Annotated in this window: 50 protein-coding genes, 1 tRNA gene and 10 pseudogenes (2 of these 61 running past the window's edge); 32 read left to right on the top strand and 29 right to left on the bottom strand. The window is 68.0% G+C overall.

Features of this window, described 5'->3' with window-relative positions; genetic code table 11:
* The 3 genes from IE262_RS31150 to IE262_RS31140 all read right to left on the bottom strand — a co-directional run.
* A protein-coding gene (locus IE262_RS31150; RefSeq protein WP_189878362.1) for an ABC transporter permease crosses the window boundary here: on the bottom strand, window positions 1–711 show its 5' portion. It extends 321 nt beyond the left edge of the window; only the first 711 of its 1,032 coding nucleotides appear in the window; the start codon lies at window positions 709–711; its stop codon lies off the left edge, out of view.
* Window positions 708–2,231: a sugar ABC transporter ATP-binding protein gene (locus IE262_RS31145; RefSeq protein ID WP_189878360.1), complete on the bottom strand. Its 1,524-nt coding sequence runs from the start codon at window positions 2,229–2,231 to the stop codon at window positions 708–710. Before IE262_RS31145 ends, IE262_RS31150 begins: the two co-directional genes overlap by 4 nt.
* A 368-nt stretch (window positions 2,232–2,599) precedes the next feature.
* Window positions 2,600–3,781, bottom strand: coding sequence for an ROK family transcriptional regulator (locus IE262_RS31140; protein ID WP_134042436.1), 1,182 nt, complete (start codon window positions 3,779–3,781; stop codon window positions 2,600–2,602).
* Between the two features lie 807 nt (window positions 3,782–4,588).
* Here IE262_RS31140 and IE262_RS31135 point away from each other — a divergent pair.
* A complete protein-coding gene (locus tag IE262_RS31135) occupies window positions 4,589–5,371 on the top strand; it encodes a transposase family protein (RefSeq protein WP_229877615.1) in 783 nt (260 codons plus the stop codon).
* A gap of 509 nt (window positions 5,372–5,880) precedes the next feature.
* Here the strand turns inward: IE262_RS31135 and IE262_RS31130 are convergent.
* Entirely contained in the window at window positions 5,881–6,888 is a 1,008-nt protein-coding gene (locus IE262_RS31130) for a helix-turn-helix transcriptional regulator (RefSeq protein ID WP_189878358.1), read from the bottom strand.
* 142 nt (window positions 6,889–7,030) lie between these two features.
* On the opposite strand from IE262_RS31130, the pseudogene IE262_RS31125 reads away from it, so the two are divergent.
* A pseudogene (locus IE262_RS31125) lies at window positions 7,031–7,258 on the top strand (IS110 family transposase); the annotation flags it as partial.
* Between the two features lie 18 nt (window positions 7,259–7,276).
* On the opposite strand, the gene IE262_RS31120 reads toward IE262_RS31125, so the two are convergent.
* The 3 genes from IE262_RS31120 to IE262_RS31110 form a co-directional block, all read right to left on the bottom strand.
* Entirely contained in the window at window positions 7,277–7,462 is a 186-nt protein-coding gene (locus IE262_RS31120) for a hypothetical protein (protein ID WP_308432817.1), read from the bottom strand.
* Window positions 7,463–7,626: 164 nt separating this feature from the next.
* Entirely contained in the window at window positions 7,627–8,928 is a 1,302-nt protein-coding gene (locus IE262_RS31115; protein ID WP_189878356.1) for a CE1 family esterase, read from the bottom strand.
* A 31-nt stretch (window positions 8,929–8,959) separates the two neighbouring features.
* On the bottom strand, window positions 8,960–10,501 hold the full coding sequence (locus IE262_RS31110) for a ricin-type beta-trefoil lectin domain protein (protein ID WP_189878354.1): 1,542 nt from the start codon (window positions 10,499–10,501) through the stop codon (window positions 8,960–8,962).
* 468 nt (window positions 10,502–10,969) lie between these two features.
* Here IE262_RS31110 and IE262_RS31105 point away from each other — a divergent pair.
* The 4 genes and pseudogenes from IE262_RS31105 to IE262_RS39830 all read left to right on the top strand — a co-directional run.
* A pseudogene (locus IE262_RS31105) lies at window positions 10,970–11,315 on the top strand (xylosidase); the annotation flags it as partial.
* 82 nt (window positions 11,316–11,397) lie between these two features.
* The gene (locus IE262_RS31100) at window positions 11,398–13,470 is read left to right on the top strand and encodes a glycoside hydrolase (protein WP_134042446.1); all 2,073 of its coding nucleotides are present in this window, start codon (window positions 11,398–11,400) and stop codon (window positions 13,468–13,470) included.
* Window positions 13,471–13,568: 98 nt separating this feature from the next.
* The gene (locus IE262_RS31095; RefSeq protein ID WP_134042448.1) at window positions 13,569–14,534 is read left to right on the top strand and encodes a glycoside hydrolase family 6 protein; all 966 of its coding nucleotides are present in this window, start codon (window positions 13,569–13,571) and stop codon (window positions 14,532–14,534) included.
* Between the two features lie 188 nt (window positions 14,535–14,722).
* A pseudogene (locus tag IE262_RS39830) lies at window positions 14,723–14,963 on the top strand (IS630 family transposase); the annotation flags it as partial.
* Window positions 14,964–15,027: 64 nt separating this feature from the next.
* Here IE262_RS39830 and IE262_RS31090 read toward each other — a convergent pair.
* Complete coding sequence (locus IE262_RS31090) at window positions 15,028–15,660, bottom strand: DUF6368 family protein (protein WP_189878352.1); 633 nt, start codon at window positions 15,658–15,660, stop codon at window positions 15,028–15,030.
* A gap of 759 nt (window positions 15,661–16,419) precedes the next feature.
* On the opposite strand from IE262_RS31090, the pseudogene IE262_RS31085 reads away from it, so the two are divergent.
* Window positions 16,420–17,118, top strand: a pseudogene (locus IE262_RS31085) (IS110 family transposase); the annotation flags it as partial.
* 97 nt (window positions 17,119–17,215) lie between these two features.
* Here the strand turns inward: IE262_RS31085 and IE262_RS31080 are convergent.
* On the bottom strand, window positions 17,216–17,746 hold the full coding sequence (locus IE262_RS31080; protein ID WP_189878350.1) for a hypothetical protein: 531 nt from the start codon (window positions 17,744–17,746) through the stop codon (window positions 17,216–17,218).
* 609 nt (window positions 17,747–18,355) lie between these two features.
* Between IE262_RS31080 and uppS the strand changes: the two genes are divergently transcribed.
* The 3 genes and pseudogenes from uppS to IE262_RS31065 all read left to right on the top strand — a co-directional run.
* Window positions 18,356–19,069, top strand: coding sequence for a polyprenyl diphosphate synthase (gene uppS, locus IE262_RS31075; protein ID WP_189878408.1), 714 nt, complete (start codon window positions 18,356–18,358; stop codon window positions 19,067–19,069).
* Window positions 19,070–19,167: 98 nt separating this feature from the next.
* Window positions 19,168–20,577 (top strand): oxygenase MpaB family protein, encoded by a 1,410-nt coding sequence (locus IE262_RS31070; RefSeq protein ID WP_229877623.1) that lies wholly within the window; start codon window positions 19,168–19,170, stop codon window positions 20,575–20,577.
* A gap of 68 nt (window positions 20,578–20,645) precedes the next feature.
* A pseudogene (locus tag IE262_RS31065) lies at window positions 20,646–20,936 on the top strand (DNA ligase-like domain-containing protein); the annotation flags it as partial.
* A 99-nt stretch (window positions 20,937–21,035) separates the two neighbouring features.
* Here the strand turns inward: IE262_RS31065 and IE262_RS31060 are convergent.
* Both IE262_RS31060 and IE262_RS31055 read right to left on the bottom strand, forming a co-directional pair.
* On the bottom strand, window positions 21,036–22,115 hold the full coding sequence (locus tag IE262_RS31060) for a response regulator (RefSeq protein ID WP_189878348.1): 1,080 nt from the start codon (window positions 22,113–22,115) through the stop codon (window positions 21,036–21,038).
* A complete protein-coding gene (locus IE262_RS31055; RefSeq protein ID WP_308432816.1) occupies window positions 22,108–22,332 on the bottom strand; it encodes a hypothetical protein in 225 nt (74 codons plus the stop codon). The genes IE262_RS31060 and IE262_RS31055 overlap by 8 nt, the downstream gene beginning before the upstream one ends.
* A gap of 1,391 nt (window positions 22,333–23,723) precedes the next feature.
* On the opposite strand from IE262_RS31055, the gene IE262_RS31050 reads away from it, so the two are divergent.
* Entirely contained in the window at window positions 23,724–23,972 is a 249-nt protein-coding gene (locus IE262_RS31050) for a hypothetical protein (RefSeq protein ID WP_229877613.1), read from the top strand.
* 26 nt (window positions 23,973–23,998) lie between these two features.
* Here the strand turns inward: IE262_RS31050 and IE262_RS40715 are convergent.
* Both IE262_RS40715 and IE262_RS31045 read right to left on the bottom strand, forming a co-directional pair.
* Window positions 23,999–24,178, bottom strand: a pseudogene (locus IE262_RS40715) (IS630 family transposase); the annotation flags it as partial.
* Between the two features lie 220 nt (window positions 24,179–24,398).
* The gene (locus IE262_RS31045) at window positions 24,399–25,277 is read right to left on the bottom strand and encodes an NAD(P)H-binding protein (RefSeq protein WP_229877612.1); all 879 of its coding nucleotides are present in this window, start codon (window positions 25,275–25,277) and stop codon (window positions 24,399–24,401) included.
* Between the two features lie 63 nt (window positions 25,278–25,340).
* Here IE262_RS31045 and IE262_RS31040 point away from each other — a divergent pair, with 63 nt between their 5' ends.
* Complete coding sequence (locus IE262_RS31040) at window positions 25,341–25,937, top strand: TetR/AcrR family transcriptional regulator (RefSeq protein WP_189878345.1); 597 nt, start codon at window positions 25,341–25,343, stop codon at window positions 25,935–25,937.
* A 103-nt stretch (window positions 25,938–26,040) separates the two neighbouring features.
* Here IE262_RS31040 and IE262_RS31035 read toward each other — a convergent pair whose 3' ends face one another.
* Both IE262_RS31035 and IE262_RS31030 read right to left on the bottom strand, forming a co-directional pair.
* Window positions 26,041–26,178 (bottom strand): hypothetical protein, encoded by a 138-nt coding sequence (locus tag IE262_RS31035; protein ID WP_189878343.1) that lies wholly within the window; start codon window positions 26,176–26,178, stop codon window positions 26,041–26,043.
* Window positions 26,179–26,335: 157 nt separating this feature from the next.
* Window positions 26,336–26,965 (bottom strand): helix-turn-helix domain-containing protein, encoded by a 630-nt coding sequence (locus IE262_RS31030; protein WP_189878341.1) that lies wholly within the window; start codon window positions 26,963–26,965, stop codon window positions 26,336–26,338.
* Window positions 26,966–27,104: 139 nt separating this feature from the next.
* Between IE262_RS31030 and IE262_RS31025 the strand changes: the two genes are divergently transcribed.
* Together IE262_RS31025 and IE262_RS31020 are read left to right on the top strand one after the other, a co-directional pair.
* Window positions 27,105–28,094, top strand: a complete 990-nt coding sequence (locus tag IE262_RS31025; protein WP_189878340.1) for an alpha/beta fold hydrolase — start codon at window positions 27,105–27,107, stop codon at window positions 28,092–28,094.
* Window positions 28,095–28,514: 420 nt separating this feature from the next.
* The gene (locus IE262_RS31020; protein ID WP_189878338.1) at window positions 28,515–29,336 is read left to right on the top strand and encodes a DUF1963 domain-containing protein; all 822 of its coding nucleotides are present in this window, start codon (window positions 28,515–28,517) and stop codon (window positions 29,334–29,336) included.
* A 473-nt stretch (window positions 29,337–29,809) separates the two neighbouring features.
* Here IE262_RS31020 and IE262_RS40630 read toward each other — a convergent pair whose 3' ends face one another.
* Window positions 29,810–30,130: a transposase gene (locus IE262_RS40630; RefSeq protein ID WP_373305187.1), complete on the bottom strand. Its 321-nt coding sequence runs from the start codon at window positions 30,128–30,130 to the stop codon at window positions 29,810–29,812.
* 189 nt (window positions 30,131–30,319) lie between these two features.
* Between IE262_RS40630 and IE262_RS31010 the strand changes: the two genes are divergently transcribed.
* From IE262_RS31010 to IE262_RS30985, 7 genes and pseudogenes are all read left to right on the top strand, one after another.
* Window positions 30,320–30,997: a hypothetical protein gene (locus IE262_RS31010; protein WP_229877611.1), complete on the top strand. Its 678-nt coding sequence runs from the start codon at window positions 30,320–30,322 to the stop codon at window positions 30,995–30,997.
* Between the two features lie 450 nt (window positions 30,998–31,447).
* The gene (locus IE262_RS31005) at window positions 31,448–31,942 is read left to right on the top strand and encodes a GNAT family N-acetyltransferase (RefSeq protein WP_189878336.1); all 495 of its coding nucleotides are present in this window, start codon (window positions 31,448–31,450) and stop codon (window positions 31,940–31,942) included.
* A 139-nt stretch (window positions 31,943–32,081) separates the two neighbouring features.
* A pseudogene (locus IE262_RS39825) lies at window positions 32,082–32,231 on the top strand (IS701 family transposase); the annotation flags it as partial.
* Between the two features lie 148 nt (window positions 32,232–32,379).
* Complete coding sequence (locus IE262_RS31000) at window positions 32,380–33,441, top strand: hypothetical protein (protein ID WP_189878334.1); 1,062 nt, start codon at window positions 32,380–32,382, stop codon at window positions 33,439–33,441.
* A gap of 471 nt (window positions 33,442–33,912) precedes the next feature.
* Window positions 33,913–34,245: pseudogene (locus IE262_RS30995) on the top strand (helix-hairpin-helix domain-containing protein); the annotation flags it as partial.
* A 229-nt stretch (window positions 34,246–34,474) separates the two neighbouring features.
* The gene (locus IE262_RS30990; protein ID WP_189878332.1) at window positions 34,475–34,666 is read left to right on the top strand and encodes a hypothetical protein; all 192 of its coding nucleotides are present in this window, start codon (window positions 34,475–34,477) and stop codon (window positions 34,664–34,666) included.
* A 167-nt stretch (window positions 34,667–34,833) separates the two neighbouring features.
* A complete protein-coding gene (locus IE262_RS30985; protein ID WP_134043761.1) occupies window positions 34,834–35,286 on the top strand; it encodes a hypothetical protein in 453 nt (150 codons plus the stop codon).
* 1,258 nt (window positions 35,287–36,544) lie between these two features.
* Here the strand turns inward: IE262_RS30985 and IE262_RS30980 are convergent.
* Both IE262_RS30980 and IE262_RS30975 read right to left on the bottom strand, forming a co-directional pair.
* A complete protein-coding gene (locus tag IE262_RS30980; RefSeq protein ID WP_189878329.1) occupies window positions 36,545–37,333 on the bottom strand; it encodes an alpha/beta fold hydrolase in 789 nt (262 codons plus the stop codon).
* Between the two features lie 192 nt (window positions 37,334–37,525).
* The gene (locus IE262_RS30975) at window positions 37,526–38,149 is read right to left on the bottom strand and encodes a LysE family translocator (protein ID WP_189878327.1); all 624 of its coding nucleotides are present in this window, start codon (window positions 38,147–38,149) and stop codon (window positions 37,526–37,528) included.
* 109 nt (window positions 38,150–38,258) lie between these two features.
* Here IE262_RS30975 and IE262_RS30970 point away from each other — a divergent pair, with 109 nt between their 5' ends.
* From IE262_RS30970 to IE262_RS30960, 3 genes are all read left to right on the top strand, one after another.
* Window positions 38,259–39,251, top strand: a complete 993-nt coding sequence (locus IE262_RS30970) for a LysR family transcriptional regulator (protein ID WP_189878325.1) — start codon at window positions 38,259–38,261, stop codon at window positions 39,249–39,251.
* A 226-nt stretch (window positions 39,252–39,477) separates the two neighbouring features.
* Complete coding sequence (locus IE262_RS30965; protein ID WP_189878323.1) at window positions 39,478–39,669, top strand: hypothetical protein; 192 nt, start codon at window positions 39,478–39,480, stop codon at window positions 39,667–39,669.
* A gap of 391 nt (window positions 39,670–40,060) precedes the next feature.
* The gene (locus IE262_RS30960; protein ID WP_134043746.1) at window positions 40,061–40,801 is read left to right on the top strand and encodes a peptidoglycan recognition protein family protein; all 741 of its coding nucleotides are present in this window, start codon (window positions 40,061–40,063) and stop codon (window positions 40,799–40,801) included.
* A gap of 698 nt (window positions 40,802–41,499) precedes the next feature.
* Here IE262_RS30960 and IE262_RS30955 read toward each other — a convergent pair.
* Together IE262_RS30955 and IE262_RS30950 are read right to left on the bottom strand one after the other, a co-directional pair.
* Window positions 41,500–41,955, bottom strand: coding sequence for a hypothetical protein (locus tag IE262_RS30955; protein ID WP_189878321.1), 456 nt, complete (start codon window positions 41,953–41,955; stop codon window positions 41,500–41,502).
* Between the two features lie 41 nt (window positions 41,956–41,996).
* Window positions 41,997–42,965 carry a hypothetical protein gene (locus IE262_RS30950; protein ID WP_189878319.1) on the bottom strand — a complete coding sequence of 323 codons (969 nt, stop codon included), beginning with the start codon at window positions 42,963–42,965 and terminating at the stop codon, window positions 41,997–41,999.
* A gap of 102 nt (window positions 42,966–43,067) precedes the next feature.
* Between IE262_RS30950 and IE262_RS30945 the strand changes: the two genes are divergently transcribed.
* The 3 genes from IE262_RS30945 to IE262_RS30935 all read left to right on the top strand — a co-directional run bounded on the left by IE262_RS30945 (window position 43,068) and on the right by IE262_RS30935 (window position 46,253).
* The gene (locus IE262_RS30945) at window positions 43,068–44,066 is read left to right on the top strand and encodes an ArsR/SmtB family transcription factor (RefSeq protein WP_189878317.1); all 999 of its coding nucleotides are present in this window, start codon (window positions 43,068–43,070) and stop codon (window positions 44,064–44,066) included.
* Window positions 44,067–44,411: 345 nt separating this feature from the next.
* The gene (locus IE262_RS30940; protein WP_189878316.1) at window positions 44,412–45,176 is read left to right on the top strand and encodes a class I SAM-dependent methyltransferase; all 765 of its coding nucleotides are present in this window, start codon (window positions 44,412–44,414) and stop codon (window positions 45,174–45,176) included.
* Window positions 45,177–45,683: 507 nt separating this feature from the next.
* Complete coding sequence (locus tag IE262_RS30935) at window positions 45,684–46,253, top strand: hypothetical protein (RefSeq protein ID WP_229877609.1); 570 nt, start codon at window positions 45,684–45,686, stop codon at window positions 46,251–46,253.
* A gap of 146 nt (window positions 46,254–46,399) precedes the next feature.
* Here IE262_RS30935 and IE262_RS40710 read toward each other — a convergent pair.
* Window positions 46,400–46,567, bottom strand: a pseudogene (locus tag IE262_RS40710) (M15 family metallopeptidase); the annotation flags it as partial.
* Window positions 46,568–46,949: 382 nt separating this feature from the next.
* Here IE262_RS40710 and IE262_RS30925 point away from each other — a divergent pair.
* Complete coding sequence (locus IE262_RS30925) at window positions 46,950–47,486, top strand: GNAT family N-acetyltransferase (RefSeq protein ID WP_189878312.1); 537 nt, start codon at window positions 46,950–46,952, stop codon at window positions 47,484–47,486.
* Between the two features lie 260 nt (window positions 47,487–47,746).
* Here IE262_RS30925 and IE262_RS30920 read toward each other — a convergent pair whose 3' ends face one another.
* The gene (locus IE262_RS30920) at window positions 47,747–48,214 is read right to left on the bottom strand and encodes a hypothetical protein (protein WP_229877608.1); all 468 of its coding nucleotides are present in this window, start codon (window positions 48,212–48,214) and stop codon (window positions 47,747–47,749) included.
* Window positions 48,215–48,317: 103 nt separating this feature from the next.
* Window positions 48,318–48,947 (bottom strand): hypothetical protein, encoded by a 630-nt coding sequence (locus IE262_RS30915; protein WP_134043728.1) that lies wholly within the window; start codon window positions 48,945–48,947, stop codon window positions 48,318–48,320.
* Window positions 48,948–49,126: 179 nt separating this feature from the next.
* Here IE262_RS30915 and IE262_RS39810 point away from each other — a divergent pair.
* Together IE262_RS39810 and IE262_RS39805 are read left to right on the top strand one after the other, a co-directional pair.
* A pseudogene (locus tag IE262_RS39810) lies at window positions 49,127–49,192 on the top strand (hypothetical protein); the annotation flags it as partial.
* 119 nt (window positions 49,193–49,311) lie between these two features.
* Window positions 49,312–50,346: an MmyB family transcriptional regulator gene (locus tag IE262_RS39805; RefSeq protein ID WP_229877607.1), complete on the top strand. Its 1,035-nt coding sequence runs from the start codon at window positions 49,312–49,314 to the stop codon at window positions 50,344–50,346.
* A gap of 118 nt (window positions 50,347–50,464) precedes the next feature.
* On the opposite strand, the gene IE262_RS30900 is transcribed toward IE262_RS39805, so the two are convergent.
* From IE262_RS30900 to IE262_RS30885, 4 genes are all read right to left on the bottom strand, one after another.
* The gene (locus tag IE262_RS30900) at window positions 50,465–51,601 is read right to left on the bottom strand and encodes a methyltransferase (RefSeq protein WP_189878310.1); all 1,137 of its coding nucleotides are present in this window, start codon (window positions 51,599–51,601) and stop codon (window positions 50,465–50,467) included.
* A 376-nt stretch (window positions 51,602–51,977) separates the two neighbouring features.
* The gene (locus IE262_RS30895) at window positions 51,978–53,102 is read right to left on the bottom strand and encodes an esterase-like activity of phytase family protein (RefSeq protein ID WP_189878308.1); all 1,125 of its coding nucleotides are present in this window, start codon (window positions 53,100–53,102) and stop codon (window positions 51,978–51,980) included.
* Window positions 53,103–53,219: 117 nt separating this feature from the next.
* Window positions 53,220–53,966, bottom strand: a complete 747-nt coding sequence (locus tag IE262_RS30890; RefSeq protein WP_229877606.1) for a hypothetical protein — start codon at window positions 53,964–53,966, stop codon at window positions 53,220–53,222.
* A 162-nt stretch (window positions 53,967–54,128) separates the two neighbouring features.
* The gene (locus IE262_RS30885) at window positions 54,129–54,308 is read right to left on the bottom strand and encodes a hypothetical protein (protein WP_189878306.1); all 180 of its coding nucleotides are present in this window, start codon (window positions 54,306–54,308) and stop codon (window positions 54,129–54,131) included.
* Window positions 54,309–54,356: 48 nt separating this feature from the next.
* Here IE262_RS30885 and IE262_RS30880 point away from each other — a divergent pair, with 48 nt between their 5' ends.
* Complete coding sequence (locus IE262_RS30880) at window positions 54,357–55,244, top strand: hypothetical protein (RefSeq protein WP_189878304.1); 888 nt, start codon at window positions 54,357–54,359, stop codon at window positions 55,242–55,244.
* Window positions 55,245–55,742: 498 nt separating this feature from the next.
* Here the strand turns inward: IE262_RS30880 and IE262_RS30875 are convergent.
* Window positions 55,743–55,812, bottom strand: a tRNA-Gly gene (locus IE262_RS30875).
* Between the two features lie 32 nt (window positions 55,813–55,844).
* Window positions 55,845–56,132: a hypothetical protein gene (locus IE262_RS39795; RefSeq protein ID WP_229877605.1), complete on the bottom strand. Its 288-nt coding sequence runs from the start codon at window positions 56,130–56,132 to the stop codon at window positions 55,845–55,847.
* A gap of 386 nt (window positions 56,133–56,518) precedes the next feature.
* On the opposite strand from IE262_RS39795, the gene IE262_RS30865 reads away from it, so the two are divergent.
* Window positions 56,519–56,840, top strand: partial view of a hypothetical protein gene (locus tag IE262_RS30865; RefSeq protein WP_229877604.1) — the 5' portion only. The gene runs 590 nt beyond the window's last position; only the first 322 of its 912 coding nucleotides appear in the window; it begins with the start codon at window positions 56,519–56,521; the stop codon falls past the right edge of the window.

Below are 56,840 nucleotides of genomic sequence, written 5' to 3'. Positions count from 1 at the left end.
GCGCTGGCGCCGGACGTCGATGCCGGCGAGGCGTGCCGCTTCCGCGTTGCCGCCGACCGCGACGGTGCGCCGACCGAAGGTGGTGCGGTTGAGCAGCAGCCAGCCGATGACGGTGACAGCGGCGAAGATCAGAACAAGGGGCGGGATGCCGAGAATGTAGGCGTCCCTGGCACCGAGATCGAGCACCGATCCGACGGTCACGACCTGGGTGCTGCCGTCCGTGATCTGCAACGCCAGGCCACGAGCGGAGGCGAGCATGGCCAGCGTCGCGATGAACGGCACCATCCTGCCGTAGGCGATCAGCAGACCGTTGACGAGACCACAGCCCACACCGACGATCACCGCGGTGAAGAGGATGCCCGCGAAGCCGAACTCCTGCGTGGCCACGGTCGTCGCCCACACCGAGGCGAGCGCCACCATCGCGCCGACCGACAGGTCGATCCCTCCGCTGGTGATGACGAACGTCATACCGACGGTGACGACGCCGATCACGGACGCCTGGGTGAGAACGAGCTGCAGATTGCTCCACGCCAGGAACTGGTCCGGTGCGGTGATCCCACCGACCGCGACGAGGACGGCGAGGACTCCGAGCAAGGACAGACTGCGCACGTCCCACCGCAGTCCGGGTCGGCGCGAACTCTCCTGGTCCCCCGCGGACTTGGCGGCGGACGTCGGCGCTTGCTTCTGCGCCGCAGTGGCCGGCTGCGTCATGGCGTCAGGCTCCCTTCCATCACAAGATCAAGTACACGGTGCTCGTCGAGCTCCCGGGCGTCCGCCGTGTGCACGACGCTGCCTTCACGGAGCACCAGCACCCGGTCGGCGAGACCCAGCACTTCGGGCACCTCACTGGACACGAGAAGTACGGCCAGGCCCTCGTCGGCCAGCCGGCGAATCACCGCGTAAAGCTCCGCCCGGGCGCCGATGTCGACACCCCTGGTCGGCTCGTCCAGCAACAGCACCTTGCAGCCTCGCAACAGCCACCGTGCGAGCACCGCCTTCTGCTGGTTGCCACCGGACAGGGTCCTGATCGCGGCATCGGGATTGTCCGGCCGGAGGGACAGTTCCCGAACCGCCTGGTGCGCCGCAGCTCGTTCGTTACGCCGGTCGAGCCAGCCCGCGCGGGCGAACCGGGACAGGGTGGAGATCGAGACGTTGCTGCTGACGGACTCCAGCATCAGCAGGCCCTGCGCCTTGCGTTCCTCGGGCGCGAGGCCGATGCCGGCGCGGACGGCGGCACGGACACTTCCGGGGCGCAGGGGTGCGCCGTCGATGAGGACACGGCCGCCGTCGGGCTTGCGAGCCCCGTAGATCGTCTCCAGGATCTCGCTGCGCCCGGACCCGACGAGCCCGGCCAGACCGACGATCTCACCGGGCCGCAGCTCCAGATCGACGGGGGCGAACTCCCCTCGCCGGGTCAGCCCTTCGACCGTCAGCACGGGGTCTCTCCCTGCGGCGAACCCGGCCTTGGGGCGCTCGGGGAAGACGTACTCCACATTCCGCCCGGTCATCAGGGCCACGACCTCATCGGTCGGCGTCGTCTCGGCAGGCAGCCCGCCCGCGACCGACCGGCCCTCCTTCAGGACCGTGACCCGGTCACCGATGCGCCGGATCTCCTCAAGACGGTGGGAGATGTAGATGACGGAGACACCGTCCGCCGTCAGATCGCCCACGATCCTGAAAAGGTTGTCGACCTCTTCGGGGTCGAGCGCCGCCGACGGCTCGTCCATCACGATCAACCGCACCTCGTGGGACAGCGCGCGGGCCATCGAGACGATCTGCTGCTGCGCCGCGGACAGGTCGCCGACGAGCGTCGTCGGATCGATCTCCGAGTGCCCCAGACGTTTCAGCAACTCCGCGGTCGCCGTGCGGGCGGCAGAGCCGCGCACGACGAACCCGGCGGAGGTGGGTTCGTGCCCGAGGAAGACGTTCTCCGCGACGGACAGCCCCTCGATCAGGTCGAGTTCCTGGTAGATGGTGGCGATACCGAGACGCATGGCGGCGATCGGTGACCCCAGGGTCACGTGCTTATCGCGCCAGGTGATCTCACCACTGTCCGGCTGGTGAGCTCCGGCGAGCACTTTGATCAAAGTGGACTTGCCGGCCCCGTTCTGGCCGAGCAGGCAGTGGACCTCACCGGCCTGGACCTCAAGATCCACGCCGTCAAGGGCGCGAACGCCCGGGAACGACTTGGTGATACCGGACATGGTGAGCAGGGGTGGTTGTGGTGCCATGAGGATTCCCCTCGGCGGATGCGGGCCGTGAGCGGGCAGGGCTGGGCAGGGTTGGTCAGGTACGTGGACGGCTCTGGAATGCCCCTGGCGTCGTGTGCGCTGGAACGTAGGGACTGAGGAGGGCAGGGCAGGGCAGGCCTGATGGCCGGCAACCATGCAGTGGTGGCGGCCGCCGCTTCATGCGGGGGTTAAGGCGATGATGTGGGTGCGCGGTGGCTCTACGGGTGTTGCGAGGGCGCCGTGGGGTTGCCGAGGCGCGATGGGTCCGCAGAATCGCCAATGGGATGGCAGTGACGCTCGGTTCCAGTGGCGCCACGGGGTTGTAGTGGCGCCAGTGGTGGTCCGTTGCCGGCGGGTGCGGGCAGCGGTCAGGCCGGTGAGAAGACGTGGTCGCTGATGAGCCGGGCGGCGCCGATGGCTCCGGCGGCCGGCCCCAACTCCCCCAACACGATCGGCAGGTTGCCCGTGGCCAGCGGCAACGACTGCCGGTACACCTGGGTCCGGACACTGGCCAGCAACGTGTGCCCGAGCCCGGTCACACCGCCGCCGATCACCACCAGCCCCGGATTGAAGAAACTGACAAGGCCGGCGATGACCTGCCCCAGACGCTTCCCACCCTCCCGGATCAGCTCCAGAGCCACCGTGTCCCCTGCCGCCGCGGCAGCCGACACGTCCTCGGCCGTCAGACGCCCGGCCGTCTTGAGCCGGGCAGCGAGCTGTACCGACCGGCCCTCACGCGCGGCCTGCTCCGCGTCATCGGCCAGCGCGGCACCGCTGAAGTGCGCTTCCAGACAGCCCCGGTTGCCGCACGCACACGCGCGACCTCCCGGTTCCACCTGAATATGACCGATGTCGCCGGCACTGCCGGTCGTCCCCCGGTAGACCTCACCGCCGACGACGATGCCGCAGCCGATGCCGGTGCCGATCTTGACGCACAGGAAGTCGCCCACGGAGCGTGCGACGCCCGCGTGCTGCTCCCCCATCGCCATCAGGTTCACGTCGTTGTCGACCATGACCGGGCAGCCGAGTTCCTGGCTGAGCGCCTCCCGTATGGGAAAGCCGTCCCAGCCGGGCATGATCGGCGGCGCGACCGGTACGCCCTCGGGGAAGCGGACCGGTCCCGGGACGCCGATACCGGCGCCGTCTAAACCCTCCGCGACACCGGAGGCCTTCAGCTTGGCAGCCACCGACAGCACCTGCTCGAAGACCGCCACCGGCCCCTCCCGGACATCCATCGGTTGATTCAGATGCCCCAGGACCTCCAACTCGGCGTTCGTCACGGCGACATCGATCGATGTGGCACCGATATCGACACCGAGGAAACGCAGTGTCGGCGCGAGCCGGATGTTGTGCGACCGCCGGCCGCCCCGGGACGGGGCCAGCCCGTCCGCGACAACCAGCCCCGTCTCCAGCAGCCGGTCCACTTCGACTGCCAGCTTCGAACGGGACAGGTCCACCAGATCACCCATCTGGGCACGAGAGTTGGACCCGTTGTCACGCAGTAGACGAAGCAGCCGCGCCTGATGCACGTTCTCGGGTCGAGCAGTCATCCGTCTCACGATCCCTCCTCTCCCCTCACCCACGGCTGGGGCCCGGACGCCTGTCTCCGCCGACTGCGCCGTCAGGCTGTCGGCAAGGAACGTAACAACGATTTTCCAGAGTGGGAAGTACTTACGCTCGAATCAGGCGCTTCTTTTTCCACACACAGGACAAAGTCTGGACGGGTGGTCTCCGAGAGCACTGCTCCAGAACGGCCGCCGGGCCGAGCGCGGCCGTCATCACCCCTGGAGAGCCCTGATGTGCCCGCTTGTCGCCCCGGTCAGCGCGTCGGTGTTTGCGTGCGCTCCCGCCACCGTGACGTTCCAGGCAGGGGAACGGGAGGGACCGCATCGGCTGTTTGATCACTCGTCGCTGTCGCGACCACCGTGACGTGGCTGCCCGCCTGAAGGCCGGGGCGACCCGGCACGTCCTGTCCGCCGGTTCGGTTGTCCACCGGCGCAACGAGGCGACGGGCGTTCAGCCCTCGTCCGACTCCCCCTGGGCCGCCGCCCCGGGAACCAGAAACCAGCAGGTCAAACGCCCTTTGCTACGGGCTCCAGGATCACTACGCACTCCACAGGCGAGGTCATAGGAAACACCTCTAACCTGGGGGCAGTCGATCGAACTGCCAGCTCGGTGAACTCCGCAGGCGCCTCCTAACGACCTCGTGCACGGTAGGCGGTGAGGCGTCGGGTTCCTGATCGTTGACGACGAGTGTGTGGTGGGAACACGACCCGGGCAGCGATCACCAGCGACCGAAGGATCAGTGGCCTGTCGGCCGGCGCGATCGCTGAACTCATCGCGGAGATAGGCGCTTTGTGGCATCGCTGGCCTGCTGGTTCGACATGGACCGGTCCACCATCACCCGGGCCATCGGCGAGGTGCGGCCCCTGCTTGCCGAGCGGGGATGCTCCGTCAGCCCGGGGCTTCGACTCCAGACCCTGGCCCAGGTGGTGGACCATCTCAGCACCAGCGGGAAGGCAGGCATCATCGACGGCACCGAGATCCCTGTCCGGCGGCCGGCCGCCGGACGCAAGGACCGGGACATGTTCATCTCCGGCAAGAACAAGCAGAACGCCGTCAAGGCCATGGTGCTCACGGACGAGGACGGCCACGTGCTGTTCTGTAGCCCCAACAAGCCCGGTAGCTGCGCGGACATCACGCACGCCCGACAGTTAGGGCTGGTCAAGATCCTGGCCGACGGTCCGGCGGTGGAGATCCTCGCCGATGCCGACTACCAGGGCTTGGGAGCACAGACCGGCGGCCGGGTAGTGACGCCACCGCACCGCACGTTCAAGAAGAATGCCCCGGACTGGTCCGAGCAGATGTACGAGCGCCAGCGCAACGCGCACTCCTCGCGACCGCAATGCGCACTCCTCGCGACGCATCCGGGTCGAGCACGGCATCGCCCACGTGAAGAACTGGCGGGCGCTGTCCCGCCACCTTGGCCGCCGCGAGCACATGAGCGACATCGTCCAGGCCGTCGCCAGCCTGCTCTCCCATCAGCGGACCGCGGACCTGATCCCGGCACAGCAGATGTGAACACCGAGCCCCACCGAAACTCTCGACGCCGCACCGCCTACCGTGCACGAGGTCGTTAGGCCAGCCTCGACGAAGGTGCGGCGGAAGGAACGACCCGGTGTCACAGATGTGCGCCGAAGGTGCATATCGAGGTCACTCGCAGTCGGCCTCAGCATCGTTATAGTTCCGCCACCCTGCCCTGTCGTAACTACCGGGAACGGTACGGCCGCGGCTGTCTATGAGACGGATCTGGACGGTAATGCCGGCATTCTCACGCAGGTTGGTATGAGGGCCACTCGACGCGTCGCATTCCCGGCAATCTCCCCCGCTGCCATAGGGTGGTTTCTTGTCAAACTCGTCTGTAAACATCCAGTAGTGCGGTTGCTGGCTGCCTGCGCGGGGCTCGATGCGAGGGTCCATGAAACGAGACAGGCCAATACGGCTGTTGCTGTTCCCAACAATCGCTGCCCAGTCAATTTCTCCTCCTGCGATCGGATTCATTACGGTACGACTCGGCGTCACGGCAGGAGCGGCCGAGAGTCCGTATCGGAGTCACCTACAGGATGCCGGGCGATCAGCGGGGCGGTCGTTAGCGCTGGGTCCTTGATTGACTTGGCAATGCGTCAACTCGATCTGAAGCGTCTGCTTGGTTCCGGCAGTCGCTAGGCGGCATGCCGTAGGCGGCGCGGAAGGCTCGGGTGAAGTCGGCGGCCCGAGGGAAGCCCCAGCGGGCGGCGATGGCGTTGATGGGGGTGGTGCGCAAAGCCGGGTCGACAAGGTCGCGGCGGGCGTGCTCCAGCCGCTGATGACGTATCCAGGCTGCGATCGTCTCCTCTTCGTGCTGGAAGAGGCGGTGCAGGTAGCTGGCGGAGATGTTGTGGGCGGTGGCAATGCTGCGCGGCGTCAGTTGCGGGTCGTGCAGGTGGCTCCGGACGAAGGCACGGATGCGAAGGACGAGGGTCCGGCGGTGAGATTCCGGCGTGAGTAAGTTCTCGGCTTCCAGAGCGTGGGCGAATAGCCCGGTCAACAGGTCGGCCACCACTGCTCCGAGCCGTGGTCCGTCGGCAGGCTGGTAGGAGCCGACGCCTTGAGCCAATTGGGTGAGCAACTGTGCCAGCAGGGCGCCGAATCCTTCTTGCACGGACAGGTTGAACCGGGCCGCATGGTCAACTTTGTTTCGGGGCAGGGCCACCCCCGCCTTGGGGATCTCCAGCCCAATCCCTGTGTGCGATCGCCCCCGTAAACGTCGACGGAACGTGAGGTGTCGACGACACAACAGGCTGTTGGGATTGTGCACGGTCACCTCCTCACTCAGGACAGTGCGGAGCGCCCCGCTCAATGGGAGGGAAAGATGCAGTCCTTCGGGGTCGGACTGCCTGATCAGCTTCGGCGTACGCCGAAAGCACACCGGCTGAAAAGTTGTCGGCCACACCAATACGGCACCAAGGTTCAATACGCGCTGAGAAGCACGGAAATCTGCCCGGTGGTCACTGTGCAGCTCCAGCGGCGCATGCGTCTGGCCGATCAGTTCTCGCCAGCAGTCGAACCGATCTGCTGACGGCAGATCCTCACTGCGAAACACGGTCTCGATCAACATGGCCGCCCCCTTCGCCGCTTCACGCAGCCCTACACGGCTTACCTCACGCTCTCCTCATAAGAGCAGATCTCAGCGGCTTCATAACAGAGGGAGAGGAGGCGGTTCCCAACGTGAGGGCGGTGGGCATAGGTTGGAGCCCGCAGGTGATCATCATTGGAGAGGAAACAAGCAGATCAAACGGGCTTTCTTCCTCTCCGCGATCGCCGCTCTGGGTGACCCGGCATCGCGGGCCTACTACGACAAGGAGATCGCCCAGGGCAAGCACCACATTCAGGCCCTGCTCTGCCTCGCCAGACGCCGGGCCGACGTCCTCTTCGCGATGCTCCGCGACGGAACCTTCTATGAACCCCAACCCGCCGCAGTCAGGTGAGGAGTTCAGACCGCTCGATCAGTCCTCCGGCCGAAGCCTCTGACGAGTCGCCTCAAGCCGCTCGTCATAGTCGGATGCGAACCGCTCAGGAAGCGTCTTGTTGAGCGTTCCGGCGGTGCCATGGATCGGCGCCCAGACCGCCGGATCGTCGACAACCCGGTTGAGGTCCGTCATCTGGAGCTTCTCCAGCCAGTGCGACAGCACCAGTGCTTGGTCACTTGTCTGCCGTCGGCGCCCCCATGACAGCCATCCGCGGGGACGCCCTCTCCGCGGATGGCGTCAAAGAGACAGACCGCCTACTCAAGTCCACAACCTTGGCCGAACAGCCGGCGGCGCTCCCGGCTCCGGTCTCCGGCCGAACCACCCGGTCACTTCGTGGCACTCCCTGTGACAGCGCAGGCGGTGCCGTTGAGGGTGTAGGACGTCGGCGGGGCGGTGTGGCCGGTGTGGGCTGCCTGGAAGCCGAATTCGACCGACGTGCCTGGAGCGATGGTGGCGTTGTGGGAGACGTTCCGGGCCGTGACCCGGCCGGAGGCGGCCGAATAGTCCGCGTTCCAGGCGCTGGTGATGGTCTGGCCGTCGGGCAGGGTGAAGACCAGTGACCAGCCGTCGATCGCGATGGTGCCTGTGTTGGCGATGGTGATGTTCGACGTCAGACCGGTGTTCCAGGCGCTGACGGTGCTGGTGACCCGGCAGGTCGCCGCCCCCGGGGGCGGGTTGGAGGTCTGGAACTGTGTGAAGAACTTCCAGACCTCTTGTGGAACCCAGGTCCTGGAGCCGCTGTCACCGGGGGCCCCGTCCTGCGGAGCAGCGATGTGTCCTTCGTCGAACGCGGCCCAGGCGACCGGATGCCCGGCCGAGCAGCCCGCGTAGGTGGTGACCCGGTGCGTCAGGCTGCCCTGCGTCGGCTCCGGCGGGTTCTGAGGCGTGCAGCCGTTGTTCCTGACGAACCTGTCCCGCAGCGCCCGTCCGCCGGAGATGCCGAGGACACTGTCCCTGAGGCCGTGCACTCCGAGGTAGGCGATGGGCTGGGTGCCGCCGCTGCATCCGCTGAGTTGCCCGCCGCTTTGGACCGCGACCGCGCGGAATACCGTCGCGCGGGAACATGCGAGAGCGTACGACATGGCGGCGCCGTAGCTGAATCCCAGAGCGAAGCGCTGTGTCGTGTCGACGCACAGGTCCGCCTCGATCCGCCTGATCATGTCGTCGACAAAGGTGACGTCCTCCCCGCCGGCATTGGCCCAGCCATTGTTGAGGCCTTGGGGTGCGACGAAGAGGGCACTGTTGTTCGCCAGTCGCTGGAGCCCGTAGTAGGCCCAGGTGCCCGTCTCCACGGTGCGGCCCGTGGCGACGTCGGTGGAGGTGCCGCCCAGCCAGTGGAACCCGAAGACCAGCCGGTAGGCGCGGTTGCGGTCGTAGCCGTCGGGGATCCGCACGATGAAGCTCCGGTTCTTGCCGCCGCTCTGGATCGTGTGCGTACCGCTCGTCAGGCTGGGGGCCTTGCCACAACCGGAGCTCGGGGCGGCGGTGCCGACGGATGCGGCAGCCGTGCCGGAGGCCGTGAGCGGGGCGTTCCCGCCCCGGCCGTGGCCCAGCGCCGTGCCTCCCATGCTCAGGACGACCAGCACCGCGACCACGGCGGTCCATAAGAGGGATCTTGTCCTCGTCATCGTGAAACTCCCCTTCTGAAGCCGCGGTTGTTCACGCGCGGGTCCACTTCTGGTTGGCCTGGCCGTTGCGGGGCCAGGTGATGACCCGGGTGCCGTTGATGGTGCCCCGGTTGTAGGCGTCCAGGCACTTGTCGCCGAAGACGCGGATCTCGCCGCCGGCCCACGTGGTCCGCAGCTGGTTGGCGGCCATGTGGCAGTCCCAGATCAGTGCGGTGGCCCCGGCTGCGGTGGAGGCGTTGTCCACCTCCAGGCAGCGGCCGGATGCGCTGCCGCGCAGACGCGAGGTGGTGGCCATCTGCGGGCTGCCCGCGCTCACCCGGAACACAGCCACGCCGTGCGCGGGGACGCTCGCCGAAATCTGCCCGGACGAGCTCGACGTGCCTCCAGTCCACAGGTCGGTGAAGGCGAACGACCCGGGCGCGCTGGGCGGGCGCCGCGCGCCGGACAGGCCGACTTGCGCGGTCGTAGTGGTGACCGTCGCGGCACCCTCGCCCCAGTTGAACAGACCCACCGCGACCGAGCCGTCGGACAAGGGCTTGGCGAACACCTCGGTGCCGCCGTCGTCGCGCACCCTGCGCCCGCCCGTCCCCAGCGAGTCCTGGTTCACCGTCGGCAGACGCGGGTTGCGCAGGATCGCGCTCACGTCGGCGGACATGGTGCGGATGTCATTGCCGGCCATGCGAGGGGCCCAGAACAGCGACCGCAGGGCGAAGTGGGAGCAGGACTCGGTCAGTGACAGTCCAGGACGACCGACGACCAGCATGTCGGGGTCGTTCCAGTGACCCGGACCCGACTGCGCCGCTAGCGGCGCGGTGACGTCCAGGACGTTGCCCACGCCCATCGGACAGCTGTTGGTGTTGTTGTTCTGCCAGATGTCGAGCACGTCCTCGGTGGTCCGCCACAGGTCGGCGACCTCGCCCCAGTTGTACGTGGCGCCGGTGATGGCGTGGAAGCTGTTGGGGTTGATGCTGTGGACGATCGGCCGTCCGGTGGCGCGCGGGGCGTCGCGCATCAGCGTGAACCGCGCGCCCCGCTCGTCGCGGGTTCCACTGGAGGAGCACCAGTCGTACTTGAGGTGATCGACGCCCCACGAGGCGAACGTGGCAGCGTCCTGGGACTCGTGCCCCTTGCCGCACGTCGACCCGGGATAGGCGCCGCTGGTCTGCGCGCAGGTGCGCTCCCCCGGCACCTGGCAGATCCCGAACTTCAGGCCCTTGCCGTGGATGTAGTCCCCGAGCGCCTTCATACCGCTGGGGAACTTGGCCGGATTGGCCCGGAGATGGCCCGCCGCGTGACGCTGCGGGTCGAACCAGCAGTCGTCGACGACGACGTACTGGTAGCCCGCGTCCTTCATGCCCGAGGACACCATCGCGTCGGCGGCCTCCCTGACCTGCGCCTCAGTGATCCCGCGCCCGAAGCTGTTCCAGCTGTTCCTGCCGAGCGGCGGGGTGAGCGCTGGGCTGCCCGGCACGGCCGCGGCGGTGGAGTGCGCGGAGGCCGTCACGGACGAGGTGACCGTCAGCACGGTGGCTGCGAGGAGGCGAAGCAGCAGTCCGCCTGATCGTCTGGGCACCAAGGGCTCCTTTGCCGGATGGGCGCCATGGACGGGTGCACGGAACTGTCACGTCCATGACATCGAGGAGGGGAAGCCGGTTCGAAATTTCGCATGCTATTCGGAAACTCGCGCTGCCACGGATGGTAGACGGACGCCCGAACGTGTCAACCGCAGGCGCATCCATATCACCGACGCCATTGGGACCTGCGACGACTCATCTCCGACGCACCGAAATGTTTCGAGGCTGCGATCGAACATGCGAAAGGTATTGACGGGGTCCCCCGGCCTCCTATCATCCAGAATGCCCGGCACATCGACCCACGTTCGACATCCCGAACCGGGATGCAGTCACTCCGCGCGAACGAAGCAAGGCATCTCCGGGTAACGCCACCACGCAACGGCCGAGCCGCACAGGGAGAACGCCCCCATGGACCTGTCATGAGCGCATCAATATCCCGCCGCCGCGCCCTGACGGCCGCCGCCGGCCTGATCGGCGTCAAGCGTGACGGCGACGTGCCGCCGGGTGGTGATGGTCAACGGGCTGACGATGGACGGCAGTTGGAACACCACCGGCACCGGCACGGAGGTCGCGAGCGCGGCCGTGTCGGGCGCTGTGGTTGCGCGCGAGCGCGAGCATCCGCCCCGGCGCGGCTCGCCCCGGCGCCTTCTCCTACAGCACCGACGGCACCACCTTCACCCGCCTCGACCCCGCCTTCTCCTGGGCAACGACTGGCGGTTCTTCATGGGCTACCGATTCGTCCTCTTCCATCACGCCACGCAGGCGCTCGGCAACGCGGTCCGCTCCACGCGGTTCGAGCCGGCCACGCCCTGAAGTGGCCCACCGATCGCACCACGCCCTGAGGAGGTCCACCGACCGCACCACGCAAGCCCCCACCCACCCTACGAGGAGAACCATGAACCCGCTGAAACGGCTCGGCTGTCGCCGAGCCTCGGTCCTCGGCCTGCTGGCCGCGACCGTCCTGATGACACCCGGGACCGCGACCGGCGCGCCCGACACCGTGAAGGCCTCCACCCTGGGCGCCCAGGCGGCCCAGTCCGGACGGTACTTCGGAACCGCCGTGGCCGCGGGCCGCCTCGGCGACGGCACGTACACCGGCATCCTGGACCGTGAGTTCAACTCGGTCACGCCCGAGAACGAGATGAAGTGGGACACGACCGAGCCGTCCCGCGGCTCGTTCAACTTCGGCCCCGCCGACCAGATCGCGAGCCGCGCGCAGGCCCGCGGTCAGCGCCTGCGCGGACACACCCTGGTCTGGCACTCCCAACTGCCCGGCTGGGTCAGCTCCATCAGGGACGCGAACACACTGAGCGGCGTGATGAACAACCACATCACCACCGTGATGAACCGCTACAAGGGCCGGATCCATTCCTGGGACGTGGTCAACGAGGCCTTCGCCGACGGCACCAGCGGTCAGCTCCGCAGCTCGGTCTTCCGGGACGTGCTGGGCACCGGCTTCATCGAGCAGGCGTTCCGCACGGCCCGGACGGCCGATCCGGCGGCCAAGCTCTGCTACAACGACTACAACATCGAGGACTGGAACGCGGCCAAGACCCAGGGCGTCTACCGACTGGTCCGCGACTTCAAGGCGCGCGGCGTGCCCATCGACTGCGTCGGCCTCCAGGCCCACTTCGGCACCGGCGGCCCGCCCGCCAGCTTCCAGACCACGCTGTCGAACTTCGCCGCCCTCGGCGTGGACGTCCAGATCACCGAACTGGACATCGCGCAGGCCTCGCCGACCGCGTACGCGAACACGGTCAGGGCCTGCATGAACGTCGCGCGCTGCACCGGCATCACGGTCTGGGGCATCCGCGACAGCGACTCCTGGCGGGCCAGCGAGAACCCGTTGCTGTTCGACCGCAACGGCGCCAAGAAGCCGGCGTACAACGCGGTGCTGACGACGCTGGGCGGCACGCCCACCGCTACCCGCAGCACGCCCACAGCCACGCGCAGCACGCCCACCGCCACCAGCGGCACACCCTCCGGCCCGCGCAGCGCTACCAACGCCGCTGCGCTGCCCAGCCGTTACTCGTGGAGCTCCAGCGGCCCGCTGATCGCGCCGAAGCCGGACGCGACGCACAACATCGCCGGCATCAAGGACCCGACGGTCGTCCAGTACAACGGCAAGTACCACGTCTTCGCGAGCGTCGCCAGCTCCTCCGGCTACAACCTGGTCTATCTGAACTTCAGCGACTGGTCCCAGGCCAACTCGGCCACGCACCACTACCTGGACCGCACGGCCATCGGGTCCGGCTACCGGGCCGCGCCGCAGGTCTTCTACTACGCGCCACAACGCCTGTGGTACCTCGTGTACCAGACCGGCAACGCCTCGTACTCCACGAACCCCGACATCAGCAACCCGAACGGGTGGAGCGCGCCCCGCAACTTCTACGCGTCGATGCCCGACATCATCCGGCAGAACATCGGCAACGGCTACTGGGTCGACATGTGGGTGATCTGCGACAGCACCAACTGCTACCTGTTCTCCTCCGACGACAACGGGCACCTCTACCGCTCGCAGACGACCGTCGGCCAGTTCCCGAACGGCTTCACCAACACCGTCATCGCGGCCCAGGACTCCAACAAGTACGCCCTGTTCGAGGCGAGCAACGTGTACAAAGTGCAGGGCAGTAACGAGTACCTGCTGCTCGTCGAGGCCATCGGCTCCGACGGCCGACGCTACTTCCGGTCCTGGACCTCGGGCAGCCTCGCCGGCTCCTGGACACCCCTGGCCGCATCCGAGAGCAACCCGTTCGCACGGGCGAGCAACGTCTCCTTCCCCTCGGGCGCCTGGACCCGGGACATCAGTCACGGCGAGATGATCCGAGCCGGCTACGACCAGACACTGACCATTCCCGCCTGCCGGCTCCAGTACCTGTACCAGGGCATGAACCCCAACGCGGGCGGCGACTACAACCTCCTCCCGTGGCGGCTCGGCCTCCTGACCCAGACCAACTCGACCTGCTGACCGACCGTGCCGTGGGGAGCGCTTCCGATGGGAGCGCCCCCACGGCCCTCACCGCCATCCTTCGGACGCACCCCTGCCGGAAAGCCGAGGTACCCGTCATGCGCCGCAGACTCCTCGCCCTGGTGGCAGCGCTCTCCTCACTGCCGCTGGCGCTCGCCGCCGCCCCGTCCGCCCACGCGGCCGACCCGACGACCATGACCAACGGGTTCTACGTGGACCCCGACTCCAGCGCGAAGCGGTGGGTCGCCGCCAACCCCGGTGACGGCCGGGCGCCCGCGATCAACGCCTCCATCGCCAATACTCCGACGGCCCGCTGGTTCGGCTCCTGGAGCGGCACCATCGGCACCGCCACCGGCGCGTACGTGGGTGCCGCGGACGCCCGGGACAAGTTGCCCATCCTGGTCGCCTACAACGTCTACAACCGCGACTACTGCGGCGGGCATTCCGCGGGCGGAGCCTCCTCGCCGTCCGCCTACGCGAACTGGATCGCCCAGTTCGCGGGCGGGATCGCCAGCCGCCCGGCCCTCGTCGTGCTCGAACCGGACTCGCTCGGGGACTACGGCTGCATGAACCAAGCGCAGATCGACGAACGCGAGAGCATGCTGACCGGAGCGCTCGCCGAGTTCAACCGTCAGGCTCCCAACACCTGGGTCTACCTCGACGCAGGCAACCCGGCCTGGACGAGCGCGCCGACCATGGCCCGGCGCCTTCACGAAGCCGGCCTCCCGCAGGCCCACGGTTTCTCGCTCAACGTCTCCAACTACCTGACCACAGCTGAGAACACGGCGTACGGCGACGCCGTCAATCGGGAACTCAGCGCCCGGTACGGCTACACCAAGCCGTTCGTCGTGGACACCAGCCGCAACGGCAACGGCTCCAACGGCCAGTGGTGCAACCCTTCAGGCCGCCGTATCGGCACCCCCACCCAGCTGGGCGGAGGCGCCGAGATGCTCTTGTGGATCAAGGTCCCGGGCGAGTCCGACGGCAACTGCGGCGTGGGAACCGGCTCCTCGGCCGGACAGTTCCTCCCCGAGGTGGCCTACAAGATGATCTACGGCTACTGATCCGGCCACTCGGACGCGGTCCCGGCACCGGGTCGGAGACGAGAGCCTTCCTCCAACTCCTCGAAGGAGAATCGTGCTTGAGGAAGGAGACGTCGTACTCGTGGCCGGGCCGCGGTGGCAGGAGTTGGGACGCAGGAAACGGGCGCCACCCGTTCGTGTGGCGCGGCGAGCCCGGCGGAGTAGGGCTCTACTTCCACGGCTGCTACTCGATCGGGGACGACCGCCTGTGGGGCGTCAACCGCCGCAGGAAGGGTGCAGCGAACACGCCGGCCGCGCTGAAGTCGATCCGCGCCGCATGGCCCGACGGCGCCCCGATCTACGTGATCCTCGACAACCTGTCCGCCCACAAGGGCAGCGGCATCCGCCGCTGGGCGAAAAAGAACAAGGTCGACGAAAAAGAACAAGGTCGAACTGTGCTTCACACCGACCTAAGCCTCGTGGGCGAACCCGATCGAGGCGCACGCCAACTCCGACCACCCCAATCACCACCGGGCTACTTGACCAGCCGGAAGGCGGGGTGCCCGACCCAGGCCCGCAGGAACTCCGCCGTTCCCAGCGCCATCCAGTCGTCGTCCGCGATCCCCAACACCCCTGGAAGGCCAGCGACGATCGACACCTGTCCGTCCAGCAGCTCGGCTTTGGCCACGCCCCCGATGACGTCCATGACAGCGGCGGTCAGCAGGGCCGTGGCCACGTGGTCGATCTCGCGATTGCAGCAGGCGCTGACATTGACGGCATGGGTCGGCCTGAAGCCGAGGATGGCCTCCACCTCGGGCTCGTCCGCGTGCTCAGCCTCGAAGAGGCTCTCATCGCCGACACCCGGCCCCATCAAGTAGACCAGGAAGGGCCGACGCCAGTCCTCGCGCTGCGGATTGAACCCCACCAAGGCCGCGAGCTCCTCGTCCGCGGAGGTGTTGCCGAGGAGTGGAAGCGGGAACGGCTTTCGCCAGTCCTCCTCCCGCCTGTCCTCGACGCCCAGTCGCTCTGCGGGCACGTTGACGTCGAAGAACCCGGGCCGCTTCTCGGCGAACCGGGAGGAGAGCCCCACCATCAACGCGCGGAACTCCCGCAGTGCAGCCGGGGGGAGCGCCTCCGCCAACTCGATCACCAACGTCGGACCAGACATGCTGGGAGCCTAATTTGATCGGCTCCGTCACCGCGCAATTTGTTCCCACGCCGAGCCCAGCCGGCCCGAGCACCGGCGCCGCGAACCCGGCGAACCTATCCGTATTCAAGGGTGTCCCGATGGAGCGGAAGCTTCTGGGATGTTCGAGTAGAGGGCTGCGATGCCTACGGTGAACCGGGTCTGCTGAGACCTCCGCATAGAGCGGCGCGTGGTCCTCGTACTCATGGTGGTGGCAGTTGCGCGGGGCGCCGGACGTATGCCTTTGAGCACGCTGGCCTGACGTACGCCTAGTCAGAGAGAGGCAGTGTCCGGTGCCTCCGCGGCGGTCACCACCGCTTCAGCGGTGACAAGCGTGTGTGCGTCGGACGGACGCCTATTGGTTTCCCGGCCTCGACGCCCATAGATCGGCGGCGTCGGCGCCCATGCACCTGTCGCCGTCCAGCCGGTGTTGGCGCCCGTTGGTGCTGGACGGACGTTTGACGTCCCTCCCGGCACGCGATGACTCCCGAAAGATCGGCGCCGTTCGGTGCCGCCGGGCGTCAACACCCACCGAAAGATCACTAGTTGGTGTTGGTGGTGCGAGCCCGCTCCATGGTGACCTCTTGTGAAGTCCGAGCCGTCCGAGCTCCCGCACCGAGGCCCGTGGGACGAGCTGGTGCCACGAACGGCTACTGAGGTGGCGGACCGGCCATAGGGCTGAGTCCTGGGATTAGGTCGCTGCGTGGCCCGCATGAGCTCGTGACCAGCAAGAACAGCACGATGGAGGGGAAAGACTTGATTTACTGCGGCATCGACTGGGCCGAACGCACGCATGACGTCGCCCTGGTCGACGACAGCGGTCAGTTACTGGCCAAGCGGCACATCACCGACGACGCGGTCGGCTACAAGGTCCTGCTGGATCTGCTTGCCGAATACGGCGACACCGAGGAGAACCCGGTCCCAGTCGCGATCGAGACCTCCCGCGGCCTGGTCGTTGCCGTGCTACGGACGGGCAAGAGGCAGGTGTTCGCGATCAACCCGATGGCCGCCGCCCGCTACCGCGATCGGCACTCCGTCTCCCGCAAGAAGTCCGACCCCGGAGACGCTCTGGTCCTGGCCAACATCCTGCGCACCGACATGCATGCCCACCGGCCGCTGCCTCAGGACAGCGACTTGGCCCGCGCGGTCGCCGTCCTTGCCAGGGCTCAGCAGGACGCGACGTGGAACCGGCAGCAGATCTCCAACCAGCTCCGGTCGCTGCTGCGGGAGCACTACCCGTCCGCGGCGGCCGCCTTCGAGTCCTGGAAGAACGGTCTGTGCCGCCGGGAGGCGCACGAACTCCTCAGGGCGGCTCCGACACCGACGCGGGCCTCGCGGCTGACGCGCACGCAGCTACAGGCCGCGCTCAAGCGCGCCGGCCGCCAACGCGGCATCGAAGCCGAGGCCGACCGGCTCCGGGAGATCTTCCGCGCCGACTGGCGCACCAGCCATCGCTGGTGTAGGACGCGCTCGGCAAACAGCTTTCCTTCCCCACGCCATCCCCCGGGGTCGCGCAAGTGGCCTGAACGCGGAAAACTCACAGGAGTCCGGCGACCTGCCGAAGCATCGCTCGATCGTCGGGGCTGATCAGTTCCTCCGCCAGCATCGCCACCACACTCGCGTGTTCCACAAACACGGCCCGGCACTGCTCACGCTCGGGATGATCGCTGTCGCTGCCGAACCAGCGCACCATGGCCTCGTTGCTGGCGTCGATCGGCTCAGAGAACCCAGCGACCGCGACCAGAAGATTCAGCAGGCCGGACCGCGCAGGAACCCTCGGGTCACTTGCAAGGCGAAAGAGGAACGGCAGCACCGTCGGCATGGCGGCGTTCATCTCGGCGACGCTGTCGAGAAGGGAGTTGGTGAGCACTCGCTCCGCCTCGGACGCGGCGGTCTGATCGAGAAGACCGTGCAGCAGCACCGGGATCGCGGCGGGGCACTCCGGGAACTCGGACCAGCGGACATCCTCACACCCGTGGAGAGCAGGATGGCCGCGGCCGGCATCAACTGCCCGCGGGTACTGGTCGAGGAACCGAGCGATCGCCGCCTCCTTGGCGGCCACATCCATCCTGCACACCTGTCTGTCCCCCGTACTGCCGTCATAGGCCCCAAGCTCCGCGTCAGCCGCACTCTTGCGCGACCGGAGATCCGCGCGCAAGCCAAGACAGCGAACCGACGGTGTTCGACTCCCCAGGCGCCCACAGCAGCCCGGCTTGACGAGTTGGACGCCTGAGGTGTCTATGCGGTCAGAGCACGAGATATCGGATGGACAGGGTGGTCGGTTGTCCGATGCCCACTTTGATGTGCCGGGCGCATCAACCAGGGGCGAGCCGGGTTTAACTCAGCGCTCCGTATGGTGGCGCCGACTCGGACGGAAGTACCAAAGGTGAGGCTGTGAGACTTGCCCGCTTCGCAGGGTCAGGGACTGCCACTCTGCTCGGGGTGATCGGATCAGCGCATTGAGCTGCGCTGTCGGCAGGGGTTACACCGAGCAGCTGGCAGTCCGAAGACGGTGGCGGGTGGGCCGCCGGGCGGCGCCTCACGCGAGGTGTCGGAGAGTCACAGCGCATGCTGAGGGGGAAGCGTGACAGTTGAGCAGGCCATCGGCGGTTCTGGCAGTTCGGCCTCTTCCTCCGGCCCTGCTCCTCGTTGGCCCGATGGCCAGGGGGCGCGCAGAGTGCCACGTCACGTCGCATGCGTGATGGACGGAAATGGCCGGTGGGCAGCGCAGCGGTCGCTTCCGCGCACCTCGGGTCACCGTGCCGCGGAGACGACGGTGATCGACGTTATCGAGGCGGCGAGGGCGGCGGGAGTCGAGTGGTTGAGCCTGTATGCGTTCTCCACCGAGAACTGGAGCCGGCCGAGCGCCGAGGTTGATTTCCTCATGCGGCTGGTGCGCCGTGTAGTGCGCAAGCACAGTGTGCTCCTGCATACGCGCGGGATCCGCTGCCGCTTCCTCGGCGTGACGGACCCACGGATTCCCCCGGCACTGGCCCGGGACTTCGCCGACCTGATGACGCTGACCAGCGGCAACCGGGGCATGACGCTGACAGTCGCGTTCGATCACGGCGGGCGCAGGGACATAGTCGAGGCCGCGCGGTCACTGATCCGCAGTGGCGTACCGGCCGACGCCGTGACCGAGCAGAGTTTCGCCGCTCACCTGCCGTATCCCGACACGCCCGATGTGGACCTGGTCATCCGTACCTCCGGTGAACAGCGCATCTCCAACTTCATGCTCTGGCAGGTCGCCTATGCCGAATGGGTCTTCCCGCCGGTGCTGTGGCCCGACTTCCGGGGGCCGCATTTCCTTGAGTGCCTTCACGCCTATCAGCAACGCGACCGCCGCTTCGGCGGCGTGCTGCCGACCCAGAACGGAGAACCCCGATCGTGAACATCGCAGACGGCGGCCACCCCAGCAGCGCCGGGGCCGGCGCCACTGACAGCGAGGGCGGCCCCGAACGGCCTGAGCCCGGCGGAGAGCCGGGGCCCCTGTTCGGTCCCGGCTCGCAGTTCAACGCGTTCTTCAACGATCCGCGCTGGGCCCTGGCCGTAGTCCGGGCGACCGTGCTGGAGGCGGCCCACCCGCAGATCGGCGCCGCGCTGATCGAGAACTCCACCTTCGTGACCCATCCCTGGCGGAGGCTGCGCAACACCTTACTGAGCCTGCAGCGCATGTTCGGCGCGGACGATGACGTGCGGCGCAGGGAGGCGGCACGGCTCAACCGCCTGCACGCACGGCTGAAAGGAAGCGACGCACACAACCGGCCGTACGACGCGATGGACCCCGATGTGCGGGCCTGGGTGGTCGCGACGCTGTTCGAGAGCACCGTCACCATGTGCCGGCTCAGTGGCCAGCCCCTCGAACAAGGCGTCATGGAGCGGCTGTACAGAGAATTCCAGGCGTACCTCGCCGCCATGGGAGACGAACCCGGCCATCTGCCGCACACCCTCCATGAGTTCTGGCAGTACTACGACCGCGTGGTCGAGGAGGAGCTGGAGAACACGGAGGCGATGCGCATCATCCTCTACAAGCTCTTCGACCACCTCCCGGCTCCGCCTCTGCTGAACGGCCTGCCCACCCTGTGGGCAACAGGTCGCGCCGTCGCCGGCCCGGTCATCGGCGCGATCACCGCGGCTTCCCTTCCGGAGTCCTTCCGCCGACGGGCAGGACTGCCGGAAATGCCCGGCGCTCAGACCCTGATGCAAAGCGCCTACCTGGCCGTCGGCCTGGCCCGCTTCCTCCCCGACGGCTGGATTCAGGCAGAAGGCATCGCCGACCTGCTGGCCTTCTCCCCTGACAACGACGACCCCCGAGCAAAGACGATCACTGCCCTGCGCGACACGATGAAGCGAGCCGGCGCCCTGCTCAGGCTCATCACACCCCTCCCCTCGCCACCGGTGCCCACGGCGAGTACCGGGACGCAGCGCAGCGCGGAGGAGTTCTTCCATGAGGTCCTGGACCAGACCGGCGACGGCTACCTGGACTGGCCCGACCTCGCCGCCATGGCCCGCGAAGTGTCCAGCCGCCTCGACCTGGACGAGCCCGAGGAGAACAGGCTCTACGACGCCTACGCCGCCTGGTGGCACGAACTCCAGGCAGCACTCGACATCGACGGCGACGGCCGGATCAGCGTTCAGGAGTACGTCACGTCTGTTCCGTCCCTGGCCGGCCCCGCACTGATCAAAGTCGCCGAGGTCCTCTTCGACGTCACCGACAAAGACAGCAACCAGCGCATCGACGCGGGCGAATACCGGGCACTTTTCCAGACCGCGTTCCTCCGCGACACCACCGGCACCGACGGAACCTACACCCGCAGCGCATTCGTAAGAGACTTCCTGTCCTTCATGTCCGGCCGCCAGCGTTCGACTCCATACGACCCACTGCTGGCCGAAGCCTGACCACCGTCCAGTCCCACGACGCTACAGCGTATGGACAACCCAACAGCGCATAACAGAAGGTCGACGGCCACCGGACCGTGCTGTGGCACACCGAGGACGGCGTCCGGCTTCAGTCGCGGACCGGCCGCGACGTCACCGCGCTCTGGATGGACCTGGCCGTGGCCGCCATGAGCCTGCCGCCCGGTGTGATCCTGGACGGCGAGGCCGTGGTGTACGTCGTCGCCGACGACGGCACCGTGCACATCAGCTTCACCGCGGCGGGCTCCCGCCCCCGCCGGGCCCGGGAGCCCGCCGCCCAGACCCGGCGACGTACGTCGCGTTCGACGCCCTCCCCCACCCTGCGGCGGGCATCGGCTTGAGAGAGACGACGTCAGGGTTGCCGAATGCGCCGGGGCTCACACCAACACAAGGCGTGAGCCCCGGCGCATTCGGACACGGCGGGATGTTGAGCTCATGCACTACTGCGCATGCCGTTCCAGGTAGATGGAGGTGAAGACGGCGACCTTGGCGCGCAGGGCCCACGGGTCGAAAGGCTTGCTGATGTAGTCGACGGCGCCGGCCGCGTATCCGCGGGCCGAGTGTTCAGAGTCCACGCCCATGGCGGTCAGGAAGATGATCGGGACGTCGCGGGTGCGGGGGCGGCGTTTGATGTGGGCGCAGGTCTCGTAGCCGTCCATCTCCGGCATCTGCACGTCCATGATGATGACCGCGAAGTCGTCGTGGTCGAGCAGGGCCTTGAGGGCTTCCCGCCCTGAGGAAACGGTGACGAGTTCCTGGTCGAGTGTGGACAGAACCGCGGTCATCGCGAGCAGATTGTCCGGTTGGTCGTCGACGACGAGAATCTTGGGCATGCCCTGCGGTGTCACGGGCAGTGCAACCGCCGGGGCGGCCTGCTCGACGGCGTCCAGTTGGCGTTCGAGCAGATCGCAGCGGTCCTCCGCGGCGGCACGCTGAGCCTGCGCCTTCTTGAGGTCCGTCTGGAGCCGCTCGACTTCCAGCTGGAGCTCGTTGCGCTCGGCGATGAGGCCGGAGATATCAGGGTGCGCCGCCGCGAGCTCGTCCGCCCGCTTCTGCTCCGCGATACGGTCGGCCTCGAGCTGGTTGAGCCGCGTCTCAAGGTCGGCGATGCGCTGCGTCCGGTCCAGCAGTGCATCGCCCAGGACGTCGCCGCGGACGCTTGACCGCCGGGAGACCCGGTCGGCGTCGGCGAGCTGCTGCTCAAGAATCTCCACCGCGTGCTTAGGCGAGGACGCGGCGTCCACGGCCAGTCCGTAGAGGCCGCGTACGAGCTCGATGGCCTCGGTAGTGACTGCGGTTCCCCGGTGCTCGGCAACGTCCGCGAAGAGGTCGTTGATCATCTGCCACGGCGGTAACCGGGTGCCGTTCAGGTAACGCGAGACCGTGCCCGGGTCGAGCCGGCGGCGCGCGGCGTACCGTCGAACGGACACCTGCAGACCTTCGAATAGCTCCCGCAGAGCCTGGGCGAGCGCGCGTGAGGCGTCGTTGAGGTCGTCTCCCAAAGGCCGCAGCTCAGCCATTGCTCTCCCCTTCACGGGCGCCTGTGCCCGCAGGGGCCAACGGCTGGAGCGTGGGCCTGTCGGAGTCGATCAGGCGGTTGAAGAAGGGGACGGCGATCCGCGCGGCGGCGAGGCCCGCGAGCACGCTGCGCGGCGTCCGTTCCCCGGACAACGCCGTCAGTCCGCCCGCTGCCGCGCCAGCGAGCAGGGCTAGCGGGAACACAAGCGTCGATCTCAACGACAGCAAAGAGCGGTCCACCAGGTGCTCCGATCACTCAACCCGCCGCAGCGGAATGGGACTTGTTACCCGCCCAGCGGATTGCGGGAGGGGGAATCCAGGATGAGGGAACCGCAAGGTGTTGCAGACCGTGATCGGCAGACAGACGCGACAGAGTGTTCGGCTGCAACACCCCACGGGCCCGCCCGCGGAGCATAGCTGCTGGTCATGAGACTGGAGCTACCGAACGTTGCCTCGTGTTGCTGTGCAACAGTGCCGGCTCCGGCAACACCGGTGCACAGCCGTGGAGTGATCACTCAAGCGCATGCGGTGATCACATTCGGAGTTCTCCAAGCGCTCTATTCGCACCACTGATAAAGCGAGTTCGGTCTCGAAAAAGGAGCACGGAAGCCCTGAAGCTGTTCACACCCATCGGGTCGAAGATCACCGCAACGAGTGGCTGCGCGCCGCCAGCAGCTGGACCCGCCGGACCAGCCGGCAGAGTGAGCCCCACATGCTGCGGCCACGACTGGAGTGCCGGGGCGATAGCTGCAGCAGCGTGCTCTTGCTGCGTCTCCGGATGCCGGACGACCTACCGCAGCAGCTTTTCCACCTCGTGCCGGTTGACACCTTTCGACCTTGCGTACAGGGTCACGGCAGCTTGGACAATTCTACCGCCGGTAGAACGCTCTCCATGCCTGCGCTGTCGATCCAGCTTCCTCTCAGGCAGCACGCCCTTGACCATGCGATTCAAGGTTTTTTGCAGGTTTCCCCAAGGTCCCCAGGGCAAGGTGCTGCTGTTGCACCTGCGGGACGTACAAGATCTGCACTGAGTGCGGCCAGTGATGGCAACGCCCCTGATTGAACCGACCAAAGGAGGATTCATGCGAATTCGCCATGCCCTAGCGACAGCAACCCTCAGTACGACGCTCACACTCGGTGCCGCATTCCTCCTTCCTGCCTCAGCGCAGGCGGCAACAACCGCTCCCTCGACCGCCTCAGGGTGGGTAACTCACAGCGGCCCGTACCCGTCCCAGTCGCAATGCGAAACGATGGCCGAGTACTGGTACGGCTTCACTCCCGACGAGTACTACTGCAATCAGCTCGGAGTTGTTGGCCGCTGGTACATAATTCATTGGGAGTAGCCAATCCTCTCGATGAATAAACCCGCCTAGTCTCGATGGTTCATGGCGGCCCGTCGTACTCTGAATTGCACGCCGATAAAAGCGGTCGGGGACTGGCGCGGTGGCTGACGCTCCGTTTCCAGTCCCCGACCCTGCTGAGGGTCGCTGTGGGAGTGTGCAGGGCAGATAAGGCGGTTGGAGTGGGATGGCGGTGGTCCGGGTGACCGTCAGTGTCTGTCGTTCTCGCGAGATGCCGGTTGATTGGTGCGGCGGGATTTCCTGCGGGCGGTGCCCGAGCGGAAGCGAAATGTGCAATCGTCCCAGACGGCACTGCCGAAGCACTGCCGATGCGTCGCGGCCGTGATCGCACGCTTCCCGTTCGATGCAGAGAGCGACGAGGAGAGTTGCGAGGAGGTGGCTCAGGAGCTGCGCGATCTCGTCTCCAGCATCGACGAGACCGCTCTTGGGCACAACGGGTTCTGGGAGACGTTCTGCGACGCGGTGGCGATCGGGGACTATGCGGACTGGGATGCGTGATTTCTGGGACCGGTCACCGACTTCGGTCAGCCTTCCAGGCTCAGGCCGGTGGCAGCGATGCAGCCGTCTACGAGGTCAAGGCGGTACTGGATCTTCTTGAGTCGGCGGTTCACGGCTCGGGCGATCTCGCTGAGGTCCGCTGCGGCCAGGTCGCCCAGGTCGTGCTTGACCAGCGCCCAGATGCCGTCGGTCGGATTGAGGTCTGGAGGCGGTGTTCTAACCCTGCACTATTCAGTCGGGCCGGCAGGTGCCACTCGATGTCGCGCACTTGGACTGCAGGCGCGCGTCCTGTTGGTACGTTACGCCCGATGCTCCGGGCTGCCTGAGCCTGACGCGCCCACGCGCTCGGCACGCTCCGGGGGGCGAGGGCCAGGGCGACGGCGGACTGAGGGCTGCGGCCTGGGACGCAGGTCGCGGTCGACGAGGTTACGAACCCTCCGTGAACGCGATGGCGTGATCAACGGCCCACTGGCGAAACGTTCGCGGCGCCCTCCCGAGGATGTCGGCCACCGTAGTGGTGATGTACGCGGGCTGTCCGACCGCCGCACTCCACGCGGCGAGCAGCATGTCGACGGCCGAGCTGGGCACCGTACCCTCCCACAGACTTCGGAACTCGTCTGGTGTTATCTCCTCGAATGCGATCCGGCGCCCCAGGGCGTCACCGATGACGTCCGCCTGCGCGACTTGGGTCAGCGATTCGGGGCCCGTAAGGACGTAGTCGCCTCCGACGTATCCGCCCTGATAGAGCGTCCGCGCCGCGACGGCTGCGATGTCGCGGTCGTCGACCGGTGCCGACTCGGCAGCGCTGTAAGGCCACCGGACGACTTCGCCGGCCCGGATCGCGGGCGCCCACCAGGCCAGCGAGTTCGACGCGAACATCCCCGGCCGGATGATCGTCGACTCCAGTCCGGCGGCCGCGATGAGCCGCTCGATGTCGGCGTGCAACACCGCCATGGGATTGGGCTGCTGGAAGAGGGGGTGCGGCGTCTGATGCGGGGAGGAGAGGAAGACGACCCGCCGCACGTGGGCTGCCAGCCGCTCGACGACTGCCTCCGCGGTCTGATGTGGGGCGGTCCAGACGAGGAAGACCGCACTGGCGCCGTTCAACGCCGGGTCGAGCGACTCGGGCACAGTGAGGTCGCCGGCGAAGACCTCGACTTTCGCCGGCAGCGTCGCCGCCGCCTCAGCGCGACGGGTGAGGGCACGGACCGGCACGCCCGCGTCGAGGAGTTGGTCGATGACGACGCGACCGACCCGGCCCGTCGCCCCGGTTACCAGCACGGGAGCAATGTCTATCTGATGCATGCCGCTCATGAAAACGTTACTCGGTTAAAAAAGCAACTCAGTCATGAATGTTACGGTGGTGAGATGAGCGAGTCGACGGGACTGCGGGCCCGCAAGAAGGAGCGGACGCGCGACGCCATTGGAGACGCGGCCGTCTCGCTGTTCCTGCAGCGCGGCTTCGACCGCGTCTCGGTCAACGACATCGCCGCGGCAGCCGAAATCTCCAAGCCGACTCTCTTCCGGTACTTCCCCACCAAGGAAGACCTGGTGCTGTACCGGTTTGTGGACCATCAGGGCGAGGCAGCACGCGTCGTACGTGACCGTCAGTCCGGCATCAAGCCGGTGACGGCGCTGCACCGGCACTTCCGGGCCGGCCTCGACCGGTACGACCCCGTCACCGGCCTCAGCGATCATCCCGAGGTGGTGGCGTTCCATCGGCTGGTGTTCACCACACCGAGCCTGGCAGGGCGGCTCACGCGGTACCAGCTCGATGACGAGGAGGCACTGGCGGACGCCCTCGGCGAAGGCATCCAGGCACGCCTGCTGGCCGCCCAGGTACTCGCGGTCCAACGGGTGCTCGCCCGAACCAACTGGCAGAAGATCGCCGACGGTCGCACCGCCCACGACGTCCACCCCGAAGCCGTAGCCGATGCCGACCAGGCATTCAACCAACTGCCGTGACAGGCGACGCTCCCAGGCGAAGAAGGCTCTGCGGCCCGGTGCAGGCACCCGCCAGATAGCTCCCTGTGGCCGTCGGTGGGGGAATCTGAACTGACCACTGACATCAAGGTCCCTCCGACGATCCCGCTTCGTCGTTGGAGTGGTCGGCGACGGCTTCGAGCACGGCGATGTTGCGGGCGCCGTGGCGCCACTGCTCCAGCGCGTCGACGCACCAGGGACGCGCCGCACCGAGTCCGGCCACAGCTCAACGTAGAGCCCTCCAGTCGCCGGCTGAAGCGCTCGGTCACAATGAGCCAAAGCTCAGTAGTTGTCACCGGCAGAGCCGGATGACGTGGCGAATGAGACCGAACGAACCAGCGTGGTTGTCACCAACAAGGCACGCAACTTGTCACAGCTGCTCACTCAGCAGCCTTTCTGTCACCAGTCGCGCGAGCAGCGGCTGGTGGGGTGCGCGGCCGTTGGCGCTCGCCCTGCGGTCCGAACATGATCAGGTACTCGACCGGACCGCTGGGGCTGGAGTTCGCCACCCCGTGCGGGGTGCGGGTGTCGAACTCGGCGACGTCCCCGGGGGTCATGATGAGGTCTTGGCCGCCGAGCGCGAGCCACAGTCGTCCGTACAGGACGCACAGCCACTCGTAGCCGTCGTGGGAGACCTGCCGGGGCCGCGCGGGCGGGTCCTTGAGGGCGGGCAGGACGTGCTTGTGGGCGTGCAGGCCGCCGACGTACCGAGTCAATGGCAGCACCGCCTTGTCGTCGCCGAAGCTCAGTGGCCCCGTAGCGCGCGGCTTGGCCGCGGGGGCCGGTGCCGTGCCGGCCAGCTCGTCCAGGGAGACGCCGTACTCCTTCGACAGTTGCAGCAGCACCTCCAGGGTGGGCTTGCGTCGGCCGGTCTCGATCCGGGACAGCGTGCTGGGCGAGATGCCGGTCGCGCAGCTGACACCGGCGAGCGTCGCGCCGTGGTGCTCGCGCGCGGCCCGCAACCGGGGCCCCATCGCGGCCAGCGTGCCGTCCACGTCGTCGACTGCCACCTTTCACGCTCCTTCTTGCCGTGCCGCTCCACCGCTCTGTCCTGCAAGGTTGCCAGACTGGCAAGGCTGATCGCGTCGGGCGGGTGCTGCGCCGCATGATCGATGGGTAGTCGCGTCGCCGCGAACCGAGGAGAAGCCCATGCAGCCCGAGCCGACCGCCGAGATCCGCCACCGCACCGTCGAGGCCCCGGCCGGGCGCCTGCACCTGGTCGAGCAGGGCACCGGCCCGCTGGCCCTGCTCGTGCACGGCTTCCCCGAGTCCTGGTACTCCTGGCGCCGCCAGCTCCCGGCCCTCGCCACGGCCGGCTACCGGGCGGTGGCGATCGACGTACGCGGTTACGGCCGCTCCTCCAAGCCGGAGGCGACCGACGCCTACCGAATGCTCGATCTGGTGGAGGACAACGTCGCCGTCGTGCGTGCCCTCGGAGAGGAAAGCGCGGTGGTCGTCGGCCACGACTGGGGCTCCAACATCGCCGCCGCCTCCGCCCTGCTCCACCCCGAGGTCTTCCGCGCCGTCGGCCTGCTGAGCGTCCCCTACGCGCCGCCCGGCGGCCCCCGCCCCACCGACATCTTCCGCCAGATCGGCGGCCCCGAGCAGGAATTCTACGTCTCCTACTTCCAGGAGCCCGGCCGCGCCGAGGCGGAGATCGAGCCCGACGTCCGGGGCTGGCTCGCGGGCTTCTACGCGGCCCTGTCCGCCGACACCATGCCCGCCCAGGGCGAGCCCGACCCGCACTTCGTCGCCCGCGGCGGCGGCCGGCTGCGCGACCGCTTCCCCACGGGAGGCCTCCCGGCCTGGCTGAGCGAGGACGACCTCGACGTCTACGCCGGGGAGTTCGAGCGCACAGGGATCTCCGGCGCACTCAACCGCTACCGCAACATGGACCGAGACTGGGATGACCTTGCCCCGCACCGCGGAGCCCCGATCAAGCAGCCGTCCCTGTTCATCGGCGGCGCTCTGGACGCCTCCACCACCTGGATGTCCGACGCCATCGACGCCTACCCCAGCACCCTCCCCGGATTGTCGGCCTCCCACCTCCTGGGCGGCTGCGGCCACTGGATCCAGCAGGAGCGCCCCGACGAGGTGAACCGCCTGCTGACCGGCTGGCTCGCCACCCTCCAGGCATGAACCAGGCAATGCAGGCGTAGCAGTCCGCGCACTGGCGCGGTGCCCGAGGCGGCAGCGGCGCCGGAGCTGTGTTGCGGGGAGTGCGGGTCGGCTGGTCGGAGATGGAGAACCGCATGGGCTTGTCGGCCTCGTCAAGGAGCCCGGCCCGCAGCAGGGCCAGGCGGGTGGTCAGCGCGCTGTTGGAGGCGCGGGCAGCGAATCGCTCGGCGGCCTCCAGCCGGATCCACTCGCAAAACGGCTGTCGTTCGGCTGTCAGCCCACCACCTTGCGGATATTTCACACAACCGGCATACCGTGCCGATCACACATCGTCGGCCCCTGCCGACATCACGCTTGAAAGGTCAGTAGCGCCAAATTGTCTTGCCTTCTAGCGAGTTCGGTCCTGCCACTGCCCGCCCATGAGCTCGTTAGGGTGGCCCGGTGACCGACGTGAGCATGGACAGAGTGAACCGCTTCCGGGACGAGGCGGCATCCCGGGGTCTGCCGGTGAAGGAGGTGGAGGAATGGATACGTGTCGCCCGTCCGGCGGTGTACTTGGCGGAGGGCGGTAACGGTCCCCTCGTGGCCCGGGTCGGCGGCGACCCCCTGCTGCCGCACGGCGCGCCGAGGCCGTCCGATCCCTTCGTGGCCTCCGTCGACCTCGCGGCTCTCCCGCCGGACGTCACCGGGCTCCCCCTCCCCGCCGACGGCCACCTGCTCCTCTTCTCCGGCACCGAGGTGCACGGCATTGGTGGACAGGTGTCCGACGCGGTGCTGTACGTCCCCGCCGGGACCCCGACAACCCTGAGCCCCCTCGCACACAGCTGGCGCGAGCCGTACCGGCCGCGTGAGCTCCGCACGGTCTGGCACCAGTCGAGCGCGCAGATGCCGGAGAGCTTCGCCCTCGACAGATGGGGCGGCTTCCCCGAGGACGAGCAGTTCGAACTCGCCGACGAACTCGGCGACGCCTGGGCAGATGTGGGCGGCTACCGCCCGTCCTGGGTCTTGCAGATCGGCGGCCATCCGGTCTCGCCCCAGAACGACCCCGTCCACTACGCCCGTGATCCCGAGGAAGCCGGTCCCTCCGAGCAGGGCGGTGCGGCCCACGCAGAGGGCGCCGACGACTGGGCTCTCTTGGCCACCTGGAGGTGTGGCGACGACGTCACGGAACTGGACTCCGGCGTGGCCCACTGGGTGGTCCGCCGCCGGGACGTGGCGGCCCGGCGCTTCGACCGGGTCCACCGCTACGTCGAAATGGCCTGACAGCGCGGGGCGGGGACGGCCGGCTCCCCGGCGCTCATCGGCCGTCCTCCCCGCCCACGCCCTCCCCGCCCACGCCCACCCGGTCCGTGTCATCACTGTGACGATCGCTCTGCCCGGAACGGGTGCCGCCCCCTCGCTGCCCCGGCCTACCCCGCCCGCGGAAGCGGGAAGGGATGGGGTCGTACCCCCGTGGGGCGCTGCCGCGCCCTGTTGAGGGTCGCTTGGTGTTCTCCGGGCCGCGGCAGCGGCCTTAGGAAGGCGGGCGGATCAGCGGTCGCCGGATCGCGGGTCGATCCGGCGCCGGGAACGCGGGGCTCGCCCGCCGCCGCCCGTGGCCCGAGTGGCGGGCTCAGCGGAGCAGCAGGTCACGGATCGCCTCCGTGATCTCGTCGGGCGCCTCCTCGGCCGTGAGCCGTTCCGATCGATGACTGGCTGAGGTCGGCGCCTCGGTACGCCGACTCGGCGTCCTGGCGTCAATTGCCGCTGCCGTCCTCAAGCACGTGCTGGACGTGCGTCTTTGCCAGGCCGCGGTAGCGGCAGTGGCGCAGGCCATGAGCGCGGACCGTTTCTGAGACCGTGGCCCCGCAGCCTGCGCGGATGGCATAGCGCCACTGCCAGCTGCCGGTCTTCTGGTCTTTCCTGACCGGTGACTGGATCTTCTGTTGGGGCTCGGGCAGCAGGAAGATGTGGCGCCCTTTGCCATCGGCATTGCCGGTGCACTTCAGGCGGTCCTCGCATTCCCGGCATGCCTTGCGGGGGAAGAGGACGAACAGGCGGGGATGTCCGTCGCCCAGGTACCCCTACGGCGGGCTGCGTTGTCCTGGTGGCTGCTCCTTGACGGGGACGTTGACCGCAGGAACGCTGAGGAACTGTCGGGCTTATGGCGAACGTGAGGCCCGGTGCCCGGCCTGGAGGCGAGACGGCCCGGATGCGCAACCCGCCGGACGGATCCACGGGAACGGTCGTAGGAGGCGAGAAAACTCGTGGTGCGAGAGTGCTGGTTCTGCGGGAATGTCACACCGCCGTCGTGGCACGACCGCGTCCTGGGGCTGCACCAGGGCGCCGACACCACCATGACCCCATGGATCATCGTCCTGCGCACCACGTGGCGCCGGGAAGTCGTGCATGTGCCACGCTGCCCCCGCTGCCACACCGGACATCAGATCGAGCAGACCGCGGCGGTGATCTCCATCATCGCGTTGATCGCCTACGCCGCCAGTGGCCAGCTGGACCGCCTCCTCGGCATCCTCCCGGCTTCGACCGGAGAGCGGACAGTCGCAGCGATCTGGGCGGCCGTGGCCTGTCTGCCAGGGCTCACCTGGATCGCCATCAGGCATGGTTGGCTGTCGTGGCGGCGCCTGGCGCCCCGCCGTCTGGGATACGCCCGTCACCACCCGGAGTTCCTCCGGCTCCAAGACGAGGACTGGAAACCCAGGCCGGGTCCCTTCCCCTACTGGGGAAACCCGTCGAACCCTCATCACCCTCCACCGCCGAGCAGATTCCGGCGACTGGTCGGACGCGTCATCGACCTGGTCGGAACGGCCTGCATCATTGCCGTCCCCATCGCCTACTTCCAGGGCTACGAAGAACTGGCCGGAGGCCTCATCGCGGCGACGGCAGGGCTGTTCTTCCTGTCCTCGAAGATCAAATTCGAGGACTGAACGCCGCCTTCGAAGCAGACGCACCGAGAGGTAGCTATCCGTGTTCGATGAGTGCTGGTATTGCGGGAACGAACAGGCGAGGAATAGGTACGCGCACCCCTCGTCTTCATGTCCATTCGCAACACATTTCTCAGCCGACAGCATACTATGACAAAATATAAGTTCCCCGCTGTCGCGGCTCGCGGCTGCTGGCTACTCACGTGGAAGCTAATCCTCGCTATGAAATTTTTCCTTGGCCTCAGGAGAGCAACGGGGATTGCAGGAGCATGCGGCGTCCCTCCATGTAATAGCAAGGAGAAGCTGACCATAGCAAAGAGAAAAAAGACCTTCCGAAGAAATGCGACAGACTAATACTCCAGCCGTAGATCGTTATGTGCCCCGGTCCTGGGGCTGTCTGCCGCCGGCGGAAACTCAGGTGGCCTCAGCGCACGATCCGGGTAGAGTCGGGCAATGCCCGAGCTGAAGCGGTTGCATTCCGGCCACGCCCCAGCGGTCCTGGCCTTCGAGCTGGCGAACCGCACCTACTTCGCTGCCTCGATCCCCGACCGCGGCGACGACTTCTTCGACCAGTTCACCGTCCGGCACAACGCCTTGCTGACCGAGCAGGAGGCCGGCAGCTGCGCCTTCTACGTGCTCGTCGCCGAGGACGGCTCGGTACTCGGCAGGTTCAACCTGTACGACCTGGAGGACGGCACTGCCAGACTCGGCTACCGGGTCGCGGAGCAGGCCGCCGGCCGCGGCGTGGCGACCGCGACCGTCCGGGAGCTGTGCCGGATTGCGACCGCGCGGCACGGCCTGCGCACACTGCGGGCGGCCACCTCCCACGACAACGCGGCGTCCCAGAAGGTCTTGACCAAGGCCGGCTTCGTCCCCGTTGGCCCTGCCACCCCGGCCGATCTCGGCGGCAAGTCAGGCACCTGGTACCAGCGTGACCTCCAGCCATAGACCTTGATCTTGCTCGTGGGTCGGCTGCGGGAAGGCTGCGGCCACCGCTGATCATCGGTGTGTGAAGACTAACGATCTTGCGGTGGCCGTAGGTCACGGCCCAGACCCTGCCCGCTGGCAGTAGGCGTTCGAGGTCCTGATGAGCCGGATAGCCGACGAGTTCGGCCAGGTCGAACCCCGGGCGTCGGGTACGGGATCTGGTGCTGGGGCTGCTGTCGGACCTGCCACGCAAAACTGCTGGAGCATCGCCGAGTGGGTCGGAGAGGCCACCCCGGAGGGCATGCACCACCGCACCTGGGCTGCCGGGCGGGCTCCGCCGCCACCGGCAGGCGACGGGCGCGGCGCTGACAGCGGCTAGCATGGTCAACTACCCCACTCAGTGCCGGCGCCGCCCGTACACCGCCGTCCACAGGCCCATGAACAGAGGGAGTGCGGTCATGACGGGCAGCAGTTCTGTGATCAACTCGGACGACCGCCGGGCCGGCACCCTCGTTGTGGCCGAGGCTCTGCGGATCACCGGCCGCAATCGGCGCCCCGTGTTCGGCTCCGCCGTCCTGGTCGGCGCGACGGCGCTGCTTGTCGGAGGGGGCATCGTGGCAGGCGCGTTCGCCGCGTCGTGGGGCCTCTTTCTGGAAGCCAGAAGAGCCGCCGAGCTCGCCATCGAATACGAGGACTCCTACGTCGCGTACGCCGACCAGTGGGACAGCCTGGTCAAGGTCGCGTTCTGCGTGTACGCGCTGCTGCTCCTCGTCGCCATGGTCTCGATCGCCTGGCTGTTCACTGCCCAGGCCGTCACCGTCGCGTACGCGCGGGAACGCGCGACGGCGGGCACGGGCGCTGCCACGGCCCTCGATACTCTCACCCTCCGTGCGCTGTGGCGCCGCTCCCGTCCGCACCTCGGGGCCGCCCTCCGCGTCCAGTTGCTGACCCTGGTGTGCGCCCTCGTCCCGGGACTGGCGGGCCTGCTCGTCCTGGTTGTCATCGAGTCGGAGGTGGTGCCCGGGGTCGTGTGGCCCACGTACCACGATCCCGCGACCGTGCAGTTCATCCTGGTGGGCCGGATCCTGCCCGTCGTGATCTGGGCGCTCGGGTTTGTGCTCATGACCCGCTTCTCACTGGCCACCACCGTACGGGTGGCGGACAACTCCTCGGCGACGGCAGCGATGCGCCGTTCCTGGACGCTGACCCGTACGGCACGTCTTCGCACCACCGCGATCTGTCTGCTGAGCACGGTCGCAGTCGCCGCCGCCTTCATGGTGCTGAAGTGGCTCGGGACGTACGTGGCGCACTGGGCGGGGCTGCTCATGATGGCCACCACCGACGACAACGTGTGGGTTACCGGCGTCCTCGTCATCATCACCCCGGTTGCGGTAGCGCTCGTGCTCCTGCCCTTGGCACTGGCACCGATGGGCGTCCTGCTCGCGTGCCTGTGCGAGCGGCTCGACGGCGGCAAGGGAGGGGCCCGACAGCCTCCGGTTCGGGGAGCGCACGTCGGCTGAGCTCGCGCATCGCGCGGGGTCTGCCGCTGTACTGCCTGAGCGATGTCCGGGTCCGCCCTGCGGGGCGGGGCGGCCTGCCGGTGTGCAGCGAGGACATGGCGGCAGCCGTCGCCGGCCAACTCCCGTTTTTTCGCCTGGTCCTTGGGCACGGCCGCAGCCTGCCCGGCGACGTCGCCCAGGTCAGGCGCGGGCCCAGGGCCGGGCGCGAGGATCCGCAAGTGACGTACTGCCGTGCGGCCTGCGGAAGCGTCGGCGGCCGGCCGCGATGACGCCGGCCTGCTCCAGGCGGACCTTCGTCGCCCAGGCCGCCGGCTCCGGACACACTGTGAGCCGGCCGGAGTCGGCGTCGCAGCCGACCGCGACGACGTGCCCGGCGGGGTCGGGAGCGATGGCCGCCCACTCTGGGCCGCACCGGCATCTTCGCTCGCCCCCGCGGCGTGCTGGAGCCGGTCGAGATCGACGGCGCCACCAATCGACATCGAGGCCCTGGGCCACACCCGCGTCGTCCAACTCGTCGAGGCCGGTCAGGTCACGGACCTCGCCGACCTGTTCACCCTCACCCGCGACCAACTGGCTGGCCTGGAGCGGATGGGCGAGACCAGCACCGACAACCTCCTCGCCGCGATCAGCGCCGCCAAGGGCCAGCCACTGTCACGGGTACTGTGCGGGCTCGGGATCCGCGGCACCGGCCGCTCCATGTCCCGCCGGATCGCCCGGCACTTCGCCCCCATGGACGCCATCCGCGCCGCCGACGCCGAAACGCTGCAGCAGGTCGAGGGCATCGGCACCGAGAAGGCCCCCGCTGGTCGTCGCCGGAGAGGGCGCCGGATCCAAGAGGGCCAAGGCCCCACACCCACGTGGCGGCGGTGAGGGGCCGTCATCACCACGGATGGTGGCCGCGACCGAGCCCCGCACATGATCGCCGCCGTACTCGCTGATGTTGCGGCAGGCGCCGGGCCGTCACTGAGCCGGTTCCTGCGGCAGGCGCCCGGGCTTCCTCGGCGTGTCAGTGCCGACGGTCATAGTGGGCGGCATGAACTCCACCGCGCACTATGACCGCCTCCTCGCCGACCTCGGCCTGTCCATCGCCGCGACCTTCACGGCCATCTGCCCGGCCGACGAAGATGACGTGATCCGCTGCTTCGGCGGCGACCCGCCCCGGCCCGGCCGTGAGTGGAAGAGCGGGCACTGGGCCAGAGCTTCAAGGTTGTCTCATGCGTCTTGATCAGACGCTCCAGCGTGCCGGCCAGGTCAACTCTCAGCCGTCGGGACCACATTGCGCCACTCTGGTTTCTCGCTGCCATGTGCCTGGGCATCACAGACCTGCTGTGGCCTGAAGCCCATGCTGACGGACGCGCCACACTTCGTATTGTTCAACGGGAAGGGGTACCGATGGCGACCTGGGGACTGATCCGCGAGACAACAAACGTGAAGCACTGGGACAGCTACATCACAGAGACACACGTGTTGGCATATGTGGAAGGTACGTACGAAGAAGCTCTGGCGGAGTTGGAGCGGCATGCTCGGCGCTCAATGGCCAATCATCCCAAGAAGCGAAAGCGCCGCCGGCTCTTCCGCAGCGGCGACGACTTCCTGATGGTCGTCGATGACGCCGCCTGGCGGTCCTCGGGCACTCGGTACACGGTCGCGGAGTTGCTGGAGGACACCGCCGCACCGGCAAAGCCAACGAATACATGCGGGGCCACGATGAAGCCGATCGATAGACGCGAGGCCACCAAGCCTGAGCCTGTGGACACGATGCCACCTGCCTCGCCACCCGAAGAGCAATACCCCGACGGGGTGCCAGTCAAGCCGAAGTGGCTAGGCCGCGCTGATCTGCCGTAAGAAGCCGTTGCCCTTCTGGACTTGAGGACTCCAGCAAGGTGGCCGTCAGCAGGGGAAGCTGCATACGGCGCGATCAGCGTGCTCTCCCCCGGGTACTCAAGGACCAGGAGGGGCGTCCGGATCGATCCGGACGGCCCTCTTCTGTTCGACTACGTGCAGCGCTGTCGGATCCATGGGAAAGACCGTCATCGAGGATATGCGGATGGTCTGGCCCTGTCCGGTGATGTCGGTGAGTTCCAGCCGCCATGCGGAAGTTGTGGCCGGTGTGCCCACTCGCCCTCCAGCGGTGTAGCGGTGGAGCGGAGGTTCCGCTCGACGGTCAGGGCGGTGAGCCATCCGGAACTCTACGACGCGTTCGCCCGGCACGTCGCTGAGCACGACCCCGCCGCTCGCCGTCGGTGTTGATCACAGTGACCTACGGCATGGGTCCGGCGTATTCCGGTTGGCCCCCAACAAGCTTGAGACCCGTCCACAAAGTGTGCGGACGGGCCTCGTGATCGAGCGCCGGGCAGGCCTTGCACCTGCATTTCCCCGCAGGAAGCGGGGCGTCTTTCCTTGGACCACCAACGCAGCGCCAGCCGACCGGAGTTGCGGTGACCAGCTCAAGATCCACTATAGCTCAGGCCAAAGCCCGGGGCGCGCACGACCATACGGCCCGCCGACCGGCCGGCGGCCTTGACGACGCAGGCCTGCTCCAGGCGCAATTTCGCCGCCCGACGACTCCAGGCATGCGGTGAGCCGGCCAGAGCCGGCGTCGTAGCCGACGGCGCGGCCGCAAGAGGGCCTGCGACCGCCTTCACCGCGGCTCCAGAACAGCCGACTGGGGATTCTCGCCTGAGCCAACATCGGCGGTCAGCCTGTCAACGCCTTCGTACTCCAGGCACCTGCACGCCTGAACCCCAACTCTTGTCGCACCCGGAATGATGCGACGGCCTCAAGGAAGGCATCGACGTTTCGTGCTCTGCGGCGAAGCGGGGATCCGGGTCGGTGAGGGCGATGACCAGGTCGGTGCCTTGGTCGATCATGCCCCGGTGGAGTCGGCGCGCGGCGCGCGTATGAGATCTACTGGGATGGATGCCAGCCATGAGGTGTACTACTCGCGGCAACTCGTAGGTCCCCGCCGGATCGTCGTCCCAATGTGGCGGGACGGCCGCGCGGCCGAGGTGCGGGGTCACGGACGGTCTGGCCGCCGTGTGTGGTCGGGGAGTCGCTGGTGCGCGGTGGACAGCAGGGGGTCCGAGTATCGGCTGCGCTGTTCTTACGGCTTGGGCGCGGTGGTGAGGAAATCCAGGACGAGGGGGCTGGCGTGGGTGCGGCACTCCTCGAAGTAGGCGTGCCTGGCCTGGGGCACCAGGTGCAGTCGGGCGTCGGGGATGCGGTCGGCGAGCAGGGGTGCGTTGGCGGTGGGGTTGAGCAGGTCGTCGCTTCCGTGGACGACCAGGGTGGGGGCGCTGATGTCCGGCAGGAGGTCCCAGGCGTTGTGCTGGTTGCTGGCCGCGAGGTGGTGGCGCCGGGCGTGGGCAGGCATGCGAGGGTCGCCGAGGGTGTGGTGCGGGCCGGGATGGGAGGCGAGCCATCGAGGGGTGTACATCAGCTCCAGCAGGGCCTGTCGCGCGGCTCCAGGCTGAGGTTGCGTCAGGGCTTGGCGGACGTCGTTGCCGCGTTCGACGCTGTGCGGGCCGCCGGGTGAGGTGCAGCCGAGAACCAGGGCGCCTACCCGGTGGGGGTGGCGGGCCGCGATCTGCTGGGCCACTCGTCCGCCCATGGACGTGCCGTAGACGTCGGCCCGGTCGATGCCGAGTTCGTCGAGGACGGCGATGACGTCCTGGGCGAACAGTTCAGTGCTGTAGGGGGTGTCTGGCTTGTCGCTGTCGCCGGTGCCGCGGTAGTCGAGCGTGAGGGTGCTGCGAGCGGGATGGAAGTCGGCACGAACCGCATCCCACCAGTGGTGGTTGTTGGCCTGGCCCGCCAGCAGGACCAGCGGCGCCCCCTGGCCCTGGACCTGGTAGGCGATGCGGGTTCCGTCCGGTGTCATGGCGTACGTCATCGGCTTCCTCGCTCCCGTGCCGTCGGGCAGAGTACCCGCGTGGCCCCGGGCCTGAGCGTACGGCGAAGCCGGGGCGGTCGTTTCGGGGTGCTTCGTCGCCACCGGTCATACAAGGCAACCTCATGGCGGCCAGTACACAAGGCGGCAGATGCCTCTGGCGGTCGGGCGCTGGAGGAAGTACCGGCCCGGCCCTCAGACACCTGCTGCCACCGCGGCGCCCAGCCCCAGCAGGACGACGCCGGTGGTCACGCTGAGTCCCCGCAGGACGGTCGGCTGGGACACCAGGGCGCGCCCTCGGCTGACGGCCCAGGTGAGCAACATGTACCAGGAGGCGCTGACGAGCGCCCACAGGGCTCCCAGGGCGACGGTTGACAGGAACACCGGGCCTTTCGCGGTCACGAACTGGGGCAGCACCGAGACGGCGAACACGCCCGCCTTGGGGTTGCCGAGGTTGGTGATCAGGCCGGTGAGATATCCGCCCGCGAAGCCAGTGCGGCGCCCGCCCTCGCAGGGCGGGCGGGTGGAAACGGTGGTGAGCGCGGTCCGTAGCGTCTTCACCCCGAGGATCATCAGCACGATGCCGCCTGCGATCCGGAGCACCGCGTACGCGGTGGGGCTGGCCAGCAGGACGGCGGACAGCCCGGCCGCGGCGGCCGTGGACCACAGCAGGAAGCCGCTGGCATTGCCCGCGAGCGTGCCTTGGAGCGCACGTTGGCCGCCTTCCAGAACCTGCCGGATCATCAGGGCTTGACTCGCGCCTGGCAGCATCGCCAGCAGCAAGGTGGTGGCGATGAAAACAGGCACATGTGTGGGCATGGGAAAAAACCCCTTCCGGGGGTTGCGGCCGTTGGGTGTGCCACCAGGCTTCCCGTCTCGCGCCCCTAAGAGAAGTTAAAAGAGAAGGGTGCAGCGTTAGGATCAGTGAATGCTGGTGGATCCGGGACAGCTGCGGCTTCTCGCGCTGATCGAGCGGCACGGCTCCCTGACGGCGGCGGCTCACGCACTCCAACTCACGCCCGCGGCGGTCACCCAGCAGGTGGCCAAGGCCGAGCGCGACTGGCAGGTGCCCCTGGTCATCCGTGGTCCTCGCGGAGCAACGCTCACCGAGGCTGGTGCGCTGCTCGCCTCCCACGGTCGAACTGTGGAGGAGGCATCGGACAGGGCCGAGGCGGAACTGGCCGCACTGCTCGGCCACCTCTTGCTCCGTCTGCGGATCGGGACGTTCCAGGCGGCTGCCCTGCACCTGCTGCCACCGGCCCTGACGGCTCTGCGACACCGCCATCCGAACGCCGACGTCTCCGTCATCGACGTGGTGTCCGGACGCGGAGCGGACGAGATCAGCGCGGGGCGCCTGGACGTGGCCATCGTCGCGTCCTGGGGCACGCCGCTCACGCCGCCCCCACACGTACGGGCCCACTCGCTCCTGTTGGACCCGATGGTCGTGGTTCTTCCCGATGACCATCCGCTGGCCACCGGGCAGCCCGCGGACACCGCACTTCACCTGGAACAACTGCGCGACGAATCGTGGGTTTCCATCCTGGCCGGCCATGCCGCCCGCGAACAGTTCCACGACGCTGCCCGCGAGGCCGGCTTCACTCCCACCGTGCGGTTCGAGACCGAGTCCTACGACGTCGCCCAGGCCCTCGTCGGCACAGGCATCGCAGTGGCCCTGGTCTCGCGCCTGGCCCTGACCCACGCGCCTGGCACCACCCATCGCGAACTGGCCCACCCCAGGCCCTACCGCCAGCTCTACGCCGTGACCAGAACCGACGCCGGCCTCACTCCACTCGCAGACATGCTCATCGACCTCCTACGTGATGTCGCCCGCGACATCACCGCCACCTGGGAGGCTCCCCTGCAAGAAAAACAACGCTCATCGAAGCTCACCGCACGGAGCCTGAAAAGCCCCCGGTTCTGAATCGACACCACCTGGTCCGGAGCGGCTGGCCCCGCTCCGTCCGACCATCGACGCCGACAGCCGGCCAGGCGTCGGCACCCCCGCCTTCGTCGGCCCCATCTCACGTGTCACCAGCCCTGTTCGCTTTCCAGAGCGCCCGACGAAGCGGTCGACGGCAGCATCTGACGACCTCTTACGGAGTTCGGGACCGGCGAGCGACGACCTGCCGGACCAGACGCTGCCCACGGTGATCGACGCCCTGTGTGCGCCGTCCCGCAGCCGGTACGGGGTGCCCAACAAGGGGGAAGACTGGCGCAAGGACGCCCTCAAAGAAGCGCTGCCTGTCCTGCTTCGCCGTACCGCCGATCGGGCACTGCGTCAGAAGCTGGTGGGGCAGGCCGATGACCGGCAGCTGGCTGCCCCCACTGCTCCGGCATGATGCGCACGGCGGCTGCGACACGGTCCATCAGGCCAGTCCTAGTTCGATCCGGTGCAGCGGAGGTTCGCGGAACTCCGATGTCTTGACGGGACCCTGTCAAGATCCGGACAATCGAAACCCACTTCACGCCATCTGGAGGACCGTTGACTCACGGCCCATCTCGCCGCGCTGCGCTGCTGGCGGCAGCCAGCGGTGCGCTCGCGCTACCCGTCATATGTGCCGGACCCGTGCGTGCCGCCACTCCCCTCCCGGCGGGGAGCCGCGAGCTTCCCATCGTCACGCACCCCCGCCACGCCGCCGCTGTCTATGGCCCCGAGGCAGCGCGCAACGCCCACGCCGAGCCGTTGAACGCCACCGTCGGTTGTGCCCTGGGCCGAGGAGGGCGGAGCTGATGGCCACGTTCGTCACCCGCTCCCAGTGGGGCGCCCGGGCGCCGCAGAGCGTCAGCAGCAACATCACCCCGGAACAGGGTGGCGTGGTCGTCCATCATGTCGACGCCGTGAAGGTGGCCCAGGCCAACCACGCCGACTGCGCCGGCCAGGTTCGGGGCATCCAGAATTTCCACATGGACTCCAACGGCTGGTCGGACATCGCCTACAGCCACCTCGCCTGCGTCCACGGCTATCTTTTCCAGGGCCGCGGCGAGTACGTCCGTACCGCCGCCCAGGGCACTACGCAGGGCAATGACGACTGGTACGCGGTCTGCGCGCTGACCGGCGGCACCAGCAGCAACTACGACACCATCACGGCCGGGCTGATCGACGCCATCCGCTACGGGATCAACCGCCTGCGGGTGTCGGGCGGCGCCGCGCAGGCCATCACCGGCCACCGCGACCACCACGCGACTGACTGCCCGGGCAACCTGTACACCCGGGTACTCAGCGGAGAGGTCAACCCCGGTGGCGGGCCCTTGCCTTACCCCGGGGTGAGTTTCCGCCAGCCGCCGACCTTCGTGCACGCCAGCGTGGCGACGTGGCAGTACCGGATGAACAGCGCGCACGGCTTCTCCCTCACCGTGGACGGCCAGTACGGGCCGGGCTCCGACTCCGCCTGCCGCAGCTTCCAGTCACGCAAGGGCCTGAGCGTCGACGGCATCGTCGGGCCGGCCACCTGGGGCGCCACGTTTGCCTAGGGCTTCGTTATGCGGCCCGCGCAGCCACGGCGCTACGCCCAGGTGTCAGGGAAGGTTCCGATGATCCGGCGTCTTCACCCGACCGAGTAGCTTGCCCAGGTCCCGTGCGACGATCAGCCGGGCAGCTGAACTGCCCGGCTGACGCGCATGAACTCCAGGCAGGCAAGCTTCATCTCCTGCCGTGCTCAGCCTGCGTCTCCAGCCAAACCGTGTGCAGTCCATCTGCCCGCTGCTCAGCTGGCTGTTCGGCCAGTTCTTCGTTCACGAACCCGAACTTGTTCTTCAGCTTCTGACGTCGGAGTGTGCCTTCGGACCAGGCCGCTCGCCTGGACGTTCGGCGGACGCTGAGGCGGCGTTCGTCCGGTCATGTGCTCCGGCCACGGTGCACTGATCACGTGGAAGGCCGGGAGGGTGAGTCTGCTGCCTGAAGCCAGGGTGGGGGCAGGGAAGCGCCGGCGTTGCCGGCAGGCGGGAGCGCGTACAACGTACAACTGCGGCAGGGCCTCCTGAAGTTCGCTCTTCAACAGCCCACGAACTGCTCAGGAGGCCCTTCCTTCACGCGCCGGCGGCCGTCAGCCCACCCGGTCCGGATCCCCTGCGCGTCCAGAGTGATCGCATGCCCCGAACAACAGCGGCTTCACCGCTCACCCGCCGGTGCGCCCTGCTTGTTGCGCGGGCGGAGGGGCCCCCGGCCGGCGTCAGCAGTTGTTGGACCAGCGGTGGCTGGCAATGTTGTTGTTCATCGTCTGCCCCTGGCCCGCCTTGCCGTCCCACAGGAAATAGATGCCTGTGAGGTTGTCGAGGTAGTAGCCGTTGGGCAGGCAGTTCCTGGAACCCTGCCAGGAGGGGCTGTAGTACAGGTCGACGTCCTCGTAGGCGCCGGCGTAGCCACGGTTCTCCAGGGAACTCGCCCGGTTTCTCATGCTGATGCCGGAGCAGGTGTCCCAGTTGTCGTCGTTGCCCTGCCAGCGGCACTGGGCTCCGCTGCGTGCGAACCCGTCCCACGCGTACAGGTAGCCGTCCGCGGCTGCGGCCGCGGCCACGGAGTTGTTCGGAGCCGGCGACGGCTGGGCGGGCTGTGCGGAGGCAGACGGGGCGGCCGCGGCCAGGGCCGTGAGAGTGAGAGCGGTCAGGGCGATACTGATCTTCTTCATGGTGTCCTGTTCCGTAATCGGTTGCTGTGATGGATGGCCCGTCACGACGAACGGACGGCAGCTCGGGCGTGCGGAAGTGCTTCGTTCTCCATCCGGAGCCTGGTGCGCACCTCGTCCTGGTACTGCTGGCGCAGCCGCTTGCCGTGCTGCTCGTCGAGGCGGTGAATGGTGCGGGACAGTCCGGAACTTTCCGCGCAGCGTGCCTCGGTGACCGCCGCGCGTATTTCCCGTTCCCGGCTGATCCGGCGATGGGAGTTCAAGAATGCGGCACGGGCCTCCTGTGGGGTCTTGTAGGGGAGTCCACGTGCGTGCATGCACGCGGACCAGTCCTTGACCGACTTTGCGAACTCGGCGTCGCCGGCGGTCATGCTGCTGCGCAGCGTTTCGAGAGCATCCGTGACGGTCAGAACCCGGAACCACGTTTCGAGGTCCCCGTAGAGCGCTTTCTGGGCATCTGCGGTGCACCCGCCGTCCACACGGCTGAATGTCATCCCGTTCGGGGACTTGACCGAGATACGCTTCCCGGATTTCTCGCCATGAAGTGCGTCCAGCGCACGCTGCCGCTCCGGCGATGTCAGACCAGCGAAGTACTGCCGGTTCGGGTCGGATACGCGCACCTTGGCGCGTTGTGCGAGGATGCCGCTTCCATATCCATGCCTGGATGCCCACGCCACGTCATCGATGACGTAGGGGAATTCGCGGTCGTCGGGCACGGGCCGCCGGGGCACCACCCAGGTTTTGAAGCCCTTGCCCGCCATGCAGGAACGAGTCAGCGTCTCTTCGGCTTCGTGCAGCAGGTCTTTCTCTCCCTCGCTGAGCGCGTCAGGGCGCTGCGGGGATATCTGAGGCTGTGCGTGGGTGAGGCCCGCCACCGCTGCGCATATCGTCGCGATGCCCGCCACTGCGACAGCGGCTTTGTGGTGACGACGCACCAGGTTCCTCCCCTGCAGTTCACGGCGCAACGAGTCGATCCGGTGCGGCCACTGGCCATGCGAATTGCGTGCCACCACCCTGCGCCGGTCAGAGCTGCCACCGCGACATTTCGTGCCATGATTCGATCACGTTCGAAGGGACGGGCCGCTGAATCAGCAGGACCACACAGCGAGAGGGTCATGATCGAACTCACCGTGGACGCCGTCGGGCTCGCCCGCTCCCGCTTCGCCGTCTCGCCATTGCACGAGGTCGTCGCGACGCTGCTGTCCTGGGGCCTGCAGCCGGCCCCCGACGCCGACCCGTGGGTCGCTCGTGCACGCCATGTACTGCGCCGGGCGCGGCTGCCGCTGCTGTCCGAACTGAGCCTGGACGGAACCGGATACGTCCCCGACTTCCTCAGCCCCCATCCCTGCGGGCCCTCCCCCACCGTCGAGGAGGAACTGGAACGGGTCCGGTGCACCCCGCCCGAGCGTGTCCTGAGCGAGCTGGACGCCTTGCGCAACGGGCGGCCCTGCAGCGGCCTCGCCGGCTCCCCGCTGCCGGCAGGCGTACAGCGGGCCATGGCACGCGGTGGTGCACACGTGGCCCGGCAGGCGGCCAATGAGCTGCGGCGCTACTGGGAGCTGGCCTTCGCCCCGCACTGGGAGGCCGCCAAGACCGCTCTCGACACGGAAATCGACCGCTGCGCCGGAGTCCTGGCCGGGCACGGCGCAGCAAGACTTTTCAACTCCCTGCACCCGCAAATCCGTTGGGCCGACGGCACCCTACGTATCGAAAGCCGCTTCAGGATCGCGCTGCCCGTGCCCCTGGTGATCGTCGTACCGTCACTCATCGCACCACGGCCGGCCGTGGCCGTGGACCCCACACGCGATGGAGACCGGCCCCCGATGCTCGTCTATCCCGTCCGTGACAGGACCACAGCCGGCGCCATCGCCCCCACAGACCCCTCCGCCGAGATAGCCCAGCTACTCGGCCCCACCCGCGCGGCACTGCTCGCCGCACTGACACAACCCGCCTCCACCGCTCAGCTGGCCGCACGTCACTTCCTCAGCCCCGCCACGGTTTCCTACCACCTCGGCGTACTGCACCGAGCCGGCCTCGTCATCCGCGCCCGGTCCGGCCGGTCAGTGCTCTACCGCCGTACACCCGAAGGATCCCGACTGACCAGAAACCGGTAAACAGGACGGAACACACCCCCCGGACCACCCGCCTGCGCGGCTGACGTCCCGGCTCCTCCTCCCCCCCCTGACCACCCCTTGAGTCCCCCCCCGGGTGTCCTCACCGCCCCGGCCGGGCGGGCAACAGGACAACCCAGGCCTGCCCGAACCCAAGATGGCGGCTCTCTCCCCGCCCACAGCGACCTCCCGCGCCCTGTGCAAGCAGCCCCCGCACCCCACTTACACGCCCCCCAACGCGCTTCCCGCCCGTTTCCTCACCAGCACAGATTGGGCGGCCACCCAGTTGGCGCCGTAACGCGAAAAAGCAGTGGCCGCGCGGGCTGGGGGCCGCATACGTTCGCCTCCATGGTTGACGCATGTTTCGGGCATCCGCGCCTCGCCGCCCTCTACGACCCACTCAATCCCGACCGTAGCGATCTCGACGCGTATCTCGCGATGGCGGAGGAGTTCGGGGCGCGGTCCGTGCTGGACATCGGGTGCGGTACAGGGGTGTTCGCGCTGTTGCTCGCCGAGCGCGGGATCACCGTCACCGGGATCGATCCCGCGCGGGCGTCCGTCGACGTCGCGCGTGGCAAGCCGGGCGCGGAGCGGGTGCGCTGGCTCGACGGCGACGCGGGGGACCTGCCACCCATGCAGATCGACCTGGTGACGATGACCGGGAACGTCGCCCAGGCGATCGCCGATCCGCAGGCGTGGGGTACGACGCTGCGCGGCGCGTACGAGGCGCTGCGGCCCGGCGGGCGGCTTGTCTTCGAGACGCGCGATCCGGCGCAGCGCGTGTGGGAGGAATGGGCGGAGTGGACGCGCGAGACCACGTACCGCATGACGGACATCCCGGGCGTCGGCCACGTCGAGACCTGGGCCGAGCTGACGGACGTGAGCCTGCCGCTGGTGAGCTTCCGGGGTACGCACGTGTTCTCTGCGGACGGGGACGTACTGATCTCGGAATCGACACTTCGCTTCCGTGAACGTACGGAGATCGAGGGGGACTTGCACGAGCACGGCTTCGTCGTCGAGGACGTACGCGACGCACCCGACCGGCCGGGCAGGGAGTTCGTGTTCGTGGCGCGACGCGGTACCGCCGGGCCTGTCCCTCCCGGAATGTTTTAGGGAGCGTGCGCACTACACGGCGCCGGGCAGACAGGACTTTGAAGACACTCCCCAGGGCCTGCACCCATGGGAGCGCGCCCTCGGGCGGGATGCAGGGCTGCCCACTCAGCCGCTTCGACGGGCCGGGCACTCGCCAGATCTTTACCGGCCCTGTGGGACGACGCGTGTACGACGGTCTCGGAGCGCTCCACGACCCCACGCACTGGCGTCTGCTCCTGCCCGCTCGGCAACCGAAACTCTTGAGACGCCTCACGACTACGGCCTGATGTCACCTGTGCCGGACAGTCGACATATCGCACACTGTTCGACAAGCGAGATTTTGTCATGTTCGCGCCTCGATGGGGAGGGTGCCCGGTGGAAAGATGTACGTTCACGCGGCGCGCGGTGTTGGCTGCGGCGGCAGGGGGGATCGCAACGCTCGGTTCCGGGGCGCTCACCGGCACCGCCCAGGCGGCGACGGGATCGGCAGAGCGGAGGGCCGCTGACCCGCCGACCGGGACGGTCCGAGTGTTCTGGCTCAAGCCGTCGGACGTGGCGAACGACTCGCGGTACCCCAACGGCATCACCGGGGTGATGCAGGAGTCAGAGCGCTTCTACCGCCAGGAACTCGGCGTGACGTTCAAACTGAACAACCCGGCGGTGGAGGTGGTCGAGGGCAACCACCCGCGGTCCTGGTACGAGAACACGCCGAACGGCGGCGAAGAGTACTGGTGGGTGGTCTTCAACATGCAGCAGGAGCTGATGGCCAGGTTCGGTCTCAGATCCCCGGACTCGCGCTGGCTGTGCGTCGGCGAAGTCAGCGCAGAGAAGGCGGGTGTCTCCGGCGGTGGTGGAGGTGGCGGCTGGGTGATCCTCAGCGGCCATGACGCCGACGGTGCCGCCGGGATCAACGGCGCGATGAACCGGTGGTACGGCGGCATGGTGCACGAGTTGGGCCATGCCTTCGGTCTGCCCGACTCCTCGCGCACCGACGGCACACCGATGTCCGCCTCGTTCTACGACTACCCGAACTGCCACTTCAATCAGCAACAGAAGGACGGCATACGGAACGGCCCGTACGGCCGCTTCCTGTCCTGAGCTGCCGGGTGCACGCTCCACGAACCGGCGACGCCCCCGGGCAACGGCGAGTTGCCCTCGACGTGCATCACCAGTTGGTCCACGGCCGCGTCGTACACGCCGACAAGGTGGGTCCGTTGCCGGCCACGGCCGGGACCCCCCGAACGCCGCCATCCGAACGACCAGTGCCACCACTCTGTTGGGTAGTGGTAGTTGACGAACCCAGCAGCAGTCAACGCGGCTGCCGGCGCCTGCCGATGCCCGCGGGCCGCCTCGGTGATGTTGTCCGCATGGGTGCAGCAGGCACCCGCGCTCTCGTCCGGGCCCGCATCCACGACCAGCAGGAGGAGCAGCCCGCCGCACAGTCGTCTGAGGACGAAGCTGATGATGCTCATGCGGGACGAACCAGTCCTTCCACGGGCGGCCTCGTCCTGTGCCCAGGAGCGGCTGCTCGGCTTACGCCCGACACACAGTCCCGGATGTGGGGAGAGAGGCGACCGGCGCCTCACATCTCGGTCGACCGGAACTCTGGTCCCCGCCCGGGCAGGAGAACATCTTGAACAGGCAATCACCAGACGCTGACGAGCCGAAGGAGGGGGATGACAGGGCCGGTACAGCGCTAGCCTGAGCCGTCGGCATCGGCCCGAACCGGCCTGGCTGGGCCCCCCGCCCGGCTGGGGAGCCGCGCGTTGTCCCCCTCAGTCGATCGGAAGCCCCATGCTCAGCCACCCCCTCGCAGAAGCGGCCGAGCTCCGTGCCCTCGAACCCTGGCGGGCGGAGGAGTTCTACGCGTTCGTCGTTCGCTCCGGCGTCCACCTCACCCCCTGGATGCCGTGGGCGACGGACATCGACGAACCGGCCAAGGCCGAACGCTGGCTGCAGGGCTATGCCGATGCCCAGGCCAGGGGCGGCAGGCGGGTGTACGGCATCTGGCTCGACGGACTGCTTGTTGGAGGAGCGGGGTTCGCCACCTTCGACGCCCGGACCGGGGTCTGCTCGTTGGGAGCCTGGCTCGCACCGGAGGCGCGGCGCCGTGGACTGGTGACCCGCGCCGCCCGCCACATGACCGAGTGGGCCTTCGAAACCCGGGGCATGTCCCGTGTGGAGTGGGCGGCGGCAACCGGGAACGAGCCCCGTATCGCGGTGGCGAAACGACTCGGCATGGAGCGCGAGGGCGTGCTGCGCTCGGCACTGACGCTGGGCGGCGTCCGGCACGATGTGGAGGTCTGGTCACTCATCGCCGACCGGCGCTGACGGGCCGACGCACCCCGCTCGCCCCGCGACCTGTTACGACTGCTACGTGTACTCCGAGCTCTGGGAGGGCGGCGCCGTACGTGCAGAGACGCAGACCCCGGGGATGTGGACGGGTGGGACTCCTGGCTGGTGTTGCCCCTGTACTTCTCCACCCTCCACTTCAGCGAGGACGGAACCGAGTACCGCGACTGTTTGGTCGGCTCCGACCACGTCGTTCGCTTCCCCTACGGCGCCAATCCGCCTGGCCGGATCAGGGCTCCTCACCCAGCTTCCCGGCCGCCGGCCAGGCGTCGACGCCACCACGAGTCGGAACGCGACTGCCGCTGAACGGCGAACGGATCCGGCAACGTACGCTCCATGTACCTGGCGTCCAAAGCACGTACTCGCTGCTGCAACTCGGCGTGGGGCCGGGAAGGCAACTGCCGCACAACCTCCTCAAGCACGTCGCGGGCGTGCCGCACGTCGTCGAAGGAACAACCGCGGCACGAACACTCCGCGTCCTGCGGATAGAGGGGCCGACGTCCCGGTGCCTGGAGAAAGGCCCGGTACCGGCGCAGTGCACGGTCGGTGGCGCCCGGGTAGAGGTAGTAGTCGCCCGAGAGCCGCTCCACCTGGTCTATCGCGACGCTGGTTCGGGTCGACAGGCCGTGGATGCGGTCTGGAGGCAGGCTCCATGCGATACGGGGAGACTGTTCGGCGCGCAGCGCGCCGGGCCGTCTACGCGGCATCGGCCTTTCGGTACATGGTCATGAACATCATCATGCCAGCAACCACAGTCGGATGACGGCCAGGAAGCTGCCAGCGTCCGGCACGCTGCCCGGGGTCGAGTCCTTACCCGGCCTGCGCCTTGTCCGTGAGGTCGTAGCCGCCCTTGATCACCTTGTAGTCGGCCGCCGGCGCCATGCACTTGCTCAGCAGCGGCTCGCCTTCCTCGGTGCCTCCGGAGAGCCCGATGCGGCTGGGACCGCTGTCCTTGCCCGCTCCCACGTAGAAGCTGATCCCCATGCGGATGTGCCGTTTCAGATAGCCGTCCCAGGCACCGGTGTTGCCCCCAGTTCGCATGATGCGCCCGGTCACGGTGGCGGTGGGGCCGCCGCTGGTCAAGCAGTCGACCTTGAAGTCGCCCCAATTGACCATCTCGGGCTCGCCGTTGGTCGCCGGCATCCGGTGGTAGACCCGGAAGGTGCCCCAGGCTTTGTCGGGCTTGGACCAACCCACGCCCTTGAAAGTGGCGTGGGCGTCGACGGTGACCTGGATGTCCTGACCGGCGTCGGGGTAGTCCATACGGCCCCAGCCCTTGAGACTGGAGGTGACGGTCCCGGAAGGGGCGGAGGCCCGCGCGGTCCTGTCGGGCTCGGACGCGGGTGCTGTTGACGCGAAGGCGATCCCCGCGGTGGTCGCCACCATGGCGGTCGCCGCGAGGAACGTGACGGCGCGGTGGGGCAGCTTGAATCTGGACATGGTGGAACTCCATTCGGGGTCGTGGAACCGATGCGCGGAGTGCAAGGACCTCCGCTCCGCCACGACCGATCCTGCTCAACTCCCGTTCCTTGCACGTCAGTCAGCGGTCGCTACCTCTCTCCGCCGTACGGACGAGCCCGCCGGTGAAGCGATCCCCCTAACGATGTAGGCGCTCCAACGTGCTGTTCGTCGGGCCGCCCGGTGTCGGCAAGGCCGTGCTGTCCGTCGCGCTCGGCCGGGCCGCGGTCGACGCCGGTCACCACGTCTACTTCACCACCGCCGCCGAACTCGCGGCCAAGTGCAAACAAGGAGGCCCTCGAAGGCCGATGGAAGACCTGCATGCGTCCAAGCGGGGGTCCAACGGATGCTGGCGCGCCTCGGGGAATTCCCCGTGGGCGTGTTCGGTGCCGACTGGACCTTGCTGTCCTGGACTCCCGCGTGGGCAGTGTTGCTGGGCGACCCCAGCGCACGGACACCCGTCGAGCGGAACCTGGCGCGGGCGGTCTTCGCCGCAGGCCCCTCAGGGCTCGCGGCCTGGCCTGTGCTCCAGGACGGCGACGCCATGACCCCCGCCCTCGTCGCCGACCTGCGCACGGCTCTCGTCAACTACCCCGGGGCCATCGTGCAGGTCGGCGCGGTGACGTGCGACTGCGAGGTGCTCACCGTCCCAGGCTGCGACGTCCGCCTCGTCGTCTACACGGTGGCCGCGGGTTCCGCCGATGCGGAAAAGCTGGAGTTCCCGCGGGGCACGAACGGCGTCCGCGCCGACGGCCCCTCGCCTCCGGGGCCCGCTCACGGCTCTCATCATGGGCGTGCGCCGAGGCGACCGACGCGGTTGATCGGCGGTGGCTGGCCTGACACGGGCGAGGCGCCTGCGGTGGTCTCGCGCTCTGGCGAGTGCAGGCACCTCTGCCGCACTCATCAGGTCCCTCCGCCGCAGTCACCGTCGCGGGCACGCGATCAACCGGACAGCCCCTCGATCCGCAACTGCCCGCACTCCTACCAGCCGGCCCCATCACCGCCCTGTCGGCCACCCCGGAAGCCCCCGATCGGCCATGCCCAGCAGCCCTGCTGTCGTCCCCCTCCGCAGAACACCGTGGGCGGACCGGCGACGATCCCGGCTGACGTCACTGATCCCAAGGGGCTGCCCACCTCACGGCCGGCAGCCCCTCGCCAGGCCATATCCAGCAGAGGAACTTCTCAACGTGAGCGGCGCGCTCCGCGCTTGAGCCCTCGAAGGCCGTCACGGAGGTTCACATACTCCAGCACGGCGGCCATCCCGGAGCCGACCCAGCGCAGCACGCGAAGAGCAACGCCCCCCAAGTCGTGCACGATCTTCCCCTCCCCGAGGATCAGTGTCCTGTCCAAAAGCTACACAACACCCACAGCTGTTCAGTGACCGGGCCAACTGCGGTGTCGGCGAGAATCGGGGCATCCCGTGAGCGTGGCGTCACTCACGGAATGCGCTCACCTGGTGAACTGGGCGGCGAGATGCCGTTGTGTGATCCGGGTGCCGGTCATGGTGTTGTGATCAGACGCCAGAGGGACGTGGTCTCGGCGCTTCGTGCCGTGTGGAGTGGGTCGGTGGTGTCCTTGGAGCGTGGGTGCCGGGGCTTGGTGTCGATCTTCTCCACAACGCTGAGATGCGCCGCCTGGATGGCATCGAGCAGTTGCTGACGTGTCCTGAGGCCGAGGTGCTCTGCCAGGTCGGACAGGATGAGCCAGCCCTCGCCGCCCGGACGGAGGTGGGCGGAGAGTCCAGCGAGGCAGCCGCGGAGCATGGTGCTGTCCGGGTCGTAGACGCCTTGTTCGACGGAGCCGGTCGGACGGGCGGGGAGCCAGGGCGGGTTGCACACGATGAGGTCGGCGCGGCCTTCGGGGAACAGGTCGGGGCCCGATACGTCGATACGGTCGGTCAGTGCGAGCCGGTGGACGTTCTCCCTGGCGCAGGCCAGGGCGCGTGGGCTGCTGTCGGTGGCCACGACGCGGTTGATACCGCGGTGGGCCAGGACGGCAGCGAGCACGCCGGTTCCCGTGCCGAGATCGAATGCGGTACTGGTGGCGGGACTGTGCCGGGTCGCCGGTGGCAGCGGGGTGTGGGCGACCAGGTTGACGTACTCGCCTCTGACGGGTGAGAACACGCCGTAGTGGGGGTGGATGCGGGTGCCGAGCGCGGGCACGTCGACCCCTTTCAGGCGCCACTGGTGAGCGCCGATCACTCCCAGCAGTTCCCGGAGAGAGACCGCTATGGGTCCCTTTGGCGGGCCGTAGGCTTCCAGACACGCCTGGCGGACGTCGGGAGCCCGGCGCAACCCCAGGGTGTAATCCTCGTCCAACAGCACCAGGAGCCTTCCGAGGACACGGGCGCGGTGACTGCTGCTGCGTCGGTGCAGGTGAAAGGACTCACTCGGGGAAGTGCTGGGCCTTGGCTGCTTGCGGTCGATGCGGCGGCCCATTGCCTGTAGAAGTCGCCGGGCGTTGTGGAAGTCACCCTGCCAGAGCAGGGCTGTTCCTTCGCACGCCTGTCGGTAGGCGTCATTGGCCTTCATGCGGTCGTCGGCGACGACGGTTCGCTGTGGGAGAGGGGCGGCGTTCTCGGAATGCCAGCGGGCGGACTGGTGGGTGTGGCCTTCGGTCCAGTGGATGGTGGACACCAGGTACTCCTCGTGGTCGAACGTGCAGGGGCACGAAGAGCACTTCGACGAGGAGCAGACTGAACCCACGCCTGGCCATCGGACAGGCGGGTGCGTTGAGGCAGGTGGTCGTTACCGCTCTCGCGTCGAAGTACGAGAGCGGACGTCCCAGACAACCATGCCGAGCATCAGGGGCAGCCCTTTCGGAGGAGCGGCAGCAGGCTCGCACAGGTGTTGCTCGGATTCCAAACACACCAGCCCGGCCAGGTCAGCGGGCGGGCTTCTCGTAGTCGCGTGGGTTGCGGCGGGCGTCCATGCAGCAGCCGATCGTCCCGCTCGGGGACGGGGCCAGGCTCTCGGCTCCCAACCCCGCCGTGACCTGTGCATCCCGAGCTGTCTAGGACCCGTTGTCCGGCAGCGTGGCGGTCAGGGCGTACAGGCGGGTGACCTGCTTCACGTTCGCGTTGTCGTCGCTGACCAGCAAGAGCTTGAGCTTCCCATCGGAGGTGTGGTCGGTGACGGCCATGCCCTCGATGTTGTCGAGCAGCTTGTTGGGCTGAGTCTGGGGGTTGGTCGCACCGAGGTCGGGGCACTTGGCGATGTCGACAAGCAGGGTCTTCTTCACGAGCTTTACGCCGGTGGGTGGGCCGGTCAGCTTCCCGACGCCGGTGACGTCGCTCGCCTGGCTCAGGTCTGCGAGGTAGATGCGGACGATGTTGCCGATGTTGCGGATGTGGCCCCGTTCGAGGACGAGGAGGCGGCCGTCGCCGGCCGCGGCGATCTCGGAGACGTATCTGGTGTCCCTGTCGGCTGGGTAGCCGTACTGCTTGGCGACCGTGAACTTCTCCACCCCCTGTCCTACACCCCGCGTCCAGGTCTGCAGCCGCAGTAGCGGTCGACCGTCGGCGTCCGCGCCGTCGTCCTTCAGCTGCCCCTCGACGGAGGCGATGAGGGTCTTGCCGTCGGGCTGGAGGGTCAGCCCCTCAAGGGTCCGGTTCTCACGGGCCCGGTACGCGGGGTGCGCGGGATCCTCGACGCGCAGCGCGTCGGGCACGGGCAACTGGCCGCGGAGTGCGCCGGACTTGTCGTACAACCGGATGGACGGCTCGATCTCCGAGGTGATCACGCGGGTCCCGTCGTGGTCGATCGCCAGGGCCTCGGAGTCGAGTGAGGGGTATCCCTTCTCGTCGACGACGTCGTTCATCTCGATCGGCTTCGCCTCGGGCTTTCCGCCCGTACCCTTCTTCGCCTCCAGGCGGAACAGGGTGGACCGGTCGGAGAGCGCGGCGAGGGAGCCGTCACTGTCGACAGCGAGGCCGGAGAGGTCCCCGACATACCTCTTCTTGAAAAGGGTCCCGTCGAGGGAGTCGGAGAAGCCGTCGATGTTCACGTAGTCGGAGCACTTGTGCTCGTCGTTCTGGTCGCGGGCGACGGCGCTGCCGTCCGCGAAGCCCAGTGCGCTGCTGCAGAGGGCGAGGGCGGCGGTGACAGTGGCGATGGCGATACGGGCATGGCGGCGCATAAGCTTCCTCCTGCATGGAAAGCGGCCTGAACAGGGCGATTGAGCGGGCCGACACGGCCCGAGACGTACATTCGCCTCATCGGCACCAGCTAATTACCCTGCGCACTTACCTGAAAACTAAAAGCGATATCCGCTGGTGGTGAGCACACACAGGCGCTTGTATGATCGCCTCTTCACGCCCTCAAACGAGTAAGTGCATCCAGTGATCGTCTGACCGTGTGCAACCTCACGCGAGACGTCGCACGTCGCCCAGCGACCAGGGCCCATTGAAAAGACACGGCCCCGAGTGTCCCAGCCCGGCAGCGGGTGTCGGGCGAGTTCCCACTCCAGGTACTTGTTGTAGGGGCGGGGGCGACGGTCGAGAGCGAAGAGCAGTTTCAGAAGAAACCGAATACTGTCGGCGGCGTCTAGGCGAGCGGCGAGGGCCTGGCCGTCCCGGTGGTTCTTGATGGAGCGGTAGAGGGCGTTGGCATAGGCGTCGAGCCAGCGGCCGGAGTCCTGGAATGCCTCATCGGAGCCCAGACGGGCCTTGTCGGCAAGGATGTGGGCGATGCCTCCGTCGAGTCGGTCGAGCACGATTTGAGCACGGGCAAGGGCGTAGCGTTCCAAGCCGGGCATCCCGGCTGCGCGGAATTCAGCGAGAGAGACGATGACGAGGTCGAACTCGGGGGTGCGGTGGCCCGTGAACCTGGTGAGTTCGGTCGTAGCGTTATCGGCGACAACCACGTACAGGTCGTGGTCGGAGTGCTGGGTGATCATGCCGTCGTGGGCTCGGGAGCCTTTGAGGACAAGGCCGACGACGGCTGGATCAGCGGCGGCGAGTTCGACGAACGCGTTGTAGGTGAGAGGCTGCTGAGCGGTCACTGTGCGGATCTCCGGTGGAGTGGTGGCGGGTATGCCTAGTGGGGCACCCTGTCGCGGGGGCGCCTTGCACCATCTGCGGCTGCACATGGCCGCCGCCCGGAAGATCAACGCACATCTGGACTCTACCGCCCGGCTGGTCGTGGGCGGAGCAGTCGGACGACATCAGGGTGCCGGTTCGCAGTCGGTCACAGCCGCTCGTTGTCGGATTTCTTCGGGTGGCGTCTTCCGTGCCTGCATGACCAGCAGCAGTGAGACGCCGTCGGCGGAGGGCTCTTCCGGCTGCCGCAGCGGGACGTGTGACGCCAGCCGGGCGCCCTTCAGCCAGCGGCTGTCTGCGGGCACGTCCGAAACGTTCAAGCCGAACGCCTGCGCCGGTGCCAGGGTGAGGGCATGAATGTAGACCTCTCTGCGGCGGCTTCGTTCATGGCCACGCATGCCCGAGTGCTCGATCGTCGACGGTTCGAGCTGCTCTTCGGCGAAACCGACGCCAGCCCCGTGCTCACCGCCCTTGACGGCTACCGCAATCCGGACGGCGGATACGGATGGGGACTTGAGCCGGACCTGCGTGCCCCCGAAAGCCAGCCCGCGGGCGCCCTGCACGCCTTCGAGGTGTTGGAGGACATCGCTCCTGCCACCACACCCCACGCGGCGCAACTGTGCGACTGGTTGGCGTCGGTCTCCCTGCCCGACGGCGGCCTGCCCTTTGCGCTGCCCGTCACGGACGCCAGTGGCTGCGCACCGTTTTGGGCGCAGGCCGACCCACAGGTCTCCACCCTGCACAGCACCGCGTTCGCAGTCGGCGCCGCTCTGCGCGTGGCCGCATGCGACCCCGCCGTCGCCGCCCATCCCTGGCTCGACCAGGCGACGCAGTACTGCCTGTCCGCCATCGAAGCGATCAGCGACAGACCCCACGCGATCGCGTTGTCCTTCGCGATCCGCTTCCTCGACGCCGCGTCCGAGACCCGCCCGGAAGCGGGCGCCCTGCTCGACCTCCTCCGGCGGTTCATCCCCGACAACGGCCTGCTACCCGTCGAAGGTGGCGCCGCGGACGAGGTGATCCGCCCACTCGACGTCGCCCCCGTTCCAGGCCGTCCGGCACGCACGCTGTACGACTCGGACGTCGTCGACACCGAGCTGAGCCGATTGGCTGCCGGGCAGCAGGACGACGGCGGCTGGCTGGTCGATTTCACGAGCTACTCACCGGCCGCCGCCCTCGAATGGCGCGGGTACCGGACCGTGTCCGCCGTGTCGATCCTGAGACGCAACTCCGTACTCTGACCGGTCACCGTTCAACATCTGTGGCATGACCAGCACTTATCACCAGGAGCATCCCGAGGCTGCCCTGGCACGAGACCTGGTGCCCCCCCAAACCCATCGACAAGTGACGTCACTACTGCTCGATAAAGCCACCCAGCTGATCGCTGAGGGTACGGCGGGAACCGCCGGATGTTCTGCCGACCTTGGGCGCCCGGCGAGTGGGCCAGGCGTTCAGGCGGGTGAAGAGAATCAGACAAGTTCACAGGGCAGCCGGATCAACACCCTGACTCCTGCACCACCACTTCGAACCCGCCACCCTCTGCGGCGACCGCACCACCCTCCCGGTTCAGGCCGAGGACCGCGCCGGCTATTGAACGCACCAAGTTCCTCCCCTGGATCGATGCCGACAAGGACCGCTGCAACACCCGAGCAGAGGTCCGCCTGGAGGAAGCCGTCACCACCCGAATCTGAGCTGACTTGAGGCCCGTCCACAAAGTGCGCGGACGGGCCCCGTGATCGAGCGCCGGGCAGGCCTTGCACCTGCATTTCCCCGCAGGAAGCGGGGCGTCTTTCCTTGGACCACCAACGCAGCGCCAGCCGACTGGAGTTGTGGCGACCAGCTCAAGATCCACTATAGCTCAGGCCAAAGCCCGGGGCGCGCAGCACAGTACGGCTCGCTGACCGGTTGGCGGCCTCGATCGCGAAGGGCAATCCGTCCAGACGGCGTACGCGCTCGGCGGCGGCGTCGGACTCGGTCACGGTCACGGTCACGGTCACGGCGAAGCCAGGCAGCATGGCGGCGACCCGGTCGGTGAACAGTGCGATGGCCGGATTGCCGCTCAGTGCGCGAACGCCGTTCCCTACCTCCGGGTCCGACACCGGCAACGGCACCGGCAACGGCGCCGGCACCGGCTCTACGAGGAAGACGTCGCATCGGCGCCGGGCGCCCCGGGTTCGCCATGTCGAGGGTGCCGGGGACCTTCGGTGCGAGCAGCTCGGGGTCTTGCAGGTCGGCGAGTTCGGCGACGTACACGCCGTCGGGGAAGTCGGAGCGCGCCGGAGAGCATCCGTGCGATGGAGCCGTCTCCGCCCGCCGCCCGATCAGCGGCGCCAGTTCGCCGGCGAGGCCGACGAGCGCGCCCGTGGCTGCCCCCCGTTTCCGTGAGCGGCCATCTCACCGACGCACGGCAACGGCACCGCAGGCGCACAGGAATTGAGTAGTTCTCCCGTTGCCCCGCGCACGCACCCGCCCGAGACTCGACGGCGCGGTATCGGACGATCATGCGAGGTGTGCGTTGTCGGCAGGCGCGGCGGCAGGGCGGGAGCGTGCCGGGCGGCTGGGGAAGCGGGTGTGGACCTATCAGGGGACCCTGCCGCGCAGGCCCCTGACCGTGCTGGTTCCGCTCGTGATCTCGTTCATCGTGCTGTGCACCCTCTTCAGCGACCACTACGACGAGGAGTCCTCGTTCCGCCTCGCGTTCTGGGCGGTGCTCGGGGCGGGCGCCGTGTGCGTCGCCCTCTGCGTGCGGCACACCCGGATCCGGATCCGTGAGTACGAGCACGGCTTCGAGCTGCGCCGACCCGGACGCCCCACGCTGCGCTACGCGTGGCAGGAGA

This window comes from Streptomyces bluensis (assembly GCF_014650715.1).
Taxonomy (GTDB): Bacteria; Actinomycetota; Actinomycetes; order Streptomycetales; family Streptomycetaceae; genus Streptomyces; species Streptomyces bluensis.
This window is presented reverse-complemented; position numbering and strand designations above follow the sequence as displayed.

Bases quoted from the DNA above. Each gene is read 5' to 3' on its own strand.
- IE262_RS31115 (WP_189878356.1), bottom strand. From the start codon at position 8,928: ATGACGAGGACAAGATCCCTCTTATGGACCGCCGTGGTCGCGGTGCTG.
- IE262_RS30880 (WP_189878304.1), top strand. From the start codon at position 54,357: ATGAATGTAGACCTCTCTGCGGCGGCTTCGTTCATGGCCACGCATGCC.
- IE262_RS31140 (WP_134042436.1), bottom strand. From the start codon at position 3,781: ATGACTGCTCGACCCGAGAACGTGCATCAGGCGCGGCTGCTTCGTCTA.
- IE262_RS30960 (WP_134043746.1), top strand. From the start codon at position 40,061: ATGGCCACGTTCGTCACCCGCTCCCAGTGGGGCGCCCGGGCGCCGCAG.
- IE262_RS30975 (WP_189878327.1), bottom strand. From the start codon at position 38,149: ATGCCCACACATGTGCCTGTTTTCATCGCCACCACCTTGCTGCTGGCG.
- IE262_RS39805 (WP_229877607.1), top strand. From the start codon at position 49,312: ATGCTGGCGCGCCTCGGGGAATTCCCCGTGGGCGTGTTCGGTGCCGAC.
- IE262_RS30990 (WP_189878332.1), top strand. From the start codon at position 34,475: ATGAACTCCACCGCGCACTATGACCGCCTCCTCGCCGACCTCGGCCTG.
- IE262_RS31100 (WP_134042446.1), top strand. From the start codon at position 11,398: ATGAACCCGCTGAAACGGCTCGGCTGTCGCCGAGCCTCGGTCCTCGGC.
- IE262_RS30940 (WP_189878316.1), top strand. From the start codon at position 44,412: ATGGTTGACGCATGTTTCGGGCATCCGCGCCTCGCCGCCCTCTACGAC.
- IE262_RS30925 (WP_189878312.1), top strand. From the start codon at position 46,950: ATGCTCAGCCACCCCCTCGCAGAAGCGGCCGAGCTCCGTGCCCTCGAA.
- IE262_RS31130 (WP_189878358.1), bottom strand. From the start codon at position 6,888: ATGTTGATCGAGACCGTGTTTCGCAGTGAGGATCTGCCGTCAGCAGAT.
- IE262_RS31040 (WP_189878345.1), top strand. From the start codon at position 25,341: ATGAGCGAGTCGACGGGACTGCGGGCCCGCAAGAAGGAGCGGACGCGC.
- IE262_RS31005 (WP_189878336.1), top strand. From the start codon at position 31,448: ATGCCCGAGCTGAAGCGGTTGCATTCCGGCCACGCCCCAGCGGTCCTG.
- IE262_RS30945 (WP_189878317.1), top strand. From the start codon at position 43,068: ATGATCGAACTCACCGTGGACGCCGTCGGGCTCGCCCGCTCCCGCTTC.
- IE262_RS31045 (WP_229877612.1), bottom strand. From the start codon at position 25,277: ATGCATCAGATAGACATTGCTCCCGTGCTGGTAACCGGGGCGACGGGC.
- IE262_RS30980 (WP_189878329.1), bottom strand. From the start codon at position 37,333: ATGACGTACGCCATGACACCGGACGGAACCCGCATCGCCTACCAGGTC.
- IE262_RS30955 (WP_189878321.1), bottom strand. From the start codon at position 41,955: ATGAAGAAGATCAGTATCGCCCTGACCGCTCTCACTCTCACGGCCCTG.
- IE262_RS31060 (WP_189878348.1), bottom strand. From the start codon at position 22,115: ATGGCTGAGCTGCGGCCTTTGGGAGACGACCTCAACGACGCCTCACGC.
- IE262_RS30970 (WP_189878325.1), top strand. From the start codon at position 38,259: ATGCTGGTGGATCCGGGACAGCTGCGGCTTCTCGCGCTGATCGAGCGG.
- IE262_RS31000 (WP_189878334.1), top strand. From the start codon at position 32,380: ATGACGGGCAGCAGTTCTGTGATCAACTCGGACGACCGCCGGGCCGGC.
- IE262_RS31145 (WP_189878360.1), bottom strand. From the start codon at position 2,231: ATGGCACCACAACCACCCCTGCTCACCATGTCCGGTATCACCAAGTCG.
- IE262_RS30895 (WP_189878308.1), bottom strand. From the start codon at position 53,102: ATGCGCCGCCATGCCCGTATCGCCATCGCCACTGTCACCGCCGCCCTC.
- IE262_RS30985 (WP_134043761.1), top strand. From the start codon at position 34,834: ATGGCGACCTGGGGACTGATCCGCGAGACAACAAACGTGAAGCACTGG.
- IE262_RS31025 (WP_189878340.1), top strand. From the start codon at position 27,105: ATGCAGCCCGAGCCGACCGCCGAGATCCGCCACCGCACCGTCGAGGCC.
- IE262_RS30920 (WP_229877608.1), bottom strand. From the start codon at position 48,214: ATGCCGCGTAGACGGCCCGGCGCGCTGCGCGCCGAACAGTCTCCCCGT.
- IE262_RS31090 (WP_189878352.1), bottom strand. From the start codon at position 15,660: ATGTCTGGTCCGACGTTGGTGATCGAGTTGGCGGAGGCGCTCCCCCCG.
- IE262_RS31095 (WP_134042448.1), top strand. From the start codon at position 13,569: ATGCGCCGCAGACTCCTCGCCCTGGTGGCAGCGCTCTCCTCACTGCCG.
- IE262_RS30915 (WP_134043728.1), bottom strand. From the start codon at position 48,947: ATGTCCAGATTCAAGCTGCCCCACCGCGCCGTCACGTTCCTCGCGGCG.
- IE262_RS31080 (WP_189878350.1), bottom strand. From the start codon at position 17,746: ATGGATGTGGCCGCCAAGGAGGCGGCGATCGCTCGGTTCCTCGACCAG.